General features: G+C 66.0%; 43 protein-coding genes, 1 tRNA gene and 1 pseudogene. 32 read left to right on the forward strand and 13 right to left on the reverse strand.

The window, feature by feature from the left end; translation table 11 throughout:
• Nucleotides 1-166: 166 nt before the first annotated feature.
• Nucleotides 167-913, reverse strand: coding sequence for a MaoC/PaaZ C-terminal domain-containing protein (locus tag IRZ12_RS00290; protein ID WP_296462792.1), 747 nt, complete (start codon nucleotides 911-913; stop codon nucleotides 167-169).
• Here IRZ12_RS00290 and IRZ12_RS00295 point away from each other — a divergent pair.
• The 11 genes from IRZ12_RS00295 to IRZ12_RS00345 all read left to right on the forward strand — a co-directional run bounded on the left by IRZ12_RS00295 (nucleotide 903) and on the right by IRZ12_RS00345 (nucleotide 11,253).
• Nucleotides 903-1,574 carry a tripartite tricarboxylate transporter substrate-binding protein gene (locus IRZ12_RS00295; protein WP_296462795.1) on the forward strand — a complete coding sequence of 224 codons (672 nt, stop codon included), beginning with the start codon at nucleotides 903-905 and terminating at the stop codon, nucleotides 1,572-1,574. The genes IRZ12_RS00290 and IRZ12_RS00295 overlap by 11 nt on opposite strands.
• Nucleotides 1,575-1,650: 76 nt before the next feature.
• Complete coding sequence (locus IRZ12_RS00300) at nucleotides 1,651-2,340, forward strand: response regulator transcription factor (RefSeq protein ID WP_296462797.1); 690 nt, start codon at nucleotides 1,651-1,653, stop codon at nucleotides 2,338-2,340.
• A 15-nt stretch (nucleotides 2,341-2,355) separates the two neighbouring features.
• Complete coding sequence (locus IRZ12_RS00305; RefSeq protein ID WP_296462801.1) at nucleotides 2,356-3,828, forward strand: sensor histidine kinase; 1,473 nt, start codon at nucleotides 2,356-2,358, stop codon at nucleotides 3,826-3,828.
• A gap of 340 nt (nucleotides 3,829-4,168) precedes the next feature.
• The gene (locus IRZ12_RS00310) at nucleotides 4,169-5,794 is read left to right on the forward strand and encodes an MFS transporter (protein ID WP_296462914.1); all 1,626 of its coding nucleotides are present in this window, start codon (nucleotides 4,169-4,171) and stop codon (nucleotides 5,792-5,794) included.
• A 173-nt stretch (nucleotides 5,795-5,967) separates the two neighbouring features.
• On the forward strand, nucleotides 5,968-6,717 hold the full coding sequence (locus IRZ12_RS00315; RefSeq protein ID WP_367181566.1) for an ABC transporter ATP-binding protein: 750 nt from the start codon (nucleotides 5,968-5,970) through the stop codon (nucleotides 6,715-6,717).
• 14 nt (nucleotides 6,718-6,731) lie between these two features.
• On the forward strand, nucleotides 6,732-7,634 hold the full coding sequence (locus IRZ12_RS00320) for an efflux RND transporter periplasmic adaptor subunit (RefSeq protein WP_296462807.1): 903 nt from the start codon (nucleotides 6,732-6,734) through the stop codon (nucleotides 7,632-7,634).
• Between the two features lie 9 nt (nucleotides 7,635-7,643).
• A complete protein-coding gene (locus tag IRZ12_RS00325; RefSeq protein WP_296462810.1) occupies nucleotides 7,644-8,399 on the forward strand; it encodes an MtnX-like HAD-IB family phosphatase in 756 nt (251 codons plus the stop codon).
• Nucleotides 8,400-8,422: 23 nt separating this feature from the next.
• The gene (locus IRZ12_RS00330) at nucleotides 8,423-9,283 is read left to right on the forward strand and encodes an alpha/beta fold hydrolase (protein WP_296462812.1); all 861 of its coding nucleotides are present in this window, start codon (nucleotides 8,423-8,425) and stop codon (nucleotides 9,281-9,283) included.
• Nucleotides 9,280-9,636: an EamA family transporter gene (locus IRZ12_RS00335; protein WP_296462815.1), complete on the forward strand. Its 357-nt coding sequence runs from the start codon at nucleotides 9,280-9,282 to the stop codon at nucleotides 9,634-9,636. Before IRZ12_RS00330 ends, IRZ12_RS00335 begins: the two co-directional genes overlap by 4 nt.
• Nucleotides 9,636-10,043, forward strand: a complete 408-nt coding sequence (locus tag IRZ12_RS00340) for an EamA family transporter (RefSeq protein ID WP_296462818.1) — start codon at nucleotides 9,636-9,638, stop codon at nucleotides 10,041-10,043. The genes IRZ12_RS00335 and IRZ12_RS00340 overlap by 1 nt, the downstream gene beginning before the upstream one ends.
• The gene (locus IRZ12_RS00345) at nucleotides 10,030-11,253 is read left to right on the forward strand and encodes a DegT/DnrJ/EryC1/StrS family aminotransferase (protein WP_296462821.1); all 1,224 of its coding nucleotides are present in this window, start codon (nucleotides 10,030-10,032) and stop codon (nucleotides 11,251-11,253) included. The genes IRZ12_RS00340 and IRZ12_RS00345 overlap by 14 nt, the downstream gene beginning before the upstream one ends.
• A gap of 20 nt (nucleotides 11,254-11,273) precedes the next feature.
• Here the strand turns inward: IRZ12_RS00345 and IRZ12_RS00350 are convergent, their stop codons facing one another.
• A complete protein-coding gene (locus IRZ12_RS00350) occupies nucleotides 11,274-11,744 on the reverse strand; it encodes a DUF1854 domain-containing protein (RefSeq protein ID WP_296462824.1) in 471 nt (156 codons plus the stop codon).
• On the reverse strand, nucleotides 11,741-13,972 hold the full coding sequence (locus IRZ12_RS00355; protein ID WP_296462917.1) for an ABC transporter ATP-binding protein: 2,232 nt from the start codon (nucleotides 13,970-13,972) through the stop codon (nucleotides 11,741-11,743). The genes IRZ12_RS00350 and IRZ12_RS00355 overlap by 4 nt, the downstream gene beginning before the upstream one ends.
• 376 nt (nucleotides 13,973-14,348) lie before the next feature.
• On the opposite strand from IRZ12_RS00355, the pseudogene cphA (IRZ12_RS00360) reads away from it, so the two are divergent.
• A pseudogene (cphA, locus tag IRZ12_RS00360) lies at nucleotides 14,349-16,496 on the forward strand (cyanophycin synthetase); the annotation flags it as partial.
• A gap of 78 nt (nucleotides 16,497-16,574) precedes the next feature.
• A complete protein-coding gene (cphA, locus tag IRZ12_RS00365) occupies nucleotides 16,575-19,196 on the forward strand; it encodes a cyanophycin synthetase (RefSeq protein WP_296462828.1) in 2,622 nt (873 codons plus the stop codon).
• Here cphA (IRZ12_RS00365) and IRZ12_RS00370 read toward each other — a convergent pair.
• Genes IRZ12_RS00370 through IRZ12_RS00380 form a run of 3 tightly spaced genes read right to left on the reverse strand, consistent with a single transcriptional unit; the run spans nucleotide 19,150 to nucleotide 22,494 of the window.
• Nucleotides 19,150-20,025 (reverse strand): arginase family protein, encoded by an 876-nt coding sequence (locus tag IRZ12_RS00370; protein ID WP_296462832.1) that lies wholly within the window; start codon nucleotides 20,023-20,025, stop codon nucleotides 19,150-19,152. The genes cphA (IRZ12_RS00365) and IRZ12_RS00370 overlap by 47 nt on opposite strands.
• Nucleotides 20,025-21,074: a peptidogalycan biosysnthesis protein gene (locus tag IRZ12_RS00375; protein ID WP_296462921.1), complete on the reverse strand. Its 1,050-nt coding sequence runs from the start codon at nucleotides 21,072-21,074 to the stop codon at nucleotides 20,025-20,027. Before IRZ12_RS00375 ends, IRZ12_RS00370 begins: the two co-directional genes overlap by 1 nt.
• 43 nt (nucleotides 21,075-21,117) lie before the next feature.
• Nucleotides 21,118-22,494: an aminotransferase class III-fold pyridoxal phosphate-dependent enzyme gene (locus tag IRZ12_RS00380; protein WP_296462836.1), complete on the reverse strand. Its 1,377-nt coding sequence runs from the start codon at nucleotides 22,492-22,494 to the stop codon at nucleotides 21,118-21,120.
• 480 nt (nucleotides 22,495-22,974) lie between these two features.
• Here IRZ12_RS00380 and IRZ12_RS00385 point away from each other — a divergent pair, with 480 nt between their 5' ends.
• Nucleotides 22,975-24,432, forward strand: a complete 1,458-nt coding sequence (locus tag IRZ12_RS00385) for a TolC family protein (protein ID WP_296462839.1) — start codon at nucleotides 22,975-22,977, stop codon at nucleotides 24,430-24,432.
• A gap of 3 nt (nucleotides 24,433-24,435) precedes the next feature.
• Entirely contained in the window at nucleotides 24,436-25,560 is a 1,125-nt protein-coding gene (locus IRZ12_RS00390) for an ABC transporter permease (RefSeq protein WP_296462841.1), read from the forward strand.
• Here IRZ12_RS00390 and IRZ12_RS00395 read toward each other — a convergent pair whose 3' ends face one another.
• Both IRZ12_RS00395 and IRZ12_RS00400 read right to left on the reverse strand, forming a co-directional pair.
• Nucleotides 25,561-26,415, reverse strand: coding sequence for a spermidine synthase (locus IRZ12_RS00395; RefSeq protein WP_296462844.1), 855 nt, complete (start codon nucleotides 26,413-26,415; stop codon nucleotides 25,561-25,563).
• Between the two features lie 42 nt (nucleotides 26,416-26,457).
• Nucleotides 26,458-26,868 (reverse strand): RcnB family protein, encoded by a 411-nt coding sequence (locus IRZ12_RS00400; RefSeq protein ID WP_296462847.1) that lies wholly within the window; start codon nucleotides 26,866-26,868, stop codon nucleotides 26,458-26,460.
• Nucleotides 26,869-27,111: 243 nt separating this feature from the next.
• On the opposite strand from IRZ12_RS00400, the gene IRZ12_RS00405 reads away from it, so the two are divergent.
• The 3 genes from IRZ12_RS00405 (at nucleotide 27,112) to IRZ12_RS00415 (ending at nucleotide 28,756) form a co-directional block, all read left to right on the forward strand.
• Nucleotides 27,112-27,564: a MarR family winged helix-turn-helix transcriptional regulator gene (locus tag IRZ12_RS00405; protein ID WP_296462850.1), complete on the forward strand. Its 453-nt coding sequence runs from the start codon at nucleotides 27,112-27,114 to the stop codon at nucleotides 27,562-27,564.
• 142 nt (nucleotides 27,565-27,706) lie between these two features.
• Nucleotides 27,707-28,132 (forward strand): organic hydroperoxide resistance protein, encoded by a 426-nt coding sequence (locus IRZ12_RS00410; RefSeq protein ID WP_296462853.1) that lies wholly within the window; start codon nucleotides 27,707-27,709, stop codon nucleotides 28,130-28,132.
• Between the two features lie 240 nt (nucleotides 28,133-28,372).
• Complete coding sequence (locus IRZ12_RS00415; RefSeq protein WP_296462856.1) at nucleotides 28,373-28,756, forward strand: WYL domain-containing protein; 384 nt, start codon at nucleotides 28,373-28,375, stop codon at nucleotides 28,754-28,756.
• 19 nt (nucleotides 28,757-28,775) lie between these two features.
• On the opposite strand, the gene IRZ12_RS00420 is transcribed toward IRZ12_RS00415, so the two are convergent.
• Genes IRZ12_RS00420 through IRZ12_RS00430 form a run of 3 tightly spaced genes read right to left on the reverse strand, consistent with a single transcriptional unit; the run spans nucleotide 28,776 to nucleotide 34,411 of the window.
• Nucleotides 28,776-31,118: a sulfatase-like hydrolase/transferase gene (locus IRZ12_RS00420; protein WP_296462859.1), complete on the reverse strand. Its 2,343-nt coding sequence runs from the start codon at nucleotides 31,116-31,118 to the stop codon at nucleotides 28,776-28,778.
• 13 nt (nucleotides 31,119-31,131) lie between these two features.
• Nucleotides 31,132-32,250: a formylglycine-generating enzyme family protein gene (locus tag IRZ12_RS00425; protein ID WP_296462861.1), complete on the reverse strand. Its 1,119-nt coding sequence runs from the start codon at nucleotides 32,248-32,250 to the stop codon at nucleotides 31,132-31,134.
• On the reverse strand, nucleotides 32,237-34,411 hold the full coding sequence (locus tag IRZ12_RS00430) for a sulfatase-like hydrolase/transferase (protein WP_296462864.1): 2,175 nt from the start codon (nucleotides 34,409-34,411) through the stop codon (nucleotides 32,237-32,239). The genes IRZ12_RS00425 and IRZ12_RS00430 overlap by 14 nt, the downstream gene beginning before the upstream one ends.
• Nucleotides 34,412-34,596: 185 nt before the next feature.
• Here IRZ12_RS00430 and IRZ12_RS00435 point away from each other — a divergent pair, with 185 nt between their 5' ends.
• Both IRZ12_RS00435 and IRZ12_RS00440 read left to right on the forward strand, forming a co-directional pair.
• Nucleotides 34,597-35,265: a response regulator transcription factor gene (locus IRZ12_RS00435; RefSeq protein ID WP_296462869.1), complete on the forward strand. Its 669-nt coding sequence runs from the start codon at nucleotides 34,597-34,599 to the stop codon at nucleotides 35,263-35,265.
• A 56-nt stretch (nucleotides 35,266-35,321) separates the two neighbouring features.
• On the forward strand, nucleotides 35,322-37,118 hold the full coding sequence (locus IRZ12_RS00440; RefSeq protein WP_296462872.1) for a hypothetical protein: 1,797 nt from the start codon (nucleotides 35,322-35,324) through the stop codon (nucleotides 37,116-37,118).
• 108 nt (nucleotides 37,119-37,226) lie between these two features.
• Here the strand turns inward: IRZ12_RS00440 and IRZ12_RS00445 are convergent.
• Nucleotides 37,227-37,303, reverse strand: a tRNA-Met gene (locus IRZ12_RS00445).
• Between the two features lie 374 nt (nucleotides 37,304-37,677).
• On the opposite strand from IRZ12_RS00445, the gene miaB reads away from it, so the two are divergent.
• The 11 genes from miaB (at nucleotide 37,678) to gloA (ending at nucleotide 48,971) form a co-directional block, all read left to right on the forward strand.
• A complete protein-coding gene (miaB, locus tag IRZ12_RS00450; protein WP_296462875.1) occupies nucleotides 37,678-39,051 on the forward strand; it encodes a tRNA (N6-isopentenyl adenosine(37)-C2)-methylthiotransferase MiaB in 1,374 nt (457 codons plus the stop codon).
• Nucleotides 39,048-40,067, forward strand: a complete 1,020-nt coding sequence (locus tag IRZ12_RS00455) for a PhoH family protein (RefSeq protein ID WP_296462877.1) — start codon at nucleotides 39,048-39,050, stop codon at nucleotides 40,065-40,067. Before miaB ends, IRZ12_RS00455 begins: the two co-directional genes overlap by 4 nt.
• 10 nt (nucleotides 40,068-40,077) lie before the next feature.
• Complete coding sequence (ybeY, locus tag IRZ12_RS00460) at nucleotides 40,078-40,539, forward strand: rRNA maturation RNase YbeY (RefSeq protein WP_296462880.1); 462 nt, start codon at nucleotides 40,078-40,080, stop codon at nucleotides 40,537-40,539.
• 26 nt (nucleotides 40,540-40,565) lie between these two features.
• Nucleotides 40,566-41,465: an HlyC/CorC family transporter gene (locus IRZ12_RS00465; RefSeq protein WP_296462883.1), complete on the forward strand. Its 900-nt coding sequence runs from the start codon at nucleotides 40,566-40,568 to the stop codon at nucleotides 41,463-41,465.
• A gap of 8 nt (nucleotides 41,466-41,473) precedes the next feature.
• Nucleotides 41,474-43,111 carry an apolipoprotein N-acyltransferase gene (lnt, locus tag IRZ12_RS00470; RefSeq protein ID WP_296462887.1) on the forward strand — a complete coding sequence of 546 codons (1,638 nt, stop codon included), beginning with the start codon at nucleotides 41,474-41,476 and terminating at the stop codon, nucleotides 43,109-43,111.
• A gap of 114 nt (nucleotides 43,112-43,225) precedes the next feature.
• Nucleotides 43,226-44,125 (forward strand): glycine--tRNA ligase subunit alpha, encoded by a 900-nt coding sequence (glyQ, locus tag IRZ12_RS00475; protein ID WP_296462890.1) that lies wholly within the window; start codon nucleotides 43,226-43,228, stop codon nucleotides 44,123-44,125.
• Nucleotides 44,125-46,254 carry a glycine--tRNA ligase subunit beta gene (gene glyS / locus IRZ12_RS00480; RefSeq protein WP_296462892.1) on the forward strand — a complete coding sequence of 710 codons (2,130 nt, stop codon included), beginning with the start codon at nucleotides 44,125-44,127 and terminating at the stop codon, nucleotides 46,252-46,254. Before glyQ ends, glyS begins: the two co-directional genes overlap by 1 nt.
• Before the next feature lie 3 nt (nucleotides 46,255-46,257).
• Nucleotides 46,258-46,833 (forward strand): D-glycero-beta-D-manno-heptose 1,7-bisphosphate 7-phosphatase, encoded by a 576-nt coding sequence (gene gmhB / locus IRZ12_RS00485; RefSeq protein WP_296462895.1) that lies wholly within the window; start codon nucleotides 46,258-46,260, stop codon nucleotides 46,831-46,833.
• 3 nt (nucleotides 46,834-46,836) lie between these two features.
• Nucleotides 46,837-47,580 carry a 1-acyl-sn-glycerol-3-phosphate acyltransferase gene (locus tag IRZ12_RS00490; RefSeq protein ID WP_296462899.1) on the forward strand — a complete coding sequence of 248 codons (744 nt, stop codon included), beginning with the start codon at nucleotides 46,837-46,839 and terminating at the stop codon, nucleotides 47,578-47,580.
• A 37-nt stretch (nucleotides 47,581-47,617) separates the two neighbouring features.
• Entirely contained in the window at nucleotides 47,618-48,529 is a 912-nt protein-coding gene (locus IRZ12_RS00495; protein WP_296462902.1) for a M48 family metallopeptidase, read from the forward strand.
• Nucleotides 48,530-48,575: 46 nt separating this feature from the next.
• Nucleotides 48,576-48,971, forward strand: coding sequence for a lactoylglutathione lyase (gene gloA / locus IRZ12_RS00500; protein ID WP_296462905.1), 396 nt, complete (start codon nucleotides 48,576-48,578; stop codon nucleotides 48,969-48,971).
• A gap of 7 nt (nucleotides 48,972-48,978) precedes the next feature.
• Here the strand turns inward: gloA and IRZ12_RS00505 are convergent, their stop codons facing one another.
• Nucleotides 48,979-50,136 carry an FAD-dependent oxidoreductase gene (locus tag IRZ12_RS00505; protein ID WP_296462909.1) on the reverse strand — a complete coding sequence of 386 codons (1,158 nt, stop codon included), beginning with the start codon at nucleotides 50,134-50,136 and terminating at the stop codon, nucleotides 48,979-48,981.
• A 131-nt stretch (nucleotides 50,137-50,267) separates the two neighbouring features.
• Here IRZ12_RS00505 and IRZ12_RS00510 point away from each other — a divergent pair, with 131 nt between their 5' ends.
• Nucleotides 50,268-50,777, forward strand: a complete 510-nt coding sequence (locus IRZ12_RS00510) for a cupin domain-containing protein (protein ID WP_296462911.1) — start codon at nucleotides 50,268-50,270, stop codon at nucleotides 50,775-50,777.
• Nucleotides 50,778-50,852 lie beyond the last annotated feature (75 nt).

The following is a 50,852-nucleotide window of genomic DNA, read 5'->3' on the forward strand; positions in this document are numbered from 1 at the left end:
GTTCTGGGCTGCGGCAGCCGCCTTGGAAGCTTTGGTGTCGTCCATTCTGGGATCCTTGGGTTGATGGGCGAATTATGGCACTGCCAGATACTGTATAAAAAAACAGTATGACATCGCAAGGCCCAAGGCCAATTAACAACGGTTCCGGATGTCCCGCGCCCCTCACTCAATAACCCGCCTGCGAGTACACGGCAGCCGCGCGCCGGTAAACCATCAAGGCGCGGCGGAAGCGATTGACCATTTCGCCGCGCTGGTTCCTCGCCTCGGTCAGCACCGTCACCACGCCTCGGTCGGGACGCGAGCCGGAAGGCCGCGCCCCTTCCACCGTGGACCGCGCCTCGAGGGTGTCGCCCGGCATGAGGTCGACGCCGAACTCCACGTCGGTCCAGCCCAGGTTCACGGACACGCGGCCAAAGGTGCGGGTGGAAAGCGCCACCGCCACGGCGACTCCCCACGTCTGGGGAACGACGGGCGCAGGCAAGCCGATCGCGTGCGCGAACGCGTAATCGTGGCTCTGGGGCTGCCACTCCATCGACCGCAAGGCATGCAGCGTGGCTTCCTCGGCCAGCAAGGTCTTGCGGGGAGCATGGATGATGGTTTCCCCGCGCCTCAGGTCTTCGAAAAACAGCCCCGTCTGCTCGACCCAGGCTCCGTCGTCGCGCTGCACGTGCGACAGGAAACGCTCCTCCGTCGCCGGCCGCGCATCCGGTACCCTGTCCGGGCCTGTTGTGCTGCGCCACAGCTCGACGACATAGCGCAGCTCCGCCACCTGTTCGCCCCGCTGGTTGAAGCCGCGCGTCAACAGGCTGGCCCGCCCCGACTCCGCATCGACTGGCTCGGCGGCGAGTACCTCGGTTTCGGCGTAGAGCGTGTCGCCGCCGAACACGGGACGCGTCAGCGCAATGCTGGACATCGACGCAATGCTGCCCTATGACGTCGGGCGGGATTTCCGGCCGGTGACGCTGCTCGCCGCCACCGGCATGCTCATGGTGGTGAACGCCCAATTCCCCGCCACGACGCTGCCGGAAGTCATCACCCATCTCAAAGCGCATCCGGGCGAATACAGCTACGGCTCGCCAGGCACGGGCTCAACCAGCCACCTGAGCATGGAGATCTTCAAGCAGCTTGCCGGCGTGGACGTCGTTCACGCCCCCTACAAGGGCAGCGCACCGGCGCTCACCGACCTGATCGGCGGCTCGATCAAGCTCATGATCGACGCTATGCCGCAGGTCAAGGCCGGCAGAGTCCGCGCCATCGCGATCACGAGCAACGACGAACCGTCCACCATCATGCCCGAAGTACCGCTCGCCAGCGCCGCAGGCCTGAAAGGGCTGCCCGGGCGTGCCTGGTACGGCATGCTGGCTCCCAAGGCCACGCCCACCGACATCATCGACAAGATCGCCGCCGACGTCGAAAGCGTGCTGCGGTCTCCGGAGATCGCCGCCAAGCTGCCGCAGCTGGGCTTGGAGCCGGTCAAGCCGATGACGCCCGCCGAGTTCGGCCGTTTTCTCGACAAGGAAATGGCGTACTGGGTCGACGCCACGCGACGCACCGGCATGTACCAGGTGGAATAGCGCTAGTGACTCCGCCCACCGGCTGAGAGAAAATGGGGAGGGCCGCGACGCCAAAGCCCGACGCTACAATCCTCCCATGCGCATCCTCATCGCCGAAGACGACAACATCCTTGCCGACGGCCTGTCCCGCTCGCTGCGGCAGGGAGGCTACGCGGTCGATGCCGTGCACGACGGCGTGGAGGCGGACTCCGCCCTCGCTGCGCAGCCGTTCGACCTGCTGATCCTGGACCTCGGCCTGCCCCGCCTCTCGGGCATCGAAGTGCTGCGCCGCCTGCGCGCCCGCAACTCGCACCTGCCAGTGCTCATACTCACGGCAGCCGATAGCGTCGAGCAGCGCGTCAAGGGGCTGGACCTGGGCGCCGACGATTACATGGCCAAGCCGTTCGCGCTTTCAGAGCTCGAGGCGCGCGTGCGTGCCCTGACGCGACGCGGCGCGGGCGGCGGGCCGACCGTGCTGCGCCATGGGCGGCTGTCCTTCGACCAGGTCGGGCGCGTCGTTTCCATCGACGACCAGGTCGTGGAGTTGTCGGCGCGCGAGGTCAGCCTCCTCGAGGTGCTCTTGGCGCGCAGCGGGCGCATGGTCAGCAAGAAACAGTTGGTGGACCACCTCTGCGAATGGGGCGAAGAAGTCAGCACCAACGCCATCGAAGTGTACGTACACCGGCTGCGCAAGAAGCTGGAGCCGGGCGACGTGAAGATCGCGACGGTGCGCGGCCTGGGGTATTGCCTGGAACGCGACCCTGCCGCCCAGCGCGGCGCCGGCTGACCCCTCGCGCCGCGCATGGACGACGACCGCAGGGGCCTGACGCCCGTCCCGGCTCTCGAACGGCCGGCCCGGTCGCTGTTCGGCGAAATCCTGGATTGGATGCTGGTGCCGTTGTTCCTGCTGTGGCCGATCAGCGTGGCCATCACTTACGTCGTGGCCCAGTCGATCGCCGTGGCGCCCTACGATCGCGCCCTTGCCAACACCGTCTTGGCGCTGGCCCAACAGGTCCAGGACGTCAATGGCCGGGCCCGCCTGCAACTGCCGGATTCCGCCCGCGAGATGCTGCGCGCCGACGAAACCGACAGCGTTTTTTACCTAGTGCTGGGCAGCAAGGGTGAATACCTGGGCGGCGACCGCGAATTGCCCCTGCCTTCCCTGGAGCATCCGCTGCCGGGGATCGTGCAGTACCGGGATGACGTCATGCGTGGCTTTGCGGTGCGGGTCGCCTACACATGGGTGGCGCTACCGACGTCGCCAGGCGCGCAGCCGGCGCTGGTGCAAGTGGCCGAAACCCTGGAAAAGCGCTCGCAGCTGGCCAACGAGATCATCAAGGGCGTGATCCTGCCCCAGGTCGTCGTGCTGCCCCTGGCCGTGGTGCTCGTGTGGTTCGGGCTCTCGCGCGGCATCGCGCCCCTGGGCAAGCTGCAGGAACGGCTGCGGGCGCGCCGCCCGGACGACCTTTCGCCCATCGACGAGCGCGAAGTGCCGCAGGAGATCGCCCCATTGGTCCGGGCCATGAATGAGCTGCTGCAGCGCTTGTCGGCCAACGTGGCGGCGCAAAAGCGCTTCGTGGCCGACGCCGCGCACCAGATGAAGACGCCGCTCGCCGGCATCCGCACCCAGGCCGAGCTGGCGCTGCGCAATGATAGTCCCGAGGACATGCAGGCCAGCCTGCGCCACCTCATCGCCGGCGCGGAACGCGCCACGCGGCTGGTCAACCAGTTGCTCTCGCTCGCCCGCGCCGAGGATACCGGCAGCCCGCTCGACACCTCGATCCGCGTGGATCTCCAGGCGATCGCCAGCGAGCAGACGCAAAACCGGGTGCAGGAAGCACTGGCCAAGGGCATAGACCTCGGGCTGGAAGGTTCCGAGACGCCGGTCGAGGTCTCGGGCAATGCCTTGCTGCTCGCCGAGATGATCAGCAACCTCATTGACAACGCACTGCGCTATGCGCCAAGCGGCGCCGTGACCGTCCGCGTGACCGACGACGAAAAAGGCCCCCTGCTCGAGGTCGAAGACTCGGGCCCGGGCATTCCGGCCGAAGAGCGCGAGCTCGTCTTCGACCGCTTCTACCGCATTCTCGGCTCGGAGGCCGCTGGCAGCGGGCTGGGCCTGGCCATCGTGCGGGAAATCGCACAACGCCACCGGGCTGTGCTGTCGATCTCGGACAACCCGCGCAGCACGGCCCCGGGCATGCCCGGCACGCGCATCAGTGTCCGGTTTCCGCCCCACTCCGGTGGGCGGGCAGAAAATGCCATGACGGCGTAAGGCCTTCCCTCCGCCGGCGTGATGGCATGGGCGCCCTGGCTGGCCGCCCGGCGCCGGTTGCCACGCTCCTGTGCCCGCGAAGACATCCCGCAGGGGCCGGCGCTTCCCTTCCCCGTTGGGGGAAACAGACATTCCTCACCATTCGGTGAAAATTCAGCCTAGCGTCAGCAATCCGTCAGTTTCGCGTCAGTGAGTATTTCTACCCTGAAATTTGAGTCCGGGCCTCGACGTCCGGGCCAAACTGCAATAACACCCTCAAGGCAGTACCTCACCGAGGAGACACCCATTCATGAGCTCCACCGCCAGCAGTACCGGGGCGCCCGTTCCGGCGTCACGCCCCATGACCAAGGAAGAGCGACGCGTGATTTTTGCCTCTTCGCTCGGCACGGTATTCGAGTGGTATGACTTCTATCTATATGGATCACTTGCCGCCATCATTGCGCGGCAATTTTTTTCTGGGGTCAACGAAACAGCAGCCTTCATCTTCGCACTGCTCGCATTCGCCGCCGGGTTCGCCGTGCGGCCCTTCGGGGCGCTGGTGTTCGGGCGGCTGGGTGACCTGGTCGGCCGCAAGTACACCTTCCTCATCACCATCCTGATCATGGGGTTCTCGACCTTCCTGGTCGGCGTTCTCCCTTCGTACGCCACGCTAGGCATCGCTGCGCCCATCATCCTCATCGTGCTGCGGCTCGCCCAGGGCTTGGCGCTGGGCGGCGAATACGGCGGCGCGGCCACCTACGTCGCCGAGCATGCACCGCACGGCAAACGGGGAGCGTATACCAGTTGGATCCAGACCACCGCGACGCTGGGCCTGTTCCTGTCCTTGCTGGTCATCCTAGGCGTGCGCACGGCCACGGGGGAAGAAGCCTTCGCCGCCTGGGCCTGGCGCATCCCGTTCCTGGTGTCCATCGTCCTGCTGGGCATATCGGTGTGGATACGGCTGCGGCTGAACGAATCGCCGGCCTTCCAGCGCATGAAGGCCGAAGGCAAGCAGTCCAAGGCGCCGCTGACGGAGTCTTTCGCCCGCTGGGGCAACCTGAAGATCGTGCTGCTGGCGCTGTTCGGCCTGACCGCCGGGCAAGCGGTGGTGTGGTACACCGGCCAGTTCTACTCCCTCTTCTTCCTGACCCAAACCCTGAAGGTAGACGGCTCCACGGCCAACATCCTGGTCGCGCTCGCCCTGCTCATCGGCACGCCCTTCTTCGTGATCTTCGGCTCGCTCTCCGACCGCATCGGCCGCAAGCCCATCATCATGGCCGGCTGCCTGATCGCGGCGCTCGCCTACTTCCCGCTGTTCAAGGCGCTTACGCACTACGCCAACCCGGCGCTGGAGGCCGCGCAGGAAAAGTCGCCGGTCGTGGTGGTGGCTGATCCCAAGACCTGCTCCTTCCAGTTCAACCCGGTCGGGACGGCCCAGTTCGTCAGCTCCTGCGACCAGCTGAAGTCCTTCCTCGCCTCCAACGCGGTGAACTACAGCAACGAGGCCGCGCCGCCGGGAACCCTGGCGCACGTGAAGATCGGCGACACGGTGATCCAGTCGTTCGAGGGCGCCGGCCTGCCGGCCGCCGAATTGAAAGCCCGCAGCGATGAGCTCCGGGCGCGGCTGACGGCGGAGATCCGCAACCACGGCTATCCGGCCAAGGCGGACCCGGCCCAGATGAACAAGCCCATGCTGGTGCTACTGCTCACGCTGCTGGTGATCCTGGTGACCATGGTGTACGGCCCCATCGCGGCGATGCTGGTGGAACTGTTCCCCACCCGGATCCGCTATACCTCGATGAGCCTGCCCTATCACATCGGCAACGGCTGGTTCGGTGGTTTCCTGCCCACCACGTCGTTCGCCATCGTGGCTGCCACGGGCAACATCTATAACGGCCTGTGGTACCCGATTGTCATCGCGCTCATGAGCCTGGTGGTCGGAACACTCTTCATCCGCGAAACGAAAGACAACCGCCTGGAGGCTTGATCTATCCAATAGGCGAGGGGCAAGACACCCCCGCCTACCGCGCGGCGCCTGTACAACAATTCCTCCCGGGCGCCGCGCCCGCCTTCCCGTCCTCCCACGTCTTGGGTTATCGTACGGTTGGTTACAACCCCGATGCGTGCGGGGTTTTGTTTTATCAGCCGTGGAGACTTGCCATGCGGGCAAACGAGCCCCGGACCCCTCATCGCCCCCAGGGGAGCGCGCCGAGCCTCGTTGCTGAGTCTCTCAGCAAATCCTTTCTGTCCGGTAATGTTCGAGAACGGATCCTGCGCGACTTGTCAGTTAGCATTATGCTCGGCGAGCTCACCCTGATCTCCGGGCCTTCCGGCTGCGGCAAGAGTACCTTGCTGGCCATCCTGAGCGGCATGCTCCGCCCGGATTCCGGCACGGTTCGCGCTCTCGGACAAGACCTCGATTCGCTACAGCCGCGAGAGCTCGAACGATTCCGGCTCATGCATACCGGCTTCGTCTTCCAAGGGTTCAACCTTTTCCCGGCGCTCACTGCCCTCGAACAGGTTATGTTGCCTTTGCGCTACATCGGCCTGAATGCGGACCGCGCCAAGGAACGGGCCTGGTCGGCGCTCGAAGAGGTGGGCATGGAAGGGCGGGCCGGGCTGCGCCCTGCAGGCCTGTCGGGCGGCGAGCAGCAGCGCGTCGCCATTGCGCGCGCGCTCGCCAAGGAACCCGAGTTGCTTTTCGCTGATGAACCCACTAGCGCGCTCGATGCCAAGAACGGCATGAAAGTCATCGACATCCTGCACCGCATCGCCCGCCGGCACGGGGCCACGGTTTTGTGCGTCAGCCACGACCCTCGCCTGATCAGCCACGCGGACCGCGTCCTGACCATGGAAGACGGCCGCATCCTGGACGATCGCCGCACTGAGGCCGAGGCGGCCGCCATTTAGGAATTTGTGATTACGTGACTACGCTGTTTTCGTCCTTCGGCCTTGGAGTCCTCACGATATCGGCTGCTAGCCTGATGATGACGGGATGTTCCCGCCAACAGGAGCCCACGCAGAGCATGGCGGAACAACCGGCCTACGTCGCCGTCGCGCGGGGCCGCGTCGACGTCGAAGGCGGCCTGGTGCGCGTCGGCGCGGCGGTGGACGGGACGGTCATGCGCGTGCACGTGCGCGACGGCGACCAGGTCAAGAAGGGTCAAACGCTGATCGAACTCAATCCCGCCGCCGCGCAGTTGGCCGTGGACGCCGCCGAAGCAGAACTGCGGCAAGCCCAGGCGCAGGAACGCGTCCTGCGCGCCCGCCTGCCCGGCCTGCAGGAGCGAGCCCGGCGCCTGGCCGAAGCGGCCGCCGGCGGCGCGATAGACGGCCAGGCCGCCGATGACGCCCGGCACGAAGTCGTCCGGTCCGAAGCGGAGGTTGCTGCCTCCCAGGCGGCCGTCGACGTCGCGCGCCAGAAACTGCGCGCCGCGCAATGGACGCTCGAGCGCCAGCAGGTGCGCGCCCCCGTCGACGGCGAAGTGGTCGGACTGAATGCCCAGGTCGGCAATGCCGTCGCGGCCCAGACGGAGCTATTGCGGCTGCTGCCCAAGGGCCGGCTGGTCGTCCGCGCAGAAGTCAACGAAGCCTATGTCGCTCCGCTGAAAAAAGGCATGCAGGCCGAAATCGTGGTCGAGGCCGCACCCGGCAATCCCCCGATAGCCGCTCGCCTCGAACGCATAGGCAGCGTCTTCCAGGTGATGGCGCCCAGCGACGATCCACAGGAACGGATCAGCCGCCGGGGCGTCGAATGCCTGTTGTCAATAGAAAATCCCGATAAGCTGCGTGTCGGCCAACGGGTACTGGTTCGTTTCCTTCCCTAAAGGCTTGTCATGTTGCTTAGTCAGTACGTCGCCGAGAACCAGCCTGGAGCCGAGTGGATCGTCTTGTGCGATTTCGACGGCACCATCTCGAAACGGGACGTCACCGACACCTTGCTGGAGCATTTCGGCAAGCCGGGATGGGAAGACCTGGAAGCCGCGTGGGAGCGCGGAGAAATCGGTTCGCGCGAGTGCATGGCCAAGCAGATCGCGCTCATCGACGCCAGCCGCGAAGAACTGGACGAATTGGTGGCCGGCATCGAGATCGATCCGCACTTTCCCGCCTTCGTAGCACGCGCGCGGGAGCTTGGCACGCCCGTGCACGTCGTGAGCGACGGCCTTGCCTCGGTGATCACTGCCATCCTGGATCGCCACGGGCTGGCCGACCTGCCGGTCGTGGCGAACCGCTTCGAACAAACCGGCCCGCGCAGCTGGCAGTTGGCCTTTCCCTACGCGGATGGCGCCTGCCGCAAGGCGAGCGGCACTTGCAAATGCTCATACGGCTCCGTCGTGCGCACCGCCCACGACAAGATCCTCTACGTGGGTGATGGTGCCTCGGATTTCTGCGTGTCCGGCACGGTCGACCTGGTGCTCGCCAAGCACCGCCTGATCGAACATTGCCGCGAGCACGGGCTGGTCCACATTCCCATCGCGGGCTTCGACGAAGCACGCAATGCGCTCGATTTCATCCTGAGCGGTCAGCTGCACGCCATCGCGCAGCCTCCGCGTGGATTCGCGACATCGTCCGCCGCGGCCAGCACGGCTTGACGGCGGGCGCCACGACACATCTCATGATCAAAGCTGCGGATTATTATTTGAAGGGCGGCCGGGCCGGCGTGCTGCTCATTCACGGATTGACCGGCACCCCCAATGAAATGCGAACGGTCGGCAAGGGGCTGCACCGAGCCGGCTTCACCGTGTACGGCATGCAACTCGCAGGGCACTGCGGGGACGTCGAAGACCTCGTGCGCACGGGCTGGAAAGACTGGTACGCCAGCGTGCTGGAAGCAGTGGACCGGCTGCGCCAGGACGTCGACCACTGCTTCGTGGCCGGGTTGTCCATGGGCGCCGTGCTCGCCCTCAAGGCGGCGGCCGACAGGCCCGATGACATCGACGGCGTCGGCGTCTACGGCGCCACGTTCCGCTACGACGGGTGGAACATCCCGTGGTACCGGTGCTTTTCCTTCCTGCTGCCCTGGTTCAAGCGCTTCAACCTCTTTCAAGACCGGGTCTTCGAAGAAGAGCCGCCCTACGGGCTGAAAGACGAGCGCCTGCGCGCCTCGATTTCGTCCAGCATGCTCAGTGGCGACAGCGCCGAGGCAGGCTTGCCCGGCAACCCGTTCCCCTCCCTGGCCGAGCTGATCCAGTTGTCGGCCACGGTACGCAAGGAGCTGCACAAGGTCCGCTGCCCCTGCTTGATTATTCATGCAGCCGAAGACGACATGGCGAGCGTCAGCAACGCCCATCTGGTCATGAAGCGCGTGAGCGGACCGACCAAACTGGTGCTCTTGCACGACAGCTATCACATGATCACCGTGGATCGCGAGCGGCGCGAGGTCATCCGCGAGTCGGTCGAGTTCTTCTCCAACATCGCCGCGCAGCGCAAGCACTCGGTCGAGGCGCAAGGCGTCCGGCTGGCCGCAGCACGATGACGCCGCTCGTCGCCCTGCTCTGGACGCTCAACGTCCTGGTGGACACTGGCGGCCAGCTCGCCTTCAAGGCCGCCGCCACCACTCCCGCGAGCGGGACCGGGCTGCAATACTGGCGCCAGCTGGCAAGACGGCCCTGGATCTGGATAGGCATAAGCTGCTACGTATTCGAGTTCGTCGTCTGGCTCGCCTTTCTGTCGCTCGTTCCGCTCTCAGAGGGCGTGCTGCTGGGTTCGATCAACATCGTTGCCATCATGATCGCCGGTCGCTTCTTCTTCCATGAGCGCCTGACGCCGCTGCGGGTCGCGGGCATCGTGCTGATTGCCATCGGCGTTGCCGTAGTGGGGCTGCCCTGATGCATCGCTTCTATCTCATCGGATTCGGCCTGCTGATGGCGTTCGACACCCTGGCGCAGATCAGCTTCAAGTACGCAGCCAACCAGGCCATGCCGCTCGCCGCGGACCTAGACTGGCTGCTGCGAGTATTCGGACAGCCCTGGATATACGGCGCGTTCATCGGATACATCGGCGCCTTCTTCACTTGGATGTCGCTGCTCAAGCGCGCTCCCATCGGCCCGGCCTTCGCCGCATCCCACCTCGAGGTCGTCACGGTCATGCTGGCGTCGGTATGGCTGTTCGACGAGCGCATCAGCGCCAGCCAGGCGTTCGGCGCGCTGCTCATCATCGGCGGCATCGTCTGCCTGGCCTTAGGCGAAGCGCAGGAAACCCGTAGCGCCGCGGAGCCCGGCCGTGCAGACCCCTAGCGTGCACCGCGCCGGCATCGAGGTTCCGCCTACCGCGGGCCTGCCGCTGCGCTGGCGCGACCTGCTTCCGGGCGGGCCAGCCGACCTGGAAGCCTGGCTCGCCGCCTGGCTACGCGTGCCGGCACTGCAGCTGGAATGCTCGGGCACGGCCTGCCTCATCGTGGCGCTGCGGACGCTGGCCGCCCGCAGCCCGCGCAAGACCGTGGTGCTCCCCGCCTACACCTGCCCACTGGTGGCACTGGCGGTTCACCACTGCGGGTTGCGAATGCGCTTGTGCGACTTGGCGCCGGATCATTTCGATTTCGATCCTGGGGCGCTGGAGAGCGCCTGCGATGACGATACGCTCGCCATCGTCGTCACGCACTTGGCAGGCCGGGTCGCAGACGTCGAATTCGCGCGGCGCTGCGCCGAGAAATGCGGCGCCGCCCTCATCGAAGACGCAGCCCAGGCGCTGGGCGCGCGCAGGGCGGGACAAAGCGTCGGCCTGGACGGCGACATCGGTTTCTTCAGCCTGGCCGCCGGCAAGGGGCTCAGCATTTTCGAAGGCGGCTTGCTGGTGGCCCGCGATCCCGCGCTGCGCCGCGCCTTGCAAGCGACCAGCGACCGCGTCGTCGGCCGTCACCTGGGATGGGAGCTGCGGCGCTGCCTGGAACTCATGGGCTACGCGGCGCTTTATGGGCCGCGCGGCATGCGGCTCGCCTACGGCCGGCCGCAGCGCGCAGCCCTGCGCGCCGGCGATCCCGTCCGGGCGGCAGGAGATGACTTTTCCTTCGACATTCCGGTTCACCGCGTAGGAGCGTGGCGCCGCGCGGTCGGGGCCAAGGCGGCAAGGCGGTTGCCTGCCTTTCTCGACCAGGCCACTGGGCGCGCCGCGCAGCGGCTTGCGCGCCTGCAAAGCCTGTCCGGCGTGACAGTGCTGCAGGACAGACCGGGAGAGCAAGGCGTCTGGCCGTTCTTCATGCTGGTCCTGCCCGATGCTGACACCCGTGCGCGCGCACTGGAGCGGCTCTGGGGCACCGGCCTGGGAGTCGGCCCGCTATTCGTCCACACCCTGCCCGACTACGATTACCTGCGCCCCATCGTCCCGGACGCCCCGCTTCCCCACGCCCGCGATTTCGCCGCGCGTACGCTAAGCGTCACTAACAGTCACTGGCTGGACGAGGAGCTTTTCGGCGCGGTCTGCCACGCCTTGGAATCGGCCTTGCGCTAACCGTCCCGCCGCGCCCGGCTTCAAAGAAAGCGGTCCAAGATCCGCCGGCTGTTCCTGTCAAGGCGCTCCAGGTCCCGTATGAGGAAGTGAATGCCGTGGCCATCGGAAATGAGCAGCTTGGACGACGAAATGCGCCGGATGTCTTGCTCGCTCTTGAGCCAGAGCTGCGTCTCGCCGCGATGTGTCTCGACCGTCCAGGTGGTGGGGGTGATGTAGCTGGCCACGCTCACGATGCGCAGGATCTCGGGCATGAACTCGCGACGGCCGAGCTCTTCCCGAATCAGGCGGGCGACATCGCCGGGCAAGTCGGCAAGGCGGGATATCCATGCCACCTCGTGCCCCCCTGGCCCGACCAGGGAGATGTGCTCTGATTCGGCATGGATGGGGAAGGCGCGAACCGGCACTACTTCTTCCGCCTGGCCGCCCTCCGCAGGGGTGTACACCAGCTTGCCGAAAGCGTTGCGGCTCAGGGTGAATGCGCCGTGTGTCATGCCTCTTCCCCGTCCGGTTCGTCGCTGGCTTCGGGATCGAGCTGCCGCATCTGCGCCTGGTGCAGGCGGTAATACGCTCCCCCCTTGGCGATGAGCTCCTCATGGCGGCCTTGCTCCACGATGCGGCCACGGTCCAACACCACCAGCCTGTCGGCGCGGCGCAAGGTGCTGAGCCGGTGCGCGACGGCAATCGTCGTCCGCCCCCGTACCAGGTTGTCCAGGGCTTTCTGGATCTCCTGTTCGGTCGACGTATCGACCGAAGAGGTCGCCTCGTCGAGGATCAGGATGCGGGGATCGATGAGCAGGGCGCGAGCGATGGAGATCCGCTGGCGCTCGCCGCCCGACAGCGCCTGCCCTCGCTCGCCCACCAGCGAATCATAGCCGTGGGGCAGGCGCAGGATGAACTCGTGCGCGTGGGCGGCACGCGCGGCGGCGACGATCTCCTCGCGCGTCGCATCCGGCTTGCCGTACGCGATGTTCTCGGCCACCGTGCCAAAGAAAAGGAACGGTTCCTGCAGCACTACGCCGATGTTGTGCCGGTACGCCGAAAGCGACAGCGAACGGATGTCCACCCCGTCCACCTCGATCGCCCCCTGGGACACGTCGTAGAAGCGGCAGATGAGGTTGACGAGGGTGCTCTTGCCGGACCCACTGTGCCCCACCAGCCCGATCATCTCGCCCGGCGCTATGTCCAGGTCGATGCCTCGCAGCACCGTTCGCGTGCCGTAGCGGAACCCCACGTCTCGCAGCCGGATCCGTCCCTGAAGCTGCTTGATCGGAATAGGATGGGCCGGTTCCGGGACACTGGATACGCGGTCCAGGATGTCAAAGATCCGCTTGGCGCCCGCCGCTGCCTTTTGCGTCACCGAAACAATGCGGCTCATGGAATCGAGGCGGATGTAAAAGCGGCTGATGTAGGCCAGGAACGCTGCCAGTACGCCGACCGAAATGCGATGGTTGGCGATCTGCCAGATGCCGAATATCCAGACCACCAGCAGGCCGACTTCCGTGAGCAGCACGACCGTGGGAGAAAACATCGACCACACCGTATTGACCCGGTCGTTGACGACGAGATTGTGGTTATTGGCTTCGCGAAAGCGTGCCACTTCCCGCTTCTCCTGCGCAAAGGCCTTGACCACCCGAATGCCCGGAATGGTGTCGGCCAGCACGTTCGTGATCTCGGCCCAGTTGCGGTCCACCTTCTCGAAGCCATGGCGCAGCTTGTCCCGCACTAGGTGGATGAGCCAGGCGATGAAGGGCAGCGGAAGCAGCGTGACCAGCGCCAGCCACGGATCAATGGAAACCAAGATGGCCGCGGTCATCAGGATCATCAGCACATCGGTGGCGAAATCCAGCAGGTGCAGCGACAGGAACACGCAAATGCGGTCCGTTTCGTTGCCAATGCGCGCCATCAAATCCCCGGTGCGCTTGCCGCCGAAATACTCCAGCGACAGCTGCTGCAAATGCTCGTACGCCGTCGTCCGCAGGTCCGCCCCGATGCGCTCGCTGACCCAGGCCAAGAGATAGGTGCGCGACCACCCCAGCCCCCACGCTAGAACCGCCGCACCAAGCAAGCCGGATAGATACAACGCGGCCAGCTCATAGTCGATGGGCTTGCCGTTCTGGAACGGAATCAGCACCTCGTCCATCAGCGGCATGGTGAGATAAGGCGGCACCAGCGCGGCGGCGGTGGAAAGAATCGTCAGGATGAAGCCGGCGAACAGCCGTCCCCGGTATGGGCGCGCGAAACGACGCAGCCTCAACAGGGCCCAACCTTTGTCGGCCGCGGGAGCATCCGCTTCGCACGCTGGGCAGCGCGTCTGGTGTGCAGGCAGTGGCGCTTGGCAGCTCGGGCAGGCGGCCTCCGGCCGGGCAGCCACCTCGCCCCGCGCCAAGGCCTGCAATTGCCTGTCGAACTGTTCGACGAACCGCACCACGCCCGCATGCTGGGCCATGGTGGTTCGCCACTGCGCCCGGCGTTCGCTCGGCGTGAGCAGCTCCAGCGTCACGACGCCTGCGTGGTCGGACAGCGCCAGCTTCAGGTCCTGCGCCAGCGGCCAATCCGTCCAGCCCGATGCCGTCCCCGACAAGAGCCGGCTCTCGGTCAACACCAGTATGCCGCGGGCATAGCGCAGCTCGGTGTCGAGGTCCAGCTCGACCCAGGCGCAGACGGACTCGTCCGCCGTCAGCTGCGGGGCGGAGGCGCCCAGCCAAGCATGCGGCAGCATGGCAAGCGTGGGGGGAAACGTCATCGACAGGCGGCCTGAACCGGCCCAGAAAGTATTACAATTTATGATTCGTGGAATTATGTCAGACTTCTGTAAGCATTAGCGCTGCGATCATTGTCGCGCGTCTGGAGGAGAAATGCGTTGTAGCGCCGCATCGCGGGGTTACCCTAGGCGCGCGCGCCGCCCTTGCTTGGCGTGCGGGCGGGCAATACATTTGCGCTCATCCACCCACATCACCGGATCGATCGAGTACGCCGCGAGAGCGTACGCAAACTTATTACTTCACCGGACACACCCGTCCCAACACTGCACGCATCGCATACCCGCCCATCTACCCGCTTGCGCACGCGGCGCCCGGCCCGACTCAACTCGCATCATGAATCGCAAACGCATTGAATTCCTCGATGTGCTGTCCCTGCGCGGGCCCAGCATGTGGACGTATCCACCCGTCCTCGAGGCTTGGATCGACATAGGGGATCTCGAAGACTATCCGTCCAATCGCATCCCCGGTTTTTACGAGCGCCTGGAGGCCTGGCTGCCGTCGTTGGTCGAACATCGCTGCAGCTATGGGGAGCGGGGAGGATTCCTGCGCCGGGTGCGCGAAGGCACCTGGCCGGGCCACATACTGGAGCACGTCACGCTGGAGCTCCAAAACCTGGCTGGCTTGCCCGGCGGATTCGGCAGGGCGCGCGAAGCCTCTCCCCGCGGCGTCTATCGCGTCGTCGTCAGCGCCTACCAGGAGGAGGTCACCCGGGCCGCGCTGTACGCCGCGCGCGACCTCATCATGGCGGCCATCGAAGACCGTCCCTTCGATGTCGGCGCCGCGGTCGATTCCCTGCGCGAGCTCGTCAACCGGCATTGGCTCGGGCCCAGCACGGCCAGCATTGTGTTTGCGGCGCAGGAGCGCTGCATCCCTTCCATTCGCCTGAACCAGGGCAATCTGGTCCAGCTCGGCTACGGCGCTGCCCAGCGCCGGATCTGGACCGCCGAGACCGACCGCACGAGTGCGGTCGCCGAAAGCATCGCCTGCGACAAAGACTTGACCCGTCGCCTGCTCCAGGCTTGCGGCGTGCCCGTTCCCGAAGGACGCATGGTGGAGAGCAAAGAAGATGCTTGGGAAGCCGCACAAGAGATCGGCCTGCCCGTGGCGGTCAAGCCCTGCGATGGCAACCATGGGCGCGGCGTCTTCCTCGACCTGCACACCCGGGAAGCCATCGAAACCGCCTTCGACGTAGCCATGCAGGAAGGCAGCGGCGTCATCGTCGAGCGCTTCATTCCCGGCAACGAGCACCGGCTTCTCGTCGTGGGCGACCGCATGGTCGCCGCGGCCCGCGGCAAGACTGCCGTGGTCGTCGGTGACGGAAAATCCACGATCCGGGAACTGATCGAGCTCCAGCTGAACTCGGATCCTCGGCGTGGCACCACCGAAGAACACCCGCTCAATCCCGTGACCCTCGATTCCGCCGCCCGCGTCGAACTGCAGCGCCAAGGCTATCACGCCGATTCCGTGCCGCCTGCAGGCGCGGAAGTGCTCATCCAGCGCAATGGCAACGTCGCTTTCGACGTGACCGACGAGGTGCACCCTTCGATCGCGGACCACGTGCGGCTCGCGGCACGCATCGTCGGCCTGGACATCGCCGGCGTGGACCTGGTGGCCGAAGACATTTCCCGTCCGTTGGAGGAACAGGGCGGCGCCATCGTCGAGGTCAACGCGGGGCCTGGACTGCTCATGCACCTCAAGCCCGCCGAAGGCAAGCCCAGGCCCGTGGGAAAAGCCATCGTGAATCACCTCTTCCCAGGCGACGCCGACGGCCGGATCCCGCTCGTGGGCGTCAGCGGCAGCCACGGCACGACCGAGATCGCGCACCGGGTGGCGCATTTCCTGCAGCTGGCGGGACGCCGCACGGCCCTCGCCTCTGGCCTGGGCCTCTACTTCGACCAACGCTGCGTCGACACCGCACCGGCCCGATGGGAGTCCGCGCGCCGGGCCTTGATGAACCCGATGATCGAAGCGGCCGTCATCGAAAACGGCGCGCGAGCCATCCTGACCGAAGGCCTGGCGTACGACCACTGCGAGGTGGGCATCGTGTCCGGCCTCGATCCCGCGCATACGCACCCCGACCTGTGCATCGTCGAGCCCGAACAGATCTACAGCGTACTGCGCACGCAGGTCGACGTGGTGCTGCCCCGGGGCCATGCAGTGCTCAACGCCGCCGATGAGCGGGTGGCCGAGATGGCAAGCCTATGCCCCGGCGGCATCGTGTTCTTCGCGCTCGACGGCGGCCTGCCGCGCATCGTCGAACACCGTGCCGGGGACGGACGGGCCGTTTTTCTACGCGGCGAAGCCATCGTGCTCGCGCAAGGGCAAGCGGAAACCGTGCTGGACGGCCTCGCCTCGGCGGGCGGGCTGAACAATCCACGCGACGGACGTGCGATCGCGAACGTGCTGGCCGCCGTCGCTGCCGGCTGGGCGCTCGGCCTGTCCCTCGATTGCCTGCGCGCCGGCGTCGAAACGTTCAGCATGTCGACCGGGCCAGCGACTGCGGCCTGAGGCAAAGGAAAGACGCCCGGCGCGGAGCGCCGGCAATCAAGGAAACCGTTCATGAAAGTCTCACGCATCCGCGCCCTGCGCGGCCCGAATCTCTGGAGCCGCCGCACGGTGCTCGAGGCCATCGTCTCGTGCACCGAAGCCGAACGCGCCATCGCCGGCATTCCGCATTTCGAGACTCGGCTTCGCGCGCGTTTTCCCGCCATCGGCTTGTTGCAGCCGGTAGGACAAGACGAGGCGGTCTCCATGGCGGCCGCGCTCGGGTTCGCCACGCTAGCGCTGCAATCGCAGGCGGGCTGTCCCGTGACCTTCTTGCGCATCGTGCCGACGGTCGAAGCCGGCATCTACCAGGTCGTCGTGGAATACAGCGAGGAAAAAGTCGGCCGCCTGGCCCTGGATCTCGCTCTGCAACTGTGCGAGGCTGCCGAACAGGACTCGCCATTCGACCTGGACGCTGCCCTCAGGCAATTGCGTGACCTGGACGAAGACGTGCGTATCGGCCCGAGCACGAGCGCCATCGTGGAAGCGGCGATACAGCGCGGCATCCCCTACCGCAGGCTGACCGACGGCAGCCTGATCCAATTCGGCTGGGGCAGGAGGCAGCGACGCATCCTGGCTGCCGAAATGGACCGCAGCAGCGCAATCGCCGAATCGATCGCGCAAGACAAGGAGTTGACCAAGGCCCTGCTGCATGCGGCTGGCGTGCCCGTCCCCCGGGGGCGTCCCGTCTCCGATGGAGAAGATGCGTGGAAAGCCGCGCAAGAGATCGGCCTGCCGGTGGTGGTCAAGCCGCGCAACGGCAACCAGGGCAAAGGCGTCGCCGTCAACCTCGAGACCCGCGAGCAGGTGGAAGCTGCCTATGCCGTAGCGGCGAAATACGGTGCGCAAGTGCTCGTCGAGCGCTACGTCCCCGGCCACGATTTCCGCTTGCTGGTCGTCGGCAACACCCTGGTCGCCGCGGCGCGGCGCGATCCGCCCCAGGTGTATGGCGACGGCGTGCATACCGTCCGGGAACTGGTTGAGGCGGTCAACCGGGACCCACGCCGCGGCGAAGGCCATGCTACCAGCCTGACCAAGATCCGGCTGGACGACATCGCCCTGGCCACGCTGGCAAAAGCCGGCTACACCCCCGACTCCGTGCCGCCCAACGGCACGCTTGTCATCTTGCGCAACAATGCCAACCTGAGCACCGGCGGAACCGCGACGGACGTCACGGACGAGGTGCATCCCGAACTGGCCGCGCGCGCCATCGAGGCCGCGCGGACGGTAGGCTTGGATATCTGCGGGGTCGACGTGGTGGCCAATACGGTGATCGAGCCGCTGGAGAGCCAGGGCGGCGCCATCGTGGAGGTCAACGCCGCGCCCGGCCTGCGCATGCACTTGGCACCTTCGTACGGAAAACCGCGCGCCGTGGGCGAAGCCATCATCGCCGAAATGTTCGCGCCCGGGGACAACGGCCGCATCCCCGTCGTCGCCGTGGCCGGCACCAATGGCAAGACCACGACGGTGCGCCTGATCGCACACTTGCTGGGCGCGAACGGCCACCTCGTGGGCATGACCAACTCGGACGGCGTCTACATCGGACGGCGCCGCATAGATGTGGGTGACTGCAGCGGGCCACGCAGCGCGCGCAACGTCCTGCTGCACCCGGACGTCGACGCCGCCGTATTCGAGACAGCGCGCGGCGGCATCCTGCGCGAGGGGTTGGCATTCGATCGCTGCGACGTGGCAGTCGTGACCAACATCGGCACGGGCGACCACCTTGGCCTCAACTTCGTCAGCACGGTCGAAGATCTTGCCGTGGTGAAGCGGGTAATCGTGGAAAATGTCGCCCCGGCGGGCACGGCGGTGCTCAATGCGACCGACCCCAATGTAGCCAACATGGCAGGCAGCTGTCCGGGTTCGATCATTTTCTTCTCGAACGACCGGCAGCATCCGCTGATTACCGCACATCGCACCAAGAACCAACGCGTGGTCTACCGGGACGGTGATGCCATCGTGGCCGCGCAAGGCCCAGAGGAATATGCCATCCCGTTGTCAGAAATCCCGCTGACCTACGCCGGCGCCATCGACTTCCAGGTCGAGAACGCCATGGCGGCCATCGCGGCGGCCTGGGCGCTCGGCCTGGACTGGCAAGTCGTGCGCCGCGGGCTGGCGGGCTTCGTGAGCGATGCGCAAACCGCCCCCGGGCGCTTCAATCAGTACGAATTCCGGGGTGCAACCGTTTTCGCGGACTACGGCCACAATCCCGACGCCATCCAGGCATTGGTGCGGGCCATGGACCGGCTGCCTGCCAAGCGGCGCTCGGTCGTGATCAGTGCGGCCGGGGATCGCCGCGATATCGACATCCGCAAGCAAACCGAAATACTCGGCGCCGCATTCGACCGCGTCGTGCTGTACGAAGATCAATGCCAGCGCGGGCGCGCCGACGGCGAAGTCCTCGCACTGCTCCGGCAGGGCCTGGAAGGCGCCGCCCGCGCGCGCGACGTACGGGAGGTCCGGGGCGAATTCCTGGCCATCGACATCGCCATGGATGCGCTTGAACCGGGCGATTTGTGCCTGATACTCGTAGACCAGGTGGAAGCGTCCCTGGCCCACATCGAGCGGCGCATCGCTGCCGACGTCTCCGTCAATCCCCCGATGCGGCCGACAGCAGATCGATCAATCGCGCATTGAGCGCATGCTGCTGCGCCTGCCATTGCGCCAAGCGCCCGGCCGACGGTGCCTCCTGCCCGTCGGCGGCGCTGAGCCAGCGCTTCCACCACGTGCGGTATTGATAAAGCGAGACCTCGCCGGTGATGTCACTCCCGATCAGCTGCCCGGCGAGCACCTCCAGTGCCTGCGCGAGATGCGACTCTGCGAGGATGCCCTGGTCCCAATTGGTGCGCGCGACTTCGGGACTGAACACATCCTTGTCGATGGACAGGTACGTTGGCTCCCGCGATGCGGCCAGCGCGGACGACACCGCCTGCATCATTGCCTCGGGCCCGTCGAAGCTGCGCACCGCATGCCCCAACCCCAACAGCCGGGCCCAGCCGACGTCCACGTTCATGCACCAATAGCTGAGCTTGCCCGAAGCCAGCGGGCGCAAATAGTTTTCCCAACTATGCCCCCATCCAACGTCGGAAGAAGTGATGCCAATGACGTGCACGTGCGTGACAAAAGGCAGCGCGGCCACCCTCCGCACCCAAGAACCGCAGTGGATCCCGAACAAATAGCGCATGTTGTCGGGGTGGTTGTCGAACACCACGACCCGGAACGGCCCCCGGTCGCGCAGGCGTTCGATGAGCGGCCAGCTCAGGTGGTGGAAATCGCCACTTCCCATCAGCACCGGCCCATGGGCGGCAGGCAGCATGGCATCCAGCTCGCGCCACAGCGCACGGAAGGTAGACAGCGAGCAGCCGAAGCGGACGGCCTCCTGCCATCCTTGGAGGGGCAACACCACGGCCCCCTCGGTCGGACCGCACGCGCCGTCGAAATCAAGGATCAGCGGCCCGCCATTCATTAGGAGCGCTCCTCGCTCCAGGCCCGATCGCCCTCGAAGCGCCCCGCAAGACGGCGCAACACGGCGCGCAGCAGCGGATTGCGTATGTACACGGCATGCCGGGTGAAGGTGAACGATGCGCCCAGGTAGGACTTCACCTGGGGATCGGTCCAACCCGCGATGTAATAGCGCAGCCCGCGCTCGCGCGCGTACTCGAGGTTTACCATCCAGCTGACGAAATACAAGTTGCACTCCCGGGCCTCGGGATAACGCAAGCCGATGTATTTGTCGACCAGATTGCCCTCGCACTCGAAGCAGAGGTTGTACCCGATCATCTCGCCGCGGCGGCGGTAAATGAAAACGATGCCGCCGCTGTCCCCGTCCTGTAGCACCCGCTCGAAAAACGCTTCGGTCAGGCGGTCGAAATGGATTTCGCTCTGCGCATATACGTTCATGTATAGCGCATAGAACTCCTTGAGCACTTCGGGATCACGAAACCGCGGATCGCCGGTCCTGGCCTGCTCGATCTCCAGCTCCGCACGCCTTTTCAGCTTGCGCCGGATATCCTTGCGCCGCGAATGCGAGAGGCGCCCGAGATAGGCGTCCTGGCTGTCGAAGTCGATCGGTACATACGCGAGCGCCTGCCCTTCGACCAACACATAGCCTTCCTTCTCGCAGGCACGGGCCAGCGCCGCAGCATGCTCGTTCTCTTCCCGGCTCAACAACGGAGACGACTGGGGCAAATCCTTGACGATCAAGAACGGGTGCTGGCCTCCGTACTCCGCCTTCCATTGCGCAGCCAAGCGGTCGGGATCGCTACCGCTCGCCAGCAGCGCATATTCCGTCACGGTCGTGCCGACAAAAGCGGTGAGCGGCTGCAGGAAGCGCCGCCACCAGCGAAATCCCGGCAGGCGTCGGAGAAAGCGCTTGGCATCGTCATCCGCGGTCGTCAAGAGATCGAACCGCGCACGAAACATGGGACCGCCGTACGCGGTCACCCAAGCGGAAAAGCCCTCAGGCGGGCAGGCCAGGAAATGGCCCACCAGCCCTTCGGGCTCCAGTCGATTCAGGTAAGGCCGGAGAAAGTCCGGGGTCGCCCCCGGACCGGTGCCATCAACCGCCTTTCTTTGCACGGGTCAACAGCTGGTCGAGCAGCGCCAGGCCCTGGTCGATTTCTTCCGGCGTGATGTGCAGAGACGGCGCGAAGGTAATGACGTTCTTGTAGTAGCCGCCGACGTCGAGGACCAGCCCCATCTTCTTGCCCTTGTAGTCCAGGTCGCCGGACAGGCCGATGTCGACCATGCGGTCGAGCAGCGGCTTGTTGGGCGTGAACCCGTCTTCGGTGCAGATCTCCGCACGCAAGGCCAGGCCCAGGCCGTCCACGTCGCCGATTTCCGGATGGCGCTTCTGCAAATCCTTCAAGCCTTCCAGGAAATGAGCGCCGCGCGCCATGACCATGGACTCGTAGTCCACCTCGGCCAGCATCTTCATGGTTTCCAGGCCGACGGCGGTGCCGAGCGGATTGGATGCGAACGTGGAATGGGTCGACCCCGGCGGGAAAACCGTGGGGTTGATCAGCTCTTCCCGCGCCCACAGGCCGGCCAGCGGATTCAATCCGTTGGTCAGCGCCTTGCCGAACACCAGCACGTCCGGCTTGACCCCGAAATGTTCGATGGCCCAGAGCTTGCCGGTTCGATAGAACCCCATCTGGATCTCGTCGACCACCAACAGGATGCCGTACTGGTCGAGCACCTTCTTCAGGCCCTTGAAGAAGCCAGGCGGCGGAATGACATAGCCGCCCGTGCCCTGGATGGCCTCGACGTAGAACGCGGCATATTCGGCCTGGCCCACCTTGGGATCCCAGACGCCGTTGTACTCGGTCTCGAACAGGCGGGCAAACTGGGCCACGCAGTGCTCGCTGTATTCCTCAGGCGTCATGCCGCGCGGACGGCGGAACGGATAGGGGAACGGCACGAAATACGCACGCTCGCCGAAATGGCCGTAGCGGCGGCGATAGCGATAGCTCGAGGTAATGGCCGACGCACCAAGCGTGCGGCCATGATAGCCGCCCTCGAAGGCGAACATCAGGCTCTTGCCGCCGGTGGCATTGCGCACCAGCTTGAGGGAATCCTCGATGGACTGCGAGCCACCTACGTTGAAGTGCACGCGCCCCTTGTAGCCGAATTTGCGCTCGGCGTCCTGGGCGATGACCTTGGCCAGCTCGATCTTGGTGGGATGCAGGTATTGGCTGGCCACCTGGGGCAGGATGTCCAGTTGGCGCTTGAGCACATTGTTCAGGCGCTCATTGCCGTAGCCGAAGTTGACGGCGGAGTACCACATCTGCAGGTCGAGATATGGCGTGCCGTTGGCATCGAACATGTAGCTGCCTTCGCAGCGCTCGAAAATCTTGGGGGGATTGACGTAATGGACGGTATCCCCGAACGAGCAGTATTGTGCCTCGTCGGCAAGCAGTTGGGATTCGGTGGTCATTAAAGGGAAACCTCGGGGGAGATCAGTTACAGCCGCAGTCAGTTTTTGGGCCGAACGCCCAATGCTTGTCATTGTGATGATGGGGGGTTTACGGAAACGTCACCACAACCCTTCGCGACCCGCATCGCGAAGTATCGCAGAAATACCGCCATCTGTAGGTGTCCGACCCCTCCAGCCGCCGTCTTTGTTGTAATGGACGCATAGCTAATCGGAACACCGGGTTGCGCGCGGCGCGATACATTACCATTTGGCCAGATTGTTTGCACGGCGGCGCGACCTCCCCGTCGCACGGTAACTAACAGTAAGATCACGTCTGGCCATAACCCCTTCGCCTGCCCGGCGCCGCCGCCAGGCCGAACCGCCGCTTCCTACGTCATGCCGTTTTTCCGTTTCCTGCCGCCGGCCGCCCGGCTCCCGGTTCGTCCGGCGCTACGCCTCATGCTGCTTTTCGCGTCCGCGGCCCTCGCCGGATGCATGAGCATGCCCGAGCCCTCCTTGCCGGCAGGCGCGCCCAGCCAATGGCGCAACGCCACTGATGCCCCGGCCCCCGACCCGGCGTCCTGGTGGAAAATCTACGGCGATCCGACCCTGGACCAGCTCGTCGAACAGGCGCTCGCGGACAACCTCACCGTGGCCGAGGCCCATACCCGCCTCCAGGCGGCCCGGCTCCTGCATGGAGTAGCCGAAGGGCCCTATCGCCCTGAATTCGCCTTCCGCACGCGCGATGCGGTTGCCGCCGATGCGCGCAGCTCCTACTTCCAAGCCGGCTTCGACGCGACCTGGGAGCTCGGGCTCTTCGGCCGGGCCGAAGCCGCCGAGCGCTTGGCCCGCGCCGACGTCGATGCCGCCGCGGCGACGCTGCAAGGCGCGCGCATCAGCGTCGTGGCCGAGGTGGTCCGCGCCTATCGCGAATTACGCCACGCGCAAATGCGCGAGCGATTGCTCAACGAGGCCGTCGCGCTGCGGGCGCGGCACGTGGAACTGGTATCGCTGCGGCATCGCACGCGCCTGGCGTCCGGGGCGGATCTCGATCGCGCACGCGCTGCCCTGGAAGAGGCCCGCGCGGCGCTCGCCGACCCCCGCGTGGCGATACGCCAGAGTGCGCTGCGCCTGGCCACGCTGCTTGGCCGCAGCGAACCGGACCCATCCTGGACGAAGGCGCCGGCCGCCACGGCGCTTCCCCCGCTGCGGGCCGCCATACGCAGCACGCCGGCCGACCTGCTGCGCGCACGGCCGGACATCCGGATGGCGCAGGCCCGCGTGCTCCACGCCGCGGGAGCGCTCGGCATCGCACGCGCAGACCTCTACCCGCGCCTGGGGCTGGGCGGCTCCCTGACCATCGCCAGCAATTTCGCCAATAACTTCAATCGTCGCAGCGAATCCAGCACGAGTACGCAAGCCATCTTCTCGCTCGGACCCTTGATCGACATCCCCCTGTTCGACTACGGACGCCGGCAGGCCGCCGAACGGGCCCGCAGCGCTGAACTGGATGCCGCCCTGCTAGCCTACCGGCAAACGGTGCTGAGCAGCGCGGCGGAAGCTGAAGCGGCCTTGATAGAGCTCGATGAATATCGCAAGCGCCGCGAAGCCGAGGAAAAAGCCGTCCAGGCGCTCGACGGCGCGCTCGAGCGGGCACGCCGGCTCGAGGCCGCCAAGCTTGCCAGCGAACTCGACCACCTCGATCTCGCCGCACGCCGCATCCAGGCGCAATTGGCCGTGTCGGCCACCACCCTGGCGCAGGACCTGGCCTTCATCTCGCTGCACAAGGCGGTGGGCGGCGGCCCGCTTCCCGCCGATACTCCCGGATTGGGCCTCAGCGGCGACGAGCCCGCAGGCTCTCTCCCTCCGTCCGCGTCTCGCTCCACGGACGCGGCCGCCCCTGCGGGGTCGCTGCCGGGTCCGCGCTGTGCCGGATGCACCCTGGCCCAACGGGATTGAGACATGCTGGCCCGCAAGACCCTCATACACGAATGGCCCCGCTTCCTGCCCGCCGTCATCGCGGTGGCCTTCTCGGGGCTGCTGCTGCTCGCGCAAGCCGCGCTGGTGCTCGGCATCTTCGGCAACGCAGCGGTCTACGTCAACGGCTCCCGCGGGGATCTATGGATAGGCTCGCCCGGGACGCAAAGCATCGACCAGGGGCTTCCCTTGAGCCCCGAGATCGAAATGCCCCTGCGCATGGACCCGGGCATCGCGGCGGTCGAACCTTTCTACCTGCGCTATGCCGAATGGCGCAGCCCCGAAACCCGGGGCGGCATGAGCGTCGCCGTATCCGGCATCAACGTGCGCCCCGACGGCCTGCTGTTTTCCCGGGTCTTGCCACTGGACCTGCGCGAGCGGCTGGCCGAAGTCGGCGCCATCATCGTAGACCGCGCCGACCTGCAAAAGCTGCGCACCCGGCCCGGTGGCCAGGCCACGCTCAACGGCCATCCCGTGCGCGTGGTCGGCGTGGTCAACGGACTGCGCGCGCTGGACGGCGCCAACGTCCTCGCCTCGGCCGAGACCGCGCAGTTGATCAGCACGCCAGAGGAAGGCAGCCTGCCGACCTACTTCGTCGCCGAAGTGCGCGACCGCACCCAGGTTGCAGCCGTGCGCGAGCGCCTGTCGCAGCACCGCAGCTTCGGCGCATATGAGGTCTGGACCAGCGAAGCCTTCTCCAGAAAGACCCAGCTCTACTGGCTGCTGCAAACCGGCGCGGGCGCGGGCGTCCTTTTCCTCGCCGCGGTGGTGTTCGTCGCAGGGGCTGCCATCACCAGCCAAACGCTGATTGCCGCCATCGCCGGCTCCATGCGCGCCTACGCCACGCTCAAGGCCATGGGGGTAGGGGTGTCCGCGTTGCGCAACGTCGTGCTACAGCAGGCCTTGGGCGTGGGCCTGACCGGCACCGCGCTGGCCGCCATTCTGTGCGCTGCGCTGCTCGCGGTGGCGCACAATCAAAACGTGCCGGTGCGCATGACCCCCTTCGTGGCGCTCGTTTGCGCGGCCCTGGTCATGGGCATCGCCCTCATCTCGGGGCTATTCGCCGTGCGCCGGGTGCTCCGGGAAGACCCGGCCAGCCTGCTACGCTGATCAGTCGCGCAGCGGCTTGGCGTCGCCGGGCCAATCGCGACGGGTAGAAAACATGGGTAACAGGCGCGCATCGTCCACCTTCATCGGCGCCAGCCGCGGCCGCAACGCGCGGGCACGCTCGGCCAGCGTCTCGCGGTCGGGCAAGCCGCCGGTGGAGGCGAGGATGACGCGGTTGGCGCTGCGCAGGTTGTAGAACTCGCCGAAGACCTCGGCATAGGTAGCCGATTCGCTGGCATACGAAGCGCTGGAGGCAAAGGTATTGGAGGCGAGGACGCCTCCCGGCACCAGGATCGCGCGCACTTCGCGCATGAACTCCACGGTCGAAAGGTGGCGGGGAATATAGGTCTCGTCGAAGGCGTCCAGCATGACGAGGTCGTAGCGATCGCCGCTGCGGCCGGCCGCCTGCACGAATTCCCGGCCGTCGGCCACGTGCACCCGCATGTTCGGCCCCTCCCGGAAGCCGAAGAACTGGTGCGCCACGCGCACCACGGCCGGATCGATCTCGACCACGTCGATCCGGGCCTGCGGGACGGCGCTCGCCAGCGCCGTGGGCAGGCTGCCTCCCCCGAGCCCGATGATGAGGATGCGTTGGGGATCCGGCCGCAGGTAAAGCGCCCCCATCATCATGCGGGTGTAATCGAAGAGCAGCTCGTGGGGACGCTCGGGCAACTGGCAGCTCTGCCGGCCCGGCGCGAACACGCTGCCGAACTTCATGCAGCGCTCGCCGCCGGCCTCATAGACCACGATGTCTTCAAAAGCGGATTTTTCGCTGTGGAGAATGGTCTGGGCGCACAGCGGCGTGGCCGCCAGCACCAGCCACGCCGCTGCACAGGCTTTCAGGCGTGCGTACCGCATGGACATGGATCCTGCCCCGATGTCCAGGCGGACCGGCGGGGACTACTGGTTGAGGATGATGGCGGTGATGATACCGGAGGCAACGGCCACCAGCAGGTATTCGGACCCCACGCGCACCCATTGGTGGCCCGGGTGGGGACGGTACAGCCGATGGGCGTGCCAGTCATGGATCACGTGGTAGCCGCCGCGGTGGAAATGCGGCAAGCGGTCCCCGCGCGACCAATGACGCGGAGGCGGCGTCCACACATGATGGTGGATGATCTTGGGAGCACGCCCGTAACCGTGGTGGTGACCCTTGTGCTTGTGGTGCGCGCGGGGCCCGTGCTTATCGAAGTGGCTATGGCCATGGCCGGGGCCGTGCCCATGGCCCCGGCCGCGATCCTTGGCCTCCGCGACAGCGCCGAACGCCAGCCCGGCACAGGTCAACGCGACGATCAATGTTTTCCTAATCATGATCCGTTCCCGAGGAAACTGAAGCCTGCGTGCTGCCCACTCCGCGAACACACAAAGCTTTCGTGAAACTGACTGTACACCGGCCCTATGTGACGCGGGGACTACGTACGTAATCAATCGTGACCCCCAGGCGCCCAAGGCCGCGAAGGGCTTAGGCACCGAGCGCGCTAACTGTTGCCATTTCCAGCGCCGCCGAAATTAAATCGCTTGCGATTTAATTTCGAGCTATTCATAATGACGGGCATGGACACGCCTTCCTCGAAATTCAACGCGCTGTTGCTGGACAATTTGCTGTGCTTCGCGCTGTATTCCGCCAACCTGGCCATGCACAAGCTGTACCGCCAGCTGCTCAGCGAGCTGGGGCTGACCTATCCCCAGTACCTCGCCATGCTGGTGCTTTGGGAGCGGGATGACCTGACCGTTTCCGAACTTGGCCAGCGGCTGTTCCTGGATTCGGCCACGCTCACGCCCCTGCTGAAGCGGCTCGAGGTCATGGGGCTGATTGCGCGCACGCGCAGCAAGGACGACGAACGCCAAGTGCTCATCACCTTGACTCCCGCAGGCCGCGAGCTCAAGGCGAAGGCCACTTCCATCCCGTCAGCGGTGCTGTGCGCGAGCGCATGCAGCCCGGCACAGCTAGCGGACCTGAAACAACAGCTGGAAACCTTGCGGAACAATCTGCTCAAACATGTTTGAGCCTGTCGGTCCATAGTGGAATGGACGTGCCCATGACTTAAATAGCACGCGATTTAATCGTCAAAGACTTATGCAGCCGATCCCGGGCGCGCCGGTTGCATCCTGAACAGCGCCCTCGCCACATCAACGAAGGAGCTTCATCATGTCTATCGAGAAAGTCCTATACGTCGCGCATGCCACGGCCACCGGCGGCCGTGACGGCAAAGCCGTCTCCTCGGACGGCGTCCTGGACGTGCGGTTGTCCACCCCCAAAGAGCTGGGCGGCGCAGGCGGCAACGGTACCAACCCCGAGCAGTTATTCGCTGCCGGCTACTCGGCGTGCTTCTTGGGTGCGCTGAAATTCGTGGCGTCCAAGGAAAAAATCACCCTGCCCGCCGATGCGAAGATCGATGGCTCGGTAGGCATAGGCCCCATCCCGACCGGCTTCGCCATCGAAGTGGAACTCAAGATCTCGCTGCCGGGCATCGACCGCGCCACGGCCGAGTCGCTGGTCCAGAAAGCGCACGTCGTATGCCCGTATTCGAATGCGACGCGCGGCAACATCGATGTCACGCTTACGGTCGTGTGAAGCGCCAGCCACGCCCCGCGCCCACGCCGGGTTTTCGTCGGGGCGCCGGGGCGTCCTCGCGCCGGCGACGCGCAAGCTTGGGGAGGGCATGGCCTGGGCGATTTTCCGCACCACATCAGTGTTTTTCGCGCGCAGGGATGGTGCACCCTGAACCCGATTTGTGCATCGCAACATTTTTGTGGCGATCTTGCTTTTCTGGCGCTACCATCAAGGCGATCCCAACAGGATTACCGTACTGCAATGCACAACGAAACACGCTGTTCTCTTTTGTCCGCCGCGATCGCAATCCGGTCCGAGCTCCAGTTTCATTACCATGGCGCCACGCGCGTTGCGCATCCCCATTCATTGGGAACGACGACTGATGGCACGCTGATCGTGATTGCATGGCAGCTCGACGGCCGGGCGGGCGATCCCCCGGGCTGGCGCTTGTACAACGTCGACAAGATGCACCGCATCGTCCGTACCGGCCGGCGCTTCGATCCCCTGCCTTCTCCACCGTACAAACTGGCAGGCTTGATCAGGAAGCCGTACGAATCGCCCTGCGACGACGACGGCCCCTTCCCGCTGCCGCCGCTGATCACGCAGCAGCGTAGGACCCGCACCCGCTGGCTGCGGGCGGTTTGAGCCCGCAGCCCCGGCGACGTCAACCGGCCGCGACCAGTTTGCAGGTCTTGCCCAGGTTGTTCTGGATGATGGCCCGGTCGGCATCATCCGTCTTGCCGTCGTGGTTGAAGTCGTACCAGCTGGATTGGGCAACGCCTTCGTACTTGTTCAGCTGACTCAGCTCAGCCCAGTTGTCCAAGTCCTGCTGGTCGACCACGCCGTCGCGATTCCCGTCCCCCGGGCAGTGGACAGTGTCATAGTTGTAGTAATAGCTCGCGACTTCGTCCCGCTCGTCCAGCTCGGCCTTCAGCTTGAGATAAGCCGCCTGCGCTTCCGGATCGAGCGGATCGGTAATGGTGGGCGAACCGATGGCGATGGCGCTGCCCTCCCTATCCAGGGTGGGGTTGGGAACGCTCATCTCGATCCGGTAGAGCTCGTCCGTATTTTCATTGCGCAGGTACTCAGAGTTCTCCGGATGTTCCGTATCGATGGAGTAGGTCTTGCGGTTCACGCGCACCAGCTTGTACTTGCCGTCGCTGGCCGCCTTCTCCGAGTCGGCGAAGACCAATACCGGCTCCTCGTCCTTTGACATGAGGTAGGAGTTCACCTGTCCGCAATGCATGTAGCCCTCCTCCGGCACGCCGGCCAGGCCAGAATTGGCGCCGTACCACACCCCGCTTTGGTCTGAGCACAACTCCTTGTTCGGGAAGATGGTGAAGCAGACGTTGGCGGCCTCGACCACGCACGGCTGCGGCGTGATGTCGGTAGATGGGTTGGTGAAGTTCGTTCCCACCTCAGCGAAGTTCAGCTCGCGGATGGGGCCTTGGCCGGGGTCGGTCAGGTAGGCCAACATGGGCCGCGCGTCCACCGGGCGATAGGCGGGAATATTGCCCTCGACGTCGGCGCCCGCGATCTCGGCGAACAGCCGGTAGAGATCGGGCGCGCTCACCTGGTGCTCCACCTCGCGTCCGGGATCCTTCACCAGCGGGCCGGCCACCAGCAGGGGCACGGCAACACCGGTCTGGTACGCCGATCCCTTGGAGCGCACGGGGTCGAACTTGCCCGGCTCGGTGAACTTCACGCTGTTCACGTAGGTGCCGTTGTCACCCATGACGACCACCATGGTGTTGGTTTTTTCCGGCTGGTAATTCAGCGAGCCGTCCTCGTTCCAGGTGGCCAGCCCCAGCTCGACCAGCAGGCGCCCGATCTCGCGGTCCATGGCCTCCACCATCAGGTTGGTGATGAGGTGGGCCTCGACGAGGTCCGTCACCTTGGTTATGCCCGGCGCGCCTTCAAAATCGCTGGCCGGCGAGCAAGGCAGCAGGTCGTTGCGGCCCGGCGTGGTCTCGGAGATCAGCGAAAGCGGCGGCAATTGCAGCGGCGCGTGGATGGCCGAATAGCCCACCGACATCATCCACGGCTTGTCGCCAGACTGCTGCTTGGCCCAGGCGATCGCGCGGTCGGTTTCCATCGTGGTGCGATAGCCGCGCGCCGAAGGATCAGAGACCGGTATCTTGTTCGTCCTGCCGTCGGCCCAGCTCTGGATGAACTCGCCAGTGTAATAACCGTTCTGCGCGGTGAAATCGATGTAATCCGGCACCTTGGCCTGGCACGACGCGCCCGGATCGAAAATGCCGCCCCGCTCCATGCAGGTGCGCCCCGGCGTGACGATGTCGCCGCCCCGGGCGAGGGTCTCGCAGGCGCCGGTGGCGAAATAGCACGCCCCTTCGTCGGCCCCGTTTTCCGCATCCATGGTCGTGTTCGGGACGAAGCCGCACTTGTATGTCCCTTCCTCCACCGTGGTGCGTCCGGCCCGCGTGTCGATCGGATACGGCGCGCCGTCCAGGTAGCCATCAAAATAATCCCACCCCAGCTTCCACATGGTCTGGTGGCCATAGGGCAGATTGGCGGCGGTGCCGAGATCCGAGCCCGTCAGGTGCATCTTGCCGATCAGCGCACTCACGTAGCCTTGCGTGCGCAAGAGCTTGGGCACGGTGACCTCATAGGGGGATATCTCGGAATTGGCGAGGTCCGTGGACACCACCGCGTTCAGCACGTTGGTGACCGAGGGATAGCGCCCGGTGAAGTAGCTCGCGCGCGTGGGCGTGCAGGTGGGCATGGCCCAGGCGTTGCGGAACTGTACGCCGGCCCTGGCGATCGCGGCGAGGTTGGGCGTCTTGGGGGGCGCGGCGCCGCCGTACCCGTAGAACGTCAGCTGGTCGAGGCCGAAGTCGTCGAGCACGATGAAAAGAATGTTGGGCTTCTGCTCTGCCACGGGTTCGGACTTGGATCCGTCGGAGCAGCCCGAGAGCAGCGCCGCGGATGCCAGGAATGCGGACAAAATGGCCGCCCGCCTCCCATGCGGATGGATCTTTGTTCTCATAGTTGCGGTTCCTTTAGCTCATAACCAGCCGAAAGCCCAGGTGAGACATCGGGCTATAGGGGTCTGCGCCTCTCCGGGCGCTCGGTCGATAAGACAAGCAGTAGTCTTCGTTGCACAGGAACGAGCCGCCGCGTATCACCCGCTTGGGCGCATTGGCCGGCACGCCCGGTTCGCTCGGATCGAAGCAGTCCGATGGCCCTTGGGGATTTTCGATGGGCTGGCGCAACTTGGCCTGGCGCGCGAAGTAATCGGCGCGGTACCAGTCCGCCACCCATTGCCAGGCATTGCCCGTCATGTCCAGCAGCCCATAGCCGTTGGGCGGGAAAGAGCCGGCCTCGAGCGTGCCGGTCGCACCGCCGGCGCGGGGGCTGATCACTGGGAAGGGGCGCTCGCGCACATCCCAATAATTGGCCTGGCGCGCGCCGTCGACCAGCAGCTCGTCCCCCCAGGCGTACGTTGCCTGCTCGAGGCCGCCCCGCGCCGCGAACTCCCACTCCGCCTCGGTGGGCAATCGTTTGCCCGCCCACTTGGCATACGCCAACGCATCGGCGTAGCTCACCTGCACGACCGGGTGCCCGCCCTTGCCTTCGATGGAGCTGCCCGGCCCTTGCGGATGGCGCCAATTCGCGCCGGGAACGAAGCGCCACCATTGGGAATAGTCGTCTAGCCGCACGGGCCTGTCGGTACCCACGAACACCATGGCGCCCGGCACCAGCATATCGTCCGGCGGGCGCGGGGTGCCCGGCGGCAATTGCACCCGTATCGTTTCCCAATCCGGTTTTTGTTCGGCCGTGGTGACGTAACCCGTCTCTTTGACGAACTGGGCGAACTGGTCATTGGTGACGTGCGTGACGTCCATCCAAAAGCCCGGGACGCGGACGCGGTGCGTGGGACGTTCATTGGGATAGGCCAGCTTGTGATCGCTGCCCATGAGGAATTCGCCGCCGGGCACCCAGGCCATGCCCTTGGGCGTCTTCACGCCGTCGCCGAGCACGACGCGCGGTTTTTCCGCGGGGCGGCTGCGCCAGGCCTGCCAGCCCAGCACGCCTGCGACGCCGGTGCCTGCCGCGGCCAGCGCCACGCCGCCGGCCAACAGGCGCCGGCGGTTGCGTTGTGGATCAATAGAGTCCATAGGTCTTGGGGCAGATCTTGCCGAGGTTGTTGCGGACGACCTGGCCATCGGCGTCGTTGGTCAGCCCATCGCGAGCCGTGCCAGTCACGAAGTCATAGACGCTGGAGAGCCCCCACTCTCGCGCGATGCGGCTCCAGTTGGACAGGTCTTCTTCATCGACCACGCCATCGCGATTGCCGTCCCCCGGGCAATCTGGATCGGCGGCCAGCATCTGTTCGAGCTTGGCCCGAAGGTCCGCGTAGACGGCTTCGATCTCCGGCGTAGGCGCAACCAGCAGGTTGCGCTCGGCCTTGTCGAGCTGCGGGATGGGAGCGGCCTGGTCGACCTCGTAGAGCTCGTCGGTGACCACGGAAGTACCGCTGTCGCTTGCCGGATCATAGGCCTGCGTGGTGTTGCGAACCAGCTTGTAGCGGTCGTTGCGGATCGCGGCCGAGATCTCCGGCATGATGTCGATCAACGGCCGCTCGGCCTTGAAGAGCGCCTGGTTGACGGCCCAGCAGGTCTGGTAGCCCGCGCCGTCGTTGGGGATGACCGAAGGATCGTCATAGCCGGCTCCCCACCATACGCCCTGGTTGTCCTCGCACACGCTCTTGGAGACCGGCGTCTGGTTGCAGACCGTGCCGATGACGCATGCGCCATTGCGCGTGCCATTGGCCTGGATGTTGTAGCCCCCTATGGCGAAGTTCACCGAGCGCAGGCTGGGCTGCTCGGGGTTGGTCAGGTACGGCATGAGCGAGACGGAGTCGATCGTGCGCGGCACTGCCGCGTGCGCGTCGATGCCCGCCGCCTCCCCGAAGAACTGGAACAGGTCTACCGCATTGACCATGCGGTCGACTTCGCGGCCGGGCTGCTCCACCTGCGGCCCGGCGATGATGAGCGGCACCCAGATGCCCGTCTGGTAGGCGGTGGCCTTGGCGCGGTCGGTGCTGAACGGCGCCTTGACCGCCGAGCCCAGCGTGCCGTTGTCGCCCACGATCACGATGATGGTATTGCTGGCCTTCGGGTCGTATTGCAATCGGCCGTCCTCGCCCCGGCGCGCCAATCCGGTTTCCACCAGCAGGCGGCCGAATTCCGTGTCCATGGCCTCGGTCATCTGGTCCTGGATGAGGCGGCCCTCGAGCGTCGCGCGGCAGTCCCAAGCGTCGGACCCGGCATGGCCGCTCGCGGGGATGAGGCTGCGGGGCGGCTGCTGCCAGGGCGTGTGGGCCGCGCTATAGGTAACGGAAGCCATCCATGGCTGTTTGCCCGAGCGCGACTTGATCCATGCGATGGCGGCGTCGGTCTCGATGCGGGTGCGGAAACCGCGCGAGCGCGGATCGCTGAGGGGCACGCGAGTCACTTTCCCTTGATCGACGATCACGAGCGGCGAAACGTAATGCGCGTTCTCGCGCTCGAAATCGAGCGTGGCGGGCGGCTCGCCACACGCTTCGTCCGGCACGAATATGCCGCCCGCATCCAGGCACTGCAGGCCCGCAGCGTCTTGCAACGCCGACGTGCGCCGCATGATGCTGCAGCTGCCGTCGGGCCTATAGCAGGCGCCGTGGTCTGCCCCGCCCGCCGCCTCGCCCGGCACGAATCCGCAGGCATAGGTTTTCTCGGGCGCAACGCCGCCGGCCGTCGTATCGATGGAACCAGGCAGGCCGCCGAGCCAGCCGTAGAAATAATCCCAGCCGAGCACCGCAGGCGTCGCATACTCGGCCTCGTTGTTCTCCGGGCCGGCCAGGTGGAACTTGCCGAACATCGCGCTTTCGTAATTGGCGCGCTTGAGCAGCTTGGGCACGGTGACCTCGTACGGAGACACCTGCGAATTGGCGAGGTCGTTGGGCCCAATGGCCTGGTAGATGCCGGTGCGCGTAGGATACCGGCCGAGGAAAAACGCGGCGCGCCCCGGTGAACACTCGGGCATGGACCACGTATTGCGGAAACGCAGGCCGGCATCGGCAACCGCCGTCATGTTCGGCATGCTGGGCGGCGTGGCACCGCCGTAGCCGAAGGCGGCCATCTGGTCGATGCCCACGTCGTCCATCACCACGAACAGGATGTTGGGAGCACTGGCGCCGGGCCCGTCGTCCGGGCCTCCCCCATCCGACGACCCGCCACACGCGGCGAGCCCCATGAGCGCGGCAACCCCCGTCGCCGCGAGATACTGGATACTCCTCATTACCTTCCCCCAGGGCACCGACAGGGCGCCGGCTTTTGGGCATGTTACGCACAACGGCGCGTCTGCCCAATACCATATCCATGGTATTTATCGTGCGCACCGCTCTGCGATACTGTGTTCAACTGAAAAAGTGCACTCGACGTAACCCCAGGTGGCGATGCGCAGAGTGCGGCAGGAGATCCAAGATGACCACGGGTGCACTCAGAATTCTTCTGGCAGAAGACGACGACCCCATACGCGAACGACTCGCCCGCATCATCGGCAATTGGCCCGAAGCGCAACTCTGCGCCGCCTGCCCCAACCTAGAGGAAACTCTGATCGCCATCGGGGCCAATGACATCGACCTGCTGATCACGGACATCAACCTTCCTGACGGCAGCGGCATCGACGCCATCCGCTACCTGGCCAAACGCCGCCCCAAGGCCGAAGCCATGGTCATCTCAGTGCTGGCCGACGAACGCTCCGTCCTCGACGCCATCGAAGCCGGCGCGTCGGGCTATCTGCTCAAAGATGCCGACTCCATCGACCTGGTCGACGCGATCAAGGACGTCATGGCCGGACGCTCGCCCATTTCCTCGCGCATCGCCCGCGTGCTGGTGCGCCGGCTATCCGAACTCGGGCACGCGCCCGAACATCCCGAGGCGGCCAAACCCAAGCCTTCGCTGACCGATCGCGAAATGGACATCCTATGGGGCATCGCGAAGGGCTTCACCTACGGCGAGCTGGCCGACAAGCTCGCCATTTCGCGACAAACGGTGCCGGTCCACATTCGGAACATATACCGCAAGCTCCAAGCCAGCAATCGCTCCGAAGCGGTCTTCGAAGCGGCACGGCTCGGGCTCATTAAGCTGTAATGGCCGCGGGCGGGCGTCCCCTAGGCCGCCGGGGCAAGGCGATCGCCTGGATCGCCTTGGTCACGCTGACGATCGCGATCGGCTTGCTTCCCTATCTCATTCATGTCGGGGCACCTACGGATGGCCTGACGCTGGCGACGGCCCGCTTCATCCAAACAGGTGAAAACACGGAACGCGTCGTCTCGCTCCCGCACCGCTGGACACCGGAAAACCTGTTCGAACTGACCACCGGCACCTACCGGCTCGCATTCCGCCTGGAAACCGTCCCTGACGAACCGCTGTTCATTTTCATTCCGGCGGCGCGCCACCAGGTCGAAACCTGGGTGAACGGCCAGCGCGCGGACCCCGTGCCCGACACCGCATGGCCCACGCCGACCAGCGGCTACTCCTTCCTCGCCCGCATTCCCCGCGGCACGCTGCATGCGGGCGACAATGCGCTCGTAGTTCGCCAGACGCGCAAGGTGGGCTGGCTACCCGGCCGGTTGTCGGAGGTGAGCATTGGAACGGCGGACCAGGTCATGCCGGCCTATCGCCTGTCGGATTTCCTGATCGAGGAAATCCGCGCGATGACCTTCGCATTGCACATCGCGCTGACCATAGGCATTGCGACCATCTGGATCACCCGCCGCCACGATGCGGTGTTCGGGTGGCTGGCCACGCTTTCCGTGACCAGCATCCTGGTCGTCCTGACGCAGGCGCCGCAGCACGCGCTCGGCCCCGTCGATCAGTTCCGCTCCATCGCTCTGACGCCCGCCGTGGGCCTGATGGCGATAGGCATGGCCCTCGCCATCGCGGGCCTGCCGCGGCCGAAATGGCTGGTCCCGGCCGTCGTGCTCCTTCCCCTCGCCCTCCTGCTGCTCGGGCAAACCGGGACGGTCCCGTTCGCCATTGTCGGACTCGTGAGCGCTTGTTTCCTGGCCGCCGCATACTTCGTCGCAAGCGCCATCCTGGCCCATCGATTCGCGCGCGAGGAAAACTGGGACGCCGCCATCATGATGGGGCCGTGCGCCCTGACCGGCTGGTTCGCGCTGCACGACGTGCTCGTCGTGACCGGCATCCACGACGCCCCCTTCCTGCACGCCCCCTACGCGCGCACCCTCCTGCTGCTCGCCATCACGGTGGTACTGATGGGCCGCCTCGCGCGCAGCCTGAACAGCCTCGACAACGCGAACGAGACGCTACGGCAGCAGCTCGCAGCCCAGGAATGGGAGCTGGTGCTGATGCACGAGAAAGAAAAGATCCACGCCAACCGCATGGTGCGCGAAGAAGAGCGCCGGCGCCTGATGCGCGACCTGCACGACGGCATGAGCGGCCATCTCGTGACCATCATCGCGCTCGCCGAACGCGAGGGCGAACGCGGCAAAGACATCGAACAGGCTGCGCGGGCCGCGCTTGACGACCTCAGGCTGGTGGTGCATTCCCTCGATCTTGGCGACGGCGACCTGGGCGTGGCGCTCGCCGCCTTCCGCGAGCGGCTCGAACCGCAAATGCGCCGGCTGGGCATCGATTTGCATTGGTCGACCGAGAAACTGCCGGCCGTCACCGGAGTCACGCCGCAGAACGCCCTTTCCGTGCTGCGCATCCTGCAGGAGGCAGTCACCAACGCGATCCGCCACGGTGCTGCCCGCAAGCTATCCATACAGGGACAAACCGCCCCGGACGGGCAAGCCCTGCTTTGCGTCTTCAACGACGTCCACGGCACCGCCCTGCAAGACCGCAGCAACATCGGCAACGGTCTGCGCAACATGCACCGCCGCGCCCGCGAGCTCGGTGGACACATCGAATTCCTGGTGACGGAAAACGCAGCGACGCTGCGGCTGTCTTTCCCCCCGCATCTGCCCGGGCTACAGTAAATTGCAGGTCGCCATGCCCGTCCCTCCCGCTCCCGCGGGGGTAGCGAAACCAGGAAAGCGGGCAGCAAATGAAAAAGGGCCCAACCGTGGTTGGGCCCTTGCGTATCCTGGTGGCGCATCCCTGATTCGAACAGGGGACCTGCGGATTATGATTCCGTCGCTCTAACCGGCTGAGCTAATGCGCCAAAAGCTAAGACCGCGATTATATAGTGTTCCCGGGCTGCGCGCAAATGGCTTTGCATCGCGAAAAAAAAGGGCCCGACAGCATTGCCGTCGGGCCGACAGGGAGCACACAATGCCGCGCCTCAAAAGCTCGCGGGGGAAGCGCGGTATCGGTGTCGGATGAACCGCTCTGCCAGGCGTCGGGAGCTGCGGTCTCACCGATGCCCTTTGCGGCAAAGCAATCACCTGAGCCGTCAGTCTAGCCCCTACCCACTGACAGAGACCTGAACGGGTGTACCCCGCCTGCCGCGCCGGGCAGCCACCCGCGTAACCCTCTGATAAAATGCCATATTCCGCATTTGTGCCCGCGGGCTATAACCCCGTCACGGCAATCGAGATGACCCAAGCCACTCCCCGCAAACTATACATCCGCACGTTCGGCTGCCAAATGAACGAGTACGACTCGGACAAAATGGTAGACGTGCTGAACGCCGACCAGCCGTTGGAACTCACGGACCGGCCGGAAGACGCGGACATCATTCTCTTCAACACCTGTTCGGTGCGCGAAAAGGCGCAGGAGAAAGTTTTCTCCGACCTCGGCCGCGCCAAGATGCTCAAGCGCGAAAAGCCGGACCTGGTGATCGGCGTGGGCGGCTGCGTCGCCAGCCAGGAAGGCGAGGCCATCGTGGCGCGTGCACCGTATGTCGACGTGGTGTTCGGGCCGCAAACGCTGCACCGGCTGCCCGAACTGATCGCCAAGCGGCGCGCGTCCGGCACGCCGCAGGTAGACATCAGCTTCCCCGAAATTGAAAAGTTCGACCACCTGCCGCCCGCCCGGGTGGAAGGTGCGACGGCCTTCGTCTCCATCATGGAAGGCTGCAGCAAGTACTGCAGCTTCTGCGTCGTGCCGTACACGCGCGGCGAGGAAGTCTCCCGGCCGTTCGAGGACGTGCTCACCGAGATCGCCGACCTGGCCGACCAAGGCGTCAAGGAAGTCACGCTGCTCGGGCAGAACGTGAACGCCTACCGGGGCAAGATGGGCGACACCGACGAAATCGCCGATTTCGCGCTGCTGCTGGAATATGTACACGACATCCCCGGCATCGAGCGCATCCGCTATACGACCTCGCATCCGAAGGAAATGACGCCCCGGCTGATCGAGGCCTACGCCCGCCTGCCCAAGCTCGTGTCCTTCCTGCACCTGCCGGTGCAATCGGGCAGCGACCGTATCCTGATGGCGATGAAGCGCGGCTACACGGCGCTCGAGTTCAAGTCCATCGTGCGCAAGCTGCGCGCCGCACGCCCCGGGTTGACGCTGTCTTCGGACTTCATCGTCGGCTTCCCCGGAGAAACCGAGGAAGACTTCGAGAAAACCATGCGATTGATCGACGACGTAGGCTTCGACACGGCGTTCTCGTTCGTTTATTCGCGCCGTCCGGGTACGCCGGCGGCGGACCTGCAAGACGATACGCCGCAAACGGTCAAGCTGGCCCGCCTGCAGCGCCTGCAGGCGCGGATCAATGAGCAGGCGGCCGCCATCAGCGAAAGCATGGTGGGCACCACGCAGCGCATCATCGTCGAAGGCCCCTCGCGCAAGAACCCCGAGGAGCTCATGGGCCGCACTGAAAACAACCGCATCGTGAACTTCCCGGCGCCGCCGCGGCTCATCGGCCAGATGATCGACGTGCGCATTACTGCGGCGCTGCCGCACACGCTGCGCGGCGAAGTGGTCACTCGCGAAACCGACGCGACCGAGGCTTTGTCCGCATGACGGCAGCACCCTCCCGCGGCGCTCACCGCCGCCCCGCGCCGGTCGTCGTTTCCCTGGGGGACGACAACACCCGGCTGTCGAACCTGTGCGGCCCGCTCGACGAAAACCTGCGCCAGCTGGCGACGGCCTACGGGGTCGAGCTGGCGCGCCGCGGCCACCGGATCACCCTGGAAGGCGAGCGCGCCGACGCCGCATCGGCAGCGCTGCAATACCTCTACGAGCACGCCGACCACCCTTTGTCGGTCGACGAGCTGCAGTTGAACCTCGTGGAACTGGGCGCCATGACCGCCGCCCACGACGCGGACGAAGAAACGCCGCCCCAAGGAGCACCCGGCGAGACGGAAGTGGTGTTGCGCCTGCCCCGCCGGCAGGACTTGCGAGGCCGCACCCCGCGCCAGCGCGACTACCTGCGTAACATCCTGGCGCACGACATTACCTTCGGCATGGGGCCCGCCGGCACGGGCAAGACCTACTTGGCCGTCGCGTGCGCCATCGACGCGCTGGAACGGGAATCGGTGCGACGCATCGTGCTTACCCGGCCCGCAGTCGAGGCGGGCGAGCGGCTGGGCTTTTTGCCCGGAGACCTCACCCAGAAGGTCGATCCCTACCTGCGACCGCTCTACGATGCGCTGTACGACCTGCTCGGCTTCGAGCGGGTCACCAAGCTGTTCGAGAAGCAGACCATAGAAATCGCGCCGCTGGCCTACATGCGGGGGCGAACGCTCAACCATGCCTTCGTCATCCTCGACGAGGCGCAGAACACGACGCCGGAACAGATGAAGATGTTCCTGACGCGCATCGGATTCGGCAGCAAAGCGGTCATTACGGGCGACCCGTCGCAGGTGGACCTGCCCAAGGGCCAGCGCAGCGGCCTACTCGACGCCGCGCAAATCCTGGCTTCGGTCCAAGGCATTTCGTTTACGCAGTTCACCAGCGGGGACGTGGTACGCCATCCCCTGGTGGCGCGCATCGTCGACGCCTACGAAAAGCATGCCAAGACGTCCCAGGACGGCTGAAGCGACCGCCGTGCCGACGCTTTCCCTCGCAGTGCAATATGGCAAAGAGGAGCCGCGCCTGCCGCGCTGGCGCCTGCGGCGCTGGGTCGCCCAGACGCTGCGCGCGCCCGAGCTGGCCGGCATCCCGGGCGTCGCCTTGACGCTCCGCCTGGTCGGGGCTGCCGAAGGCCGCCGCCTGAACCGCGATTTCCGCCAGCGGGACTACGCCACCAACGTGCTGACCTTCGAATACGGCCCGGGGCCGGACGGGGTGGTCGGCGGCGACATCGTACTGTGCGTGCCGGTGCTGGCAGCTGAAGCCAAGGCCCAGAAAAAGCCGTTTTTGCATCACGCCGCCCACCTGGTCGTGCACGGCGTCCTGCACTCCCTGGGCTACGACCACCTGAACGAACGCGACGCCCGGCGCATGGAGGCGCTGGAGACCCGCATCCTGGCTACGATGGCCATCCCCGACCCGTATCAGGTATCCTAAACTTTTCCAACTGTCCTCCCAGGACGATGTCAGATACATCCCCTAGTCCGGCGTACGCCCAGCGTACGCCCAAGCACACACCCAAGACCTTCTTCGAGCGCCTTTCAGCGCTGATCCACCGCGAACCGGAAGACCGCGAGGATCTCAAGGCCGTGCTCGAGGCGGCCTACGGCCGCGACCTGCTCGATGCCGAGGCCTTGTCCATGATCGAGGGCGTGCTGGCCGTGTCCGAACTCACGGCCGGCGACATCATGATCCCCCGCTCGCGCATGGACATGCTCGAGGTGTCGCAGCCCATCGACGCCCTGCTTCCGACCATCATCGAAACTGCCCATTCGCGCTTCCCGGTCTACGAGGACACCCGGGACAACGTGATCGGCATCCTGCTGGCCAAGGACCTCCTGCGCTACATGGTGGATCGCGAGCTGGACCTGCGCACGCTCCTGCGCCCGGCAGTCTTCATTCCGGAGTCCAAGCGCCTGAACGTCCTGTTGCGCGAATTCCGCAGCAACCGGAACCACATCGCCATCGTGGTCGACGAGCACGGGGGCACGGCGGGCCTCATTACCATCGAAGACGTGCTGGAGCAGATCGTCGGCGAAATCGAGGACGAGTTCGACGATGCCGCCGTGGAGCAGTCCATCTTCCCGGACGGCAAGAATCGCTGGCGCGTCGTCGCGCTGACCAGCATCCGGCGCTTCAACGAAACTTTCGGCTCGTCGCTGGACGACGACGAGTACGACACGGTCGGAGGCTGGCTGGCTGGCACCTTGGGCCGCATTCCGCGGCGCGGAGACCGCATCGAGCGCGACGACCTGCGCATCGAGGTCATCCGCGCCGATGCGCGCCGCGCCCTGTGGCTGCGCGTGTCGCGGCTGACGCCCGGCTCGGCGCCCTCGTCCGCCGTGATGTCCAACCCAGGCTGAATCGACCCGTGTCCATCCCTCACGCCGCGCTGGCCGGTGCGCTGATTCTTGGCATGCTGCATGGGCTGGCCTTCGCGCCAGCCCCCTTCCCCGCTTGGTCCCTGCCCATGCTCCAATTGGCCGCCTTCGGCGCCCTGAGCCGGCTGGCATGGCGCGCCCCGTCGGCAGGAAGAGCGGCCTGGATCGGCGCGCTGTTCGGCGCCGGCACCTTCGCGGTCGGCATTTCCTGGATCTACGTCAGCCTGCACGTCTACGCCTACATGGCCGCCCCCCTCGCGGCGCTGGGGGTCGGCCTGCTGGCGGCCTACCTGTCCCTCTACCCTGCCCTGGCCACCGGCTTGGCGTGGTGGCTGAGCCGCCGGCCGAACGGTCGCGATTCCCGTGGCGCCGCATCGGGGCTCGTCTACGTGCTTGCGCTCGCCGCCTGCTGGAGCGGCGCGGAATGGCTGCGCGGCGTGCTCTTCACCGGATTCCCCTGGCTCAACATCGGTTACGCCCACGTGGACGGTCCGCTGCACGGCTGGGCGCCCCTGCTCGGCGTCTACGGCGTCGCGTTTGCGGCCGCCCTGACGGCGACCGGGCTGGCCTGGATCGCAGCCGCAGCGTGGCGGCGCAAGGAACCCGGCCGGCGCGGCGCCGCCCTGCGCGCCGGCTGGCCCGCCCTGGCAGCCGCGGCAGGCGCCTTGGCAATCGGAATCGCCGGGGGGGCCTGGACCTGGGTGCAGCCTTACGGCCCGGCGCTGGACGTGCGCCTGGTGCAAGCCAACATCCCACTCTCAGACAAATTCGACCCTGCCCGCATCTGGCATGGCATGGACACGCACCGGGGCCTGGCCATGCTTCCCAGGGCCGACGGCCGTTCCGCCGCCCTCACGCTGCTGCCCGAGACGGCGGTGCCGGTTTTCCAGGACCAACTCACGGCCGAAGCCTGGCAAGAGTGGGTGGACAGCGCCGGCGTACAGGGCGGCACCTTCGTGCTGGGCGTCGCCATGCGCGACATCCATCCCGACCGCGACCGCTATTACAACAGCGTCATTTCGCTAGACGGCACCACGGCCCCCGAGCGACTGGTCAACGGACAGGTCGACCGACGCTACGACAAACGGCACCTAGTGCCGTTCGGGGAGTTCATCCCGCCCGGCTTCCGCTGGTTCGTCGACGAAATGGTCATGCCGCTGGGCGATTTCGACCGGGGCGCACCGCGCCAGAAGCCCTTCGACATAGGCGGCCAGCACATCGCCCTGAACATCTGCTACGAGGACGTTTTCGGCGAGGAACTCCTGCCCGCGATACGTCCCGGCCCGTCCGACCCCGGCGCCACCATCCTCGCCAACATCAGCAACCTGGCGTGGTTCGGAGACTCCCTCGCCTTGCCGCAGCACCTGCAGATGTCCCGCATGCGCGTGCGCGAAACCGGCAGGCCCCTGCTGCGGGCGACCAACACGGGCATGACCGCCGCGGTGGACGCCCAGGCCCGGATCGTGGGCCAACTCGAGCCGCATACCGCGGGCGTACTCGACATCACGGTCCAGGGAACGACGGGCCTGACGCCCTACGTCCGCACGGGCAATGCGCCCATCCTGGTCCTCGTGGCCGCCCTGCTGGCCGGACTGGCCTGGCTGCGGCGTGCATCCGCGCGGGAATGACCACCTTTGCGCCCACCGGGCGCGCCCGGTGCGGCGCGCTTTTCGCGCGGGCCAGTTAAAATCCCTGGTTTGGCCGGGCCGATGGCCGCACGCGGCCGCATTGATTCCAAGACCATGCTGACATTTCAACAGATCATCCTCCGACTCCAGGAGTACTGGAGCCAGCAAGGCTGCGCCCTGCTGCAGCCCTACGACATGGAAGTCGGCGCCGGCACCTCGCACACCGCCACGTTCCTGAGGGCCCTGGGGCCCGAACCCTGGCGCGCCGCCTACGTCCAGCCCTCGCGCCGCCCCAAGGACGGCCGCTACGGCGAGAACCCCAACCGCCTGCAGCACTATTACCAGTACCAGGTGGTGCTCAAGCCCTCGCCGCCTAACATCCTGGACCTCTACATCGGCTCGCTGGAGGCACTGGGCATCGACCCCAAGGAACACGACATCCGTTTCGTGGAAGACGACTGGGAGAATCCCACGCTGGGCGCGTGGGGCCTGGGCTGGGAAGTCTGGCTCAACGGCATGGAAGTGACGCAATTCACCTACTTCCAACAAGTCGGCGGCATCGATTGCAAGCCCATCATGGGCGAGATTACCTACGGCCTGGAGCGCCTCGCCATGTACCTGCAGGGCGTGGAAAGCGTCTACGACCTCGTGTGGACGCAAGCGCCCGACGGTACGCGCGTGACGTACGGCGATGTCTACCACCAGAACGAAGTGGAACAGTCCAGCTACAACTTCGAGCACTCTTCGCCCGAGATCCTGTTCCGCCACTTCAACGACTACGAAGCCCAGGCCAAGCGGCTGGTTGAGGTGCCGCTCGCGCTGCCGGCCTATGAGATGGTGTTGAAGGCCGCGCACACGTTCAACCTACTGGATGCCCGCGGCGCCATCAGCGTCACCGAACGGGCCGCCTACATCGGCCGCATCCGCAACCTGTCGCGCGCCATCGCGCAGGCTTACTACGACTCACGAGAACGACTGGGCTTTCCCATGCTTGCACGCAAGGAGGCCGCGTAATGTCGGCCGCTCAACCCTTCCTGCTGGAACTGTTCACCGAGGAACTCCCGCCCAAGGCCCTGAACCGGCTGGGGCAGGCCTTCGCCGACGGCATTGCGGCCGGGCTGCAAAGCCGCGGGCTGCTGGCCGGCGGCAATGCCGTGACGGCTTACGCCACCCCGCGGCGCCTGGCCGTCCACCTGTCGGCCGTGCTGCCCCAGGCCGCCGATACCGAATACTCCGAAAAGCTGATGCCCGTGTCCGTGGGCCTGACGGCCGACGGACAAGCTACGCCGGCCCTGTTGAAGAAATTGGCCGCCAAGGGCTTGCAATCGGTCGACGTCGCGAGCCTGGCGCGCGAATCGGACGGCAAGAATGAGCAGCTCGTCTATCGCGGCATCGCCAAGGGCGCCGCGCTGCAAGCCGCGCTGCAGACCGTGCTGGAAGAAACGCTCGGCAAGCTGCCCATCCCCAAGGTCATGAGCTACCAGCTCGCCGACGGCACGACCACTGTCCGCTTCGTTCGTCCGGCGCACGGACTCGTCGCGCTGCACGGCGACCGGGTCGTGGACGTGACCGCGCTCGGGCTGCGGGCAGGACGCTCCACCTACGGCCACCGCTTCCAGTCCGAGGGCCCGATCGAGCTCGCCTCGGCCGACGCCTACGAAGACCGCCTGCGCGAGCAAGGGCGCGTCATCGCATCGTTCGCCAAGCGGCGCGACGCCATCGAGCGGCAATTGCGCGACCAGGCCGCCCGCCTCGGCGCCTCGCTGGGGGATGAAGCCGACGTAGCTGCCCTGCTCGACGAGGTGTGTGCCCTGGTGGAATACCCCACGGTTTATGTGGGCGAGTTCGAGTCCGAATTCCTGGCCGTGCCGCAGGAATGCCTGATCCTGACCATGCGGCTGAACCAGAAATATTTCCCGCTGTTCGACGCCGCGACCGGCAAGCTGACGCATCGCTTCTTGATCGTCAGCAACATGGAGCTGGCCGACCCCTCCAACATCATCGAGGGCAATCAGCGGGTGGTGCGCCCGCGCCTGGCAGACGCACGCTTCTTCTTCGAGACCGACAAGAAAGTGCCCCTGGCCGAGCGCGTGGAACAGCTCGGCACCGTCGTGTATCACAACAAACTGGGTTCGCAGCTCGAACGCTCGCAACGCGTCCGTGCGCTGGCGCGCTGGGTAGCCCAAGCCATCGGCGCCGACCCCGGCCGCGCCGACCGCGCCGCCTTGCTCGCCAAGGCGGACCTGGTGACCGGCATGGTGGGTGAGTTCCCGGAACTCCAGGGCATCATGGGCGCGTACTACGCCGAAGCCGACGGCGAAGCGCCGGACGTGGTGGAAGCCATCCGCCAGCAATACCGCATCCGCCTGGAAGCGCCCGTGACCGATGCCAGCGCCACGGCAGCCGCGCTGTTCCTGGCTGAGCGCGCGGAAACGCTGCTCGGTATCTGGAGCATCGGCCTCGCCCCCACCGGCGACAAAGATCCGTACGGCCTGCGCCGGGCGGCCCTGGGCCTGATCAGCGCCTTCGAGCAGCTGGAGGCCGGCGGACGTCTCGCGGGCGACTCGGCGCTGACGCTCGATGCCCTGCTCGCGCAGGCCGCAGCGGGCTTTGCCACCCCGCCCACGCCGAAACAAATTGACGAGGTCCGCGCCTTCATCTTCGAGCGGTACCGCAACCAGCTCGCAGGACAGTTCGACCGCGCCGCGGTCGATGCCGTGATCGCCGTCGCACCGCCGCTCGCCCAGGTGCCCGCCCGGGTGCGGGCCGTGGTGGCCTTCTCCGCGCTGCCCGAAGCCGCTGCGCTGGCCGCCGCCAACAAGCGCATCGGCAACATCTTGAAGAAGGTCGAAGGCGACCCCGGGCAGGTGAACGAGGCGCTGCTCGCCGAACCGGCCGAGAAGGCACTGGCCGAATCCGTGCGCACGCTCCGGCCGCAGGCCGAAGGCAAGTTCGCGCAAGGGGACTTCGCGGGCGCGCTGTCGGTGTTGTCGCAGGCCCGCGGCCCGGTCGACGCTTTCTTCGCCGACGTCATGGTCATGGCCGAAGATCCTGCGATCCGGGCCAACCGGCTGGCACTCCTGGCCGAGTTGCACCGCGTCATGAACCACGTGGCCGATTTGTCTCGCCTGGCGGCTGCCTAAACGATGCCGAGCGTCCTGACTCGTCCCAAGCTGGTGATCCTGGACCGCGACGGCGTCATCAACCAGGATAGCCCCGACTTCATCAAGTCGCCCGACGAATGGATCCCATTGCCCGGTGCGCTCGAAGCCATCGCGCGCATCAACCAGGCGGGATACCGCGTGGTCGTGGCAAGCAACCAATCGGGGCTGGGCCGCGGCTTGTTCGACGCGGCCACGCTCAACGCCATCCATGCCAAGCTCAAGGCCCAGTTGGCCAAGGTGGGTGGCGTCATCGACGCCATCTTCGTTTGCCCGCACGCACCCGACGCCGGCTGCGACTGCCGCAAGCCGCTGCCGGGCATGTACCGCGAGATTGCGCGGCGCTTCGAAATCGACCTGCACGGCGTTCCCTCGGTGGGCGATTCGGCGCGCGACCTCGAAGCCGCGGCGGCTGCAGGCTGTACGCCCTGGCTGGTCCTGACCGGAAACGGCTCCAAGACGCTGGCCAAGGGCAACCTGCCGCCGGGCACCGTCGTTTGGAAGGACCTCAGTGCGGTCGCCGATGCGCTGGAGGCGTCCGCCCAGCCCGAGGAACACTGATTGATGCGCTGGCTACGATCGCTGCTGTATTCGATCTTTTTCATCGGCACCATGGTGCCTTACGCCATTGCCTGCGTGCTTTGGCTTCCGCTCCCCTTGCATTGGCGCTACCGGCTCACCATCGGCTGGCCCCGGCTGGTGGTGTGGGGCGCGCGCTGGATCGCCGGCATACGGTGGCGCGTCAAGGGTTGGGAGAACCTGCCCGACCGGCCCGCCATCGTACTTTCCAAGCACCAGTCGACCTGGGAAACGCTGTTCCTGGCCGGCTGGCTGCCGCACCAGATCTGCTACGTCTACAAACGCGAGCTGAATTGGATCCCCTTCTTCGGCTGGGGCCTGGCGAGCCTGAGCATGATCGCCATCGACCGCAAGAAAGGCAGCGACGCCTTCGAACAAGTCGTCACCCAGGGCCGCGAGCGCCTGGCGGCCGGTCGATGGATCGTCATGTTTCCCGAAGGCACGCGCGTCGCGCCCGGCAAGAAGGGCAAGTACAAGAGCGGCGGCGCCCGCTTCGCAGTGCGCACCGGCGCCGTGGTCGTTCCCATCGCCCACAATGCGGGCGAGTGCTGGCCGCGCAGGACGTTCGTGAAGCGCCCCGGAACCGTTACCATATCGATCGGCCCGGCCATCGATCCCCATGGCCTGACGGCGGACGAAATCAATCGCCGCGTCGAAGACTGGATCGAAGGCGAAATGCGCAGGCTCAATCCCGAACGTTATCCCGACTCCCGGAGCCACGCCGCCTGACACCGGGCACGGCTCTTCGCGAACGGATCCCAACGCCATGGCCAAACGTCCCGCTACCGCTCCCGCCGCTCGCCCGGCCCCACGGCGGGAGGCGGAACTCGCCTCCGCGCAGCTTGACCTGTTCGCCGACCTGGCGCCCGCGGACGCGCCGCTCGTCCCGGGCAGGCCGGCGCCACAGCCCCATTCGATCCAACTTCCGCCCGGCGCACGCTGGCGCGAAGTGATGGCCGAAGGGCAATTGATCCGTTTCGTGCTCCAGCGTTCTCGCCGGCGCACCATCGGTTTTCTAATCGGGGACGACGGGCTGCGGGTCACGGCACCCCGGTGGGTCGGCCTCGCCGAAATCGACGCTGCCGTGCGGGAGAAGTCCCGCTGGATCCTCTCCAAGCTGCGCGACTGGCAACAACGCAAGGAGCGGCTGGCGCTCAACCAAACGCGCTGGGAAGACGGCGGCGAGCTGCCCTATCTCGGCCGGCGCGTGGTCATGCGGCTCGATGCGCAGCGCGAGACCGGGCTCCAGAGCGTCGATCCGGACGCCCCTGCCGATGGCGACATACTATGGCTGGGCCTGCCGCACGACGCGGAAGCCGCACGCATACGCGATGCCGTCCAGGCCTGGCTGCAAGGCCGCGCGCGCAGCGTGTTCGACGCCCGCCTGCGCGAGTTCCTCGCGCGCACCGGCCTGGCGATCAAGCGCTGGAAACTGTCGTCGGCCGCGACCCGCTGGGGATCATGCACCAGCGAAGGCAGTATCCTGCTCAACTGGCGCCTGATCCATTTCCCGCTGGACATCATCGACTACGTCATCGCGCACGAACTGGCCCACCTGCGCGAAATGAACCATGGCCCGGGCTTCTGGGCCGAAGTCGGGCAGTTGCTGCCGGGTTTCGAGAGCGCGCGCGACGTACTACGGCGACACGACCCGGCCAGCCTTCCGCAATTCGATTGAAGGCCCGCACGTGCCGGGCCTCTTCCCAACTCTACGCGAGGCATCCATGCGACTACTTCACACCATGCTCCGAGTCGGCGACTTGCAGCGTTCCATCGACTTCTACACCAAGGTCCTCGGCATGCGCTTGCTGCGCCGCAAGGACTACCCCGACGGCAAGTTCACGCTCGCCTTCGTGGGCTACCAGGATGAACAGGACGGCGCCGTGATCGAGCTGACCCACAACTGGGATACCGACAAGTACGACCTCGGCAACGGCTACGGCCACATCGCCATCGAAGTCGACGACGCCTATGCCGCCTGTGAGCGCGTCCGCCAGCTGGGCGGCAAGGTCACCCGCGAGGCCGGCCCGATGAAGCACGGCAGCACCGTCATCGCCTTCGTCGAAGACCCCGACGGCTACAAGATCGAGTTCATCCAGGCCAACACCCGCCAGGACTGAGCGCCCTTCAGCGCAGGCGGTCCAGCGCGGCAAAGAAGGCGTCGACCTTGCCTTGTCCGTCGCGCCGCAGCTCGGCGTCGCGGCGCGCGCAATCGTCGGCTGCCTCCAGCGCACCGGCCTGCCCTACCTGGCGCGAGACGTCCTGCACCAGCTTGCACATGGGATGGCGGCGCGCAGCGAACGCCTGGAGCGCCTCTTCGAGCGACCCCGGCCCGGTCAGCAACTTGGCGAGCACTACCGAGTCTTCCAAGGCCATGGCACCGCCCTGCCCCATGAAAGGCGTCGAGGCATGCGCGGCGTCGCCGATGATCACCACGCGCCCGCGATGCCAGGGAACCGGGGCGATGATTTCTTCCACGGCGGTATAGAGCACCTCGCTGCCGGGGCCGAGCTGCTCGAGAAACTGCGCCGCCGGGGCGCCGAAGTGGCCGAAGCGCTCGCGCATCAGCAGGGGCCAGTCGGCGGGCTCGTACCAGGCGTCCTTGGGCTCGAGCATGACGCCGAACATGTAAAGCTTCTCGTCGCTGATCGGCATGATGCCGAGCCGCTTGCCTACGCCCATCATCATGATTTTCGCGTCGAGGCCGCGCGGGCGGTCGTGCACGCTGCGCCACACGCCGAAGCCAGAATAAACGGGCTCGATGTGCGGGAACACTTCGGCGCGGACCTGCGATCGTATGCCGTCGGCGCCGATCACCAGGTCGAATTCGCCTTGCGTCCCGTCGGACAAGTTCACGCGCATGGGGCCTTCGCCTCCGGCATCCGACATGCGCGTGACCGTCGCCCCCAGCTTGACCGTCACGCCCAGCTCGGCAATGCGGCTTGCAAGCACGCGGTGCAATTCCGCCCGCTTGATGCCTACGATGGCCGGCAGGCCTTCCGGCGAGGGGTAAACCGTCTCGACGATGAAGGTTCCGCTTTCATCGAAGTACTGATTGCGTCCGCCGCGGACGGCAAACCCCGCCTCGAGGATCTGCGGCAGCACGCCGAGGTCGCGCAGGACGCGCAAGCCATTGCTATAGATAAATAGCCCAGAGCTCTGGAACTTCCAGACCTGCTGTTTCTCCACCATGGTGACGCGCACGCCTTGCTGGGCGAGCGCGATCGCCGTCGAACATCCGGCAATGCCGGCGCCGACGATCAGGGCGTGGTCGATTCGAGGCATGATAATCTCCGTGTCGAGGCCCGTAGTGTCGGCGCAAGAGGGCAAGGCCTCAACCCTCGGGACGCCGGAACGGGGAACCGACCGTACGGAAATCGCCGCGGTCCGCCGCCAAGCCTGCCTTTCCTGCCTTCATGCATGCACGTCCCAGCGATCTCCTGAGCCGCCTGCTGACCCACTGGCGTGCCGACCGGGCGGTCACGGCCCGCTTTTCGCTCTCGGCGCCCTGGGCGTTGAGATCGGCCGGCGTCGAAGGAGCCCTGATCCGGATGTGCGCGGGCGCGCCTTACTTGCTGGCCGTGAAAGACCAAGCGCCCGAGCGCCTAGAGGCCGGCGACATCGCCATGCTGCCCCATGGCGACCCCCACACCATCTCGTCCGGGCCCGATTTGCCGCCCCAACCGTTCCAGCCGTTGATTGCGGCGCACCAGGTAGGCGCGCACGGCGACCAGCCCATCGTCTTTGCGCACGGGGGCAACGGCCCCGCCACCGAGATGTTCTCGCTGCACCTGTGGCTGCCCGACAGCCTGCGCGCGCTACCGCATGCCCTGCCCGCCCTCATCGTGATTCGCCGGAGCGAAACCCCCATGACTGCCGCGCTAGCCACGGCGATGGAATCACTCTTGACATCCTCCCCGGTCTGAAGGCCGGAGATTCCTACGGCGCTCAGGAGCGGCATTGAGCCGCCCCTGAGTCGCTTCGGTGGGTTCCTGCTGCTG

This window comes from Pigmentiphaga sp. (genome assembly GCF_019689535.1).
In the GTDB taxonomy this organism is placed as follows: domain Bacteria; phylum Pseudomonadota; class Gammaproteobacteria; order Burkholderiales; family Burkholderiaceae_B; genus Pigmentiphaga.

Bases quoted from the DNA above. Each gene is read 5' to 3' on its own strand.
- IRZ12_RS00410 (WP_296462853.1), top strand. From the start codon at position 27,707: ATGTCTATCGAGAAAGTCCTATACGTCGCGCATGCCACGGCCACCGGC.
- miaB (WP_296462875.1), top strand. From the start codon at position 37,678: ATGACCCAAGCCACTCCCCGCAAACTATACATCCGCACGTTCGGCTGC.
- IRZ12_RS00405 (WP_296462850.1), top strand. From the start codon at position 27,112: ATGGACACGCCTTCCTCGAAATTCAACGCGCTGTTGCTGGACAATTTG.
- IRZ12_RS00415 (WP_296462856.1), top strand. From the start codon at position 28,373: ATGCACAACGAAACACGCTGTTCTCTTTTGTCCGCCGCGATCGCAATC.
- IRZ12_RS00385 (WP_296462839.1), top strand. From the start codon at position 22,975: ATGCCCGAGCCCTCCTTGCCGGCAGGCGCGCCCAGCCAATGGCGCAAC.
- cphA (WP_296462828.1), top strand. From the start codon at position 16,575: ATGAAAGTCTCACGCATCCGCGCCCTGCGCGGCCCGAATCTCTGGAGC.
- IRZ12_RS00490 (WP_296462899.1), top strand. From the start codon at position 46,837: ATGCGCTGGCTACGATCGCTGCTGTATTCGATCTTTTTCATCGGCACC.
- IRZ12_RS00425 (WP_296462861.1), bottom strand. From the start codon at position 32,250: ATGGACTCTATTGATCCACAACGCAACCGCCGGCGCCTGTTGGCCGGC.
- IRZ12_RS00390 (WP_296462841.1), top strand. From the start codon at position 24,436: ATGCTGGCCCGCAAGACCCTCATACACGAATGGCCCCGCTTCCTGCCC.
- IRZ12_RS00350 (WP_296462824.1), bottom strand. From the start codon at position 11,744: ATGACACACGGCGCATTCACCCTGAGCCGCAACGCTTTCGGCAAGCTG.
- IRZ12_RS00395 (WP_296462844.1), bottom strand. From the start codon at position 26,415: ATGCGGTACGCACGCCTGAAAGCCTGTGCAGCGGCGTGGCTGGTGCTG.
- IRZ12_RS00305 (WP_296462801.1), top strand. From the start codon at position 2,356: ATGGACGACGACCGCAGGGGCCTGACGCCCGTCCCGGCTCTCGAACGG.
- gloA (WP_296462905.1), top strand. From the start codon at position 48,576: ATGCGACTACTTCACACCATGCTCCGAGTCGGCGACTTGCAGCGTTCC.
- IRZ12_RS00370 (WP_296462832.1), bottom strand. From the start codon at position 20,025: ATGAATGGCGGGCCGCTGATCCTTGATTTCGACGGCGCGTGCGGTCCG.
- IRZ12_RS00335 (WP_296462815.1), top strand. From the start codon at position 9,280: ATGACGCCGCTCGTCGCCCTGCTCTGGACGCTCAACGTCCTGGTGGAC.
- gmhB (WP_296462895.1), top strand. From the start codon at position 46,258: ATGCCGAGCGTCCTGACTCGTCCCAAGCTGGTGATCCTGGACCGCGAC.
- IRZ12_RS00325 (WP_296462810.1), top strand. From the start codon at position 7,644: ATGTTGCTTAGTCAGTACGTCGCCGAGAACCAGCCTGGAGCCGAGTGG.
- IRZ12_RS00330 (WP_296462812.1), top strand. From the start codon at position 8,423: ATGATCAAAGCTGCGGATTATTATTTGAAGGGCGGCCGGGCCGGCGTG.
- IRZ12_RS00505 (WP_296462909.1), bottom strand. From the start codon at position 50,136: ATGCCTCGAATCGACCACGCCCTGATCGTCGGCGCCGGCATTGCCGGA.
- IRZ12_RS00400 (WP_296462847.1), bottom strand. From the start codon at position 26,868: ATGATTAGGAAAACATTGATCGTCGCGTTGACCTGTGCCGGGCTGGCG.
- IRZ12_RS00455 (WP_296462877.1), top strand. From the start codon at position 39,048: ATGACGGCAGCACCCTCCCGCGGCGCTCACCGCCGCCCCGCGCCGGTC.
- IRZ12_RS00295 (WP_296462795.1), top strand. From the start codon at position 903: ATGCTGGACATCGACGCAATGCTGCCCTATGACGTCGGGCGGGATTTC.
- IRZ12_RS00310 (WP_296462914.1), top strand. From the start codon at position 4,169: ATGACCAAGGAAGAGCGACGCGTGATTTTTGCCTCTTCGCTCGGCACG.
- IRZ12_RS00380 (WP_296462836.1), bottom strand. From the start codon at position 22,494: ATGACCACCGAATCCCAACTGCTTGCCGACGAGGCACAATACTGCTCG.
- IRZ12_RS00355 (WP_296462917.1), bottom strand. From the start codon at position 13,972: ATGCTGCCGCATGCTTGGCTGGGCGCCTCCGCCCCGCAGCTGACGGCG.
- IRZ12_RS00290 (WP_296462792.1), bottom strand. From the start codon at position 913: ATGTCCAGCATTGCGCTGACGCGTCCCGTGTTCGGCGGCGACACGCTC.
- IRZ12_RS00340 (WP_296462818.1), top strand. From the start codon at position 9,636: ATGCATCGCTTCTATCTCATCGGATTCGGCCTGCTGATGGCGTTCGAC.
- IRZ12_RS00420 (WP_296462859.1), bottom strand. From the start codon at position 31,118: ATGAGAACAAAGATCCATCCGCATGGGAGGCGGGCGGCCATTTTGTCC.
- IRZ12_RS00315 (WP_367181566.1), top strand. From the start codon at position 5,968: ATGCGGGCAAACGAGCCCCGGACCCCTCATCGCCCCCAGGGGAGCGCG.
- IRZ12_RS00495 (WP_296462902.1), top strand. From the start codon at position 47,618: ATGGCCAAACGTCCCGCTACCGCTCCCGCCGCTCGCCCGGCCCCACGG.
- IRZ12_RS00300 (WP_296462797.1), top strand. From the start codon at position 1,651: ATGCGCATCCTCATCGCCGAAGACGACAACATCCTTGCCGACGGCCTG.
- IRZ12_RS00510 (WP_296462911.1), top strand. From the start codon at position 50,268: ATGCATGCACGTCCCAGCGATCTCCTGAGCCGCCTGCTGACCCACTGG.
- glyQ (WP_296462890.1), top strand. From the start codon at position 43,226: ATGCTGACATTTCAACAGATCATCCTCCGACTCCAGGAGTACTGGAGC.
- IRZ12_RS00435 (WP_296462869.1), top strand. From the start codon at position 34,597: ATGACCACGGGTGCACTCAGAATTCTTCTGGCAGAAGACGACGACCCC.
- glyS (WP_296462892.1), top strand. From the start codon at position 44,125: ATGTCGGCCGCTCAACCCTTCCTGCTGGAACTGTTCACCGAGGAACTC.
- IRZ12_RS00465 (WP_296462883.1), top strand. From the start codon at position 40,566: ATGTCAGATACATCCCCTAGTCCGGCGTACGCCCAGCGTACGCCCAAG.
- IRZ12_RS00430 (WP_296462864.1), bottom strand. From the start codon at position 34,411: ATGAGGAGTATCCAGTATCTCGCGGCGACGGGGGTTGCCGCGCTCATG.